Origin of the sequence: Sinomicrobium pectinilyticum (genome assembly GCF_003725735.1) — a bacterium.
Classification (GTDB): domain Bacteria; phylum Bacteroidota; class Bacteroidia; order Flavobacteriales; family Flavobacteriaceae; genus Sinomicrobium; species Sinomicrobium pectinilyticum.
This window is the reverse complement of record NZ_RJTM01000026.1, coordinates 57,672-98,567: the sequence shown is the minus strand read 5'-3', so window position 1 is coordinate 98,567 and position 40,896 is coordinate 57,672. Positions and strand designations below refer to the sequence as shown.

The 40,896-nt window shown below is 44.3% G+C and carries 34 protein-coding genes (1 of these 34 cut by a window edge); 16 read left to right on the top strand and 18 right to left on the bottom strand.

What is annotated here, in order from left to right; all coding sequences use genetic code 11:
- Nucleotides 1-279: 279 nt before the first annotated feature.
- From ED312_RS04660 to ED312_RS04630, 6 genes are all read right to left on the bottom strand, one after another.
- The gene (locus tag ED312_RS04660) at nucleotides 280-996 is read right to left on the bottom strand and encodes a DJ-1/PfpI family protein (protein ID WP_206363206.1); all 717 of its coding nucleotides are present in this window, start codon (nucleotides 994-996) and stop codon (nucleotides 280-282) included.
- A gap of 89 nt (nucleotides 997-1,085) precedes the next feature.
- On the bottom strand, nucleotides 1,086-1,529 hold the full coding sequence (locus ED312_RS04655) for a carboxymuconolactone decarboxylase family protein (RefSeq protein WP_123214839.1): 444 nt from the start codon (nucleotides 1,527-1,529) through the stop codon (nucleotides 1,086-1,088).
- Between the two features lie 66 nt (nucleotides 1,530-1,595).
- The gene (locus tag ED312_RS04650; protein WP_123214838.1) at nucleotides 1,596-2,168 is read right to left on the bottom strand and encodes a Crp/Fnr family transcriptional regulator; all 573 of its coding nucleotides are present in this window, start codon (nucleotides 2,166-2,168) and stop codon (nucleotides 1,596-1,598) included.
- A 186-nt stretch (nucleotides 2,169-2,354) separates the two neighbouring features.
- On the bottom strand, nucleotides 2,355-3,494 hold the full coding sequence (locus tag ED312_RS04645; RefSeq protein ID WP_123214837.1) for an alkaline phosphatase: 1,140 nt from the start codon (nucleotides 3,492-3,494) through the stop codon (nucleotides 2,355-2,357).
- Between the two features lie 229 nt (nucleotides 3,495-3,723).
- Nucleotides 3,724-3,951: a hypothetical protein gene (locus ED312_RS04640; protein ID WP_240643028.1), complete on the bottom strand. Its 228-nt coding sequence runs from the start codon at nucleotides 3,949-3,951 to the stop codon at nucleotides 3,724-3,726.
- 219 nt (nucleotides 3,952-4,170) lie between these two features.
- Nucleotides 4,171-4,716, bottom strand: a complete 546-nt coding sequence (locus ED312_RS04630) for a TPM domain-containing protein (RefSeq protein ID WP_123214835.1) — start codon at nucleotides 4,714-4,716, stop codon at nucleotides 4,171-4,173.
- Between the two features lie 211 nt (nucleotides 4,717-4,927).
- Between ED312_RS04630 and ED312_RS04625 the strand changes: the two genes are divergently transcribed.
- The gene (locus tag ED312_RS04625; RefSeq protein ID WP_123214834.1) at nucleotides 4,928-5,386 is read left to right on the top strand and encodes a VOC family protein; all 459 of its coding nucleotides are present in this window, start codon (nucleotides 4,928-4,930) and stop codon (nucleotides 5,384-5,386) included.
- Nucleotides 5,387-5,575: 189 nt separating this feature from the next.
- Nucleotides 5,576-5,755, top strand: coding sequence for a hypothetical protein (locus tag ED312_RS04620; RefSeq protein ID WP_123214833.1), 180 nt, complete (start codon nucleotides 5,576-5,578; stop codon nucleotides 5,753-5,755).
- A gap of 262 nt (nucleotides 5,756-6,017) precedes the next feature.
- Here the strand turns inward: ED312_RS04620 and ED312_RS24215 are convergent, their stop codons facing one another.
- The 4 genes from ED312_RS24215 to ED312_RS04595 form a co-directional block, all read right to left on the bottom strand.
- Complete coding sequence (locus tag ED312_RS24215; protein WP_240643027.1) at nucleotides 6,018-6,347, bottom strand: transposase; 330 nt, start codon at nucleotides 6,345-6,347, stop codon at nucleotides 6,018-6,020.
- Nucleotides 6,348-6,906: 559 nt separating this feature from the next.
- Nucleotides 6,907-7,245: a hypothetical protein gene (locus tag ED312_RS04605; RefSeq protein WP_123214831.1), complete on the bottom strand. Its 339-nt coding sequence runs from the start codon at nucleotides 7,243-7,245 to the stop codon at nucleotides 6,907-6,909.
- 135 nt (nucleotides 7,246-7,380) lie between these two features.
- Entirely contained in the window at nucleotides 7,381-8,103 is a 723-nt protein-coding gene (locus tag ED312_RS04600) for a hypothetical protein (protein WP_148044217.1), read from the bottom strand.
- 97 nt (nucleotides 8,104-8,200) lie between these two features.
- Complete coding sequence (locus ED312_RS04595) at nucleotides 8,201-8,983, bottom strand: hypothetical protein (protein WP_148044216.1); 783 nt, start codon at nucleotides 8,981-8,983, stop codon at nucleotides 8,201-8,203.
- 531 nt (nucleotides 8,984-9,514) lie between these two features.
- On the opposite strand from ED312_RS04595, the gene ED312_RS04590 reads away from it, so the two are divergent.
- A complete protein-coding gene (locus ED312_RS04590; protein ID WP_148044215.1) occupies nucleotides 9,515-10,285 on the top strand; it encodes a carboxypeptidase-like regulatory domain-containing protein in 771 nt (256 codons plus the stop codon).
- A gap of 157 nt (nucleotides 10,286-10,442) precedes the next feature.
- Entirely contained in the window at nucleotides 10,443-11,396 is a 954-nt protein-coding gene (locus tag ED312_RS04585; RefSeq protein WP_123214827.1) for an endo alpha-1,4 polygalactosaminidase, read from the top strand.
- Nucleotides 11,397-11,625: 229 nt separating this feature from the next.
- Here ED312_RS04585 and ED312_RS04580 read toward each other — a convergent pair whose 3' ends face one another.
- Together ED312_RS04580 and ED312_RS04575 are read right to left on the bottom strand one after the other, a co-directional pair.
- On the bottom strand, nucleotides 11,626-13,815 hold the full coding sequence (locus ED312_RS04580) for a xanthine dehydrogenase family protein molybdopterin-binding subunit (RefSeq protein WP_123214826.1): 2,190 nt from the start codon (nucleotides 13,813-13,815) through the stop codon (nucleotides 11,626-11,628).
- A gap of 84 nt (nucleotides 13,816-13,899) precedes the next feature.
- Nucleotides 13,900-14,364, bottom strand: coding sequence for a (2Fe-2S)-binding protein (locus ED312_RS04575; RefSeq protein WP_123214825.1), 465 nt, complete (start codon nucleotides 14,362-14,364; stop codon nucleotides 13,900-13,902).
- Nucleotides 14,365-14,573: 209 nt separating this feature from the next.
- Here ED312_RS04575 and ED312_RS04570 point away from each other — a divergent pair, with 209 nt between their 5' ends.
- Together ED312_RS04570 and ED312_RS04560 are read left to right on the top strand one after the other, a co-directional pair.
- Complete coding sequence (locus ED312_RS04570; RefSeq protein ID WP_240643026.1) at nucleotides 14,574-15,104, top strand: DinB family protein; 531 nt, start codon at nucleotides 14,574-14,576, stop codon at nucleotides 15,102-15,104.
- 666 nt (nucleotides 15,105-15,770) lie between these two features.
- Nucleotides 15,771-16,742 carry a hypothetical protein gene (locus tag ED312_RS04560; protein WP_240643025.1) on the top strand — a complete coding sequence of 324 codons (972 nt, stop codon included), beginning with the start codon at nucleotides 15,771-15,773 and terminating at the stop codon, nucleotides 16,740-16,742.
- 157 nt (nucleotides 16,743-16,899) lie between these two features.
- Here ED312_RS04560 and ED312_RS04555 read toward each other — a convergent pair whose 3' ends face one another.
- The 5 genes from ED312_RS04555 to ED312_RS04535 all read right to left on the bottom strand — a co-directional run bounded on the left by ED312_RS04555 (nucleotide 16,900) and on the right by ED312_RS04535 (nucleotide 22,033).
- Entirely contained in the window at nucleotides 16,900-17,193 is a 294-nt protein-coding gene (locus ED312_RS04555; RefSeq protein WP_123214822.1) for a hypothetical protein, read from the bottom strand.
- 74 nt (nucleotides 17,194-17,267) lie between these two features.
- A complete protein-coding gene (locus ED312_RS04550) occupies nucleotides 17,268-18,236 on the bottom strand; it encodes a deoxyhypusine synthase family protein (RefSeq protein WP_123214821.1) in 969 nt (322 codons plus the stop codon).
- A 142-nt stretch (nucleotides 18,237-18,378) separates the two neighbouring features.
- Nucleotides 18,379-19,263: an agmatinase gene (speB, locus tag ED312_RS04545; RefSeq protein WP_123214848.1), complete on the bottom strand. Its 885-nt coding sequence runs from the start codon at nucleotides 19,261-19,263 to the stop codon at nucleotides 18,379-18,381.
- A gap of 275 nt (nucleotides 19,264-19,538) precedes the next feature.
- Nucleotides 19,539-20,939: a type III PLP-dependent enzyme domain-containing protein gene (locus ED312_RS04540; RefSeq protein ID WP_123214820.1), complete on the bottom strand. Its 1,401-nt coding sequence runs from the start codon at nucleotides 20,937-20,939 to the stop codon at nucleotides 19,539-19,541.
- Between the two features lie 404 nt (nucleotides 20,940-21,343).
- A complete protein-coding gene (locus tag ED312_RS04535) occupies nucleotides 21,344-22,033 on the bottom strand; it encodes an NUDIX hydrolase (RefSeq protein ID WP_123214819.1) in 690 nt (229 codons plus the stop codon).
- A gap of 301 nt (nucleotides 22,034-22,334) precedes the next feature.
- Between ED312_RS04535 and ED312_RS04530 the strand changes: the two genes are divergently transcribed.
- The 9 genes from ED312_RS04530 (at nucleotide 22,335) to ED312_RS04490 (ending at nucleotide 38,752) form a co-directional block, all read left to right on the top strand.
- Nucleotides 22,335-23,879, top strand: coding sequence for an alpha-N-arabinofuranosidase (locus ED312_RS04530; protein WP_123214818.1), 1,545 nt, complete (start codon nucleotides 22,335-22,337; stop codon nucleotides 23,877-23,879).
- Between the two features lie 48 nt (nucleotides 23,880-23,927).
- Complete coding sequence (locus ED312_RS04525) at nucleotides 23,928-25,625, top strand: ribulokinase (RefSeq protein WP_123214817.1); 1,698 nt, start codon at nucleotides 23,928-23,930, stop codon at nucleotides 25,623-25,625.
- A complete protein-coding gene (locus ED312_RS04520) occupies nucleotides 25,618-26,316 on the top strand; it encodes an L-ribulose-5-phosphate 4-epimerase (protein ID WP_123214816.1) in 699 nt (232 codons plus the stop codon). The genes ED312_RS04525 and ED312_RS04520 overlap by 8 nt, the downstream gene beginning before the upstream one ends.
- Before the next feature lie 266 nt (nucleotides 26,317-26,582).
- Nucleotides 26,583-28,079: an L-arabinose isomerase gene (gene araA / locus ED312_RS04515; protein WP_123214815.1), complete on the top strand. Its 1,497-nt coding sequence runs from the start codon at nucleotides 26,583-26,585 to the stop codon at nucleotides 28,077-28,079.
- Nucleotides 28,080-28,148: 69 nt separating this feature from the next.
- On the top strand, nucleotides 28,149-29,318 hold the full coding sequence (locus ED312_RS04510; protein WP_123214814.1) for an aldose epimerase family protein: 1,170 nt from the start codon (nucleotides 28,149-28,151) through the stop codon (nucleotides 29,316-29,318).
- Between the two features lie 69 nt (nucleotides 29,319-29,387).
- Nucleotides 29,388-31,004, top strand: coding sequence for a sodium:solute symporter (locus ED312_RS04505; protein ID WP_123214813.1), 1,617 nt, complete (start codon nucleotides 29,388-29,390; stop codon nucleotides 31,002-31,004).
- Between the two features lie 566 nt (nucleotides 31,005-31,570).
- Complete coding sequence (locus ED312_RS04500; RefSeq protein WP_240643024.1) at nucleotides 31,571-33,475, top strand: DUF4859 domain-containing protein; 1,905 nt, start codon at nucleotides 31,571-31,573, stop codon at nucleotides 33,473-33,475.
- A 136-nt stretch (nucleotides 33,476-33,611) separates the two neighbouring features.
- The gene (locus ED312_RS04495; RefSeq protein ID WP_123214811.1) at nucleotides 33,612-35,990 is read left to right on the top strand and encodes an alpha-L-arabinofuranosidase C-terminal domain-containing protein; all 2,379 of its coding nucleotides are present in this window, start codon (nucleotides 33,612-33,614) and stop codon (nucleotides 35,988-35,990) included.
- A gap of 68 nt (nucleotides 35,991-36,058) precedes the next feature.
- Nucleotides 36,059-38,752, top strand: a complete 2,694-nt coding sequence (locus ED312_RS04490; protein ID WP_123214810.1) for a DUF5695 domain-containing protein — start codon at nucleotides 36,059-36,061, stop codon at nucleotides 38,750-38,752.
- A gap of 4 nt (nucleotides 38,753-38,756) precedes the next feature.
- Here the strand turns inward: ED312_RS04490 and ED312_RS04485 are convergent, their stop codons facing one another.
- A complete protein-coding gene (locus tag ED312_RS04485; RefSeq protein ID WP_123214809.1) occupies nucleotides 38,757-39,560 on the bottom strand; it encodes a serine O-acetyltransferase in 804 nt (267 codons plus the stop codon).
- Nucleotides 39,561-39,859: 299 nt separating this feature from the next.
- On the opposite strand from ED312_RS04485, the gene ED312_RS04480 reads away from it, so the two are divergent.
- On the top strand, nucleotides 39,860-40,896 hold the 5' portion of the coding sequence (locus tag ED312_RS04480) for a YifB family Mg chelatase-like AAA ATPase (RefSeq protein ID WP_123214847.1). It continues 499 nt past the right edge of the window; the window shows 1,037 of its 1,536 coding nt (coding positions 1-1,037); its start codon is at nucleotides 39,860-39,862; the stop codon falls past the right edge of the window.

Genomic DNA, 40,896 nt, shown 5'->3' with positions numbered 1-40,896 from the left:
TGCCTGTGGAACAAAAATTGCTATTTTTCGCTTCTATTAAAAAAGTTTAAATGAGTTCATTAATAATTAAGATAATATAATTGATTTTCCTATAATATCCTATCCTTTTTTTCCTGACCTCCCGGTCTCGGTCGTTTCATCTCCGCTACCCGCTGTTCGCAATGTATATCCACGGATATCCTTTCCGTATTTAATATGCCCCTTCTTCCAAAATTTTATTATCGGGGGCTTTTACTTTTTGCAGATTGCGGCAAACGGGTACCGGAGATTTATTATGAATCAGTTTTTCCACTGTTGCAGCCTGTCAAGATATAAGTGAGACTCGACAAGTTTCCTATGCTCCTTGTCCGTGAGCTTTTCCAGCAGTTCCAGGGAAGAGATATAGGAAGCCAGGTTGCCATTCGATGATATAAACTTCCCGTCTTCTACATAACTTACCTCAGAATCATCCTGGACCAGCAGGTTGGGATAATTCTTTTGCAGATCACTACCGCCACCTATCCAGGTCACTATTTTTTTACCATCCGCAATACCCGTTGCCCCAAGAAGTGATGCACCGGCACAATTGCTTACCGTATAATCCGTGTTTGTGTTCTGCTTCGTAATAAATTCAAGCAATTTTGTGTCTTTGACTTTAGTGGTCATATCATAGGCACTGGGTACAATGACAACGTCCAGCTCCGGCGCGTTGCTATAGATATAATCGGGAAACATCTTCAAACCTTCTTCGCAGGTTATCATATCATAGCTTTCCCCGATGGTAATTACATTAAACAACGGTTTCCCTGCTTCTGAATTTTTGGAGAACACATCGAGCGGGGCGGTAACTTCGGTCATTAAAACACCGTTGAACGTAAGTATACCTATCGTCGGTAAGTCCGGATTTAACGGCTTTAGTTTTTGAGATATTTTCGTCGCGGTGGCATCTACCGGATCATTTACCGCCTTGCCATTGGCACTGCTATTGGTCAGATCACTTTGGTCGGATTGTTCCATAGCGGCGTTTTCCGGCTTCTTTTCATTACAACTCCCTAAAAGGATTGCACACAAAATAATGATTACTGTTAAACTTTTGTTCATGATACTCAGTGTATAATTGGTTTATGGGTACTTATAGCTATCCTGTTCCAGACATTAATCATGGTTACGGCCATGATAATCTGTGCCAGGTATGTTTCCGAAAAGAAGTTAAGAGCCCTGTTGTACGTGTTTTGTGTAAGCCCGTTCTGATGTATAAAAGTAATTTCTTCCGTTATGGCTAAAATAACCTTTTCTTCTTCAGAGAACAAATTGGTTTCTTTCCAGGCATCTAAAAGAAATATTCGTTCCTGTGTTTCACCGTATTTCAAGGCGTCTTTGGTGTGCATGGCAATACAAAATGCACAACCGTTAATTTGCGAGGCCCTTATTTTTATGAGTTCCCTATGTGTAGTGGAAAGTTCACTTGTTTTAGACAGGTGCCCCTCAAGGGCTATTATGGCCTTATATGCTTCCGGTTGTAGTTTGTCTACCTGAATCCTTGATTCCATAATGACGTGATTTTTAATATATGAAACAAAGATACAGGCAATGACCGGGAATAAAATTGAACTGGTTCAAGAAGTGCCTTTCCGCCTTAATTTGCTGACGTATTCCGGGGATAACCCCAGGTAGGTGGCCACCAGGTATTGCGGAACATTGTTTACAAAATCGGGGAAAGCATCCCTGAACTTAAAGTAGATTTCTTCTTTGGAATAATCAAAAATATACTTCATCCGCATTAAGGCAGCGCCATAGGCAATCTGGTAAATGGTCCTGAAATAAGTTTCCATTTTTGGAAAGCGTTTTAGCAGTTCTTCCTGTTTTTGCCTGCTGATCCGAAGAACGTCCGAAGATTCTACCGCCTGTATATAAAACTCCGAAACCGTTTTATGCTGAAAGGCCAGATAATCTGTTATCCACCAATCCTTAATGGCAAACTGTATTGTTTGCTCCGTCCCCCTGTCATTGATAAAGTACATATGCATACAACCATTAATAACGAAGTAGTGGTCCAGGGTCTTATCTCCCGCCCGGTAAATGATATCCTTTTTGCGTAACGAAACCCGTTCAAAATAAGAAGCGACCGCTTCAAATTCGGCGTCATTCAGGTCAATGAATTTACAAATATGGTTGTGTAGTTCTTTCATCTTAAAAAGAGATTTACAGGGTTGGTGGTAATTCAAAAGCAGCAAATTACCTGAAATACTCCATATGGTGCCCGTTACACACGGGCATCCATTGTCTTTTGTAGTTGTAATGTTTATGGTACCCGTCTGGTGCTTGTTTGCTACGAGTACCTGTTGTCTTCTGCATTTGCAATGCTTATAAACCAGCTACCTCCCCAAAACCTGTCTGATCTTATGATAGATCTGGTGGTTGTCATAAATACCGCGAAAAACTTCCGAGCCCGGGCCATAGGCAAAAACGGGGACCATTACGCCGGTGTGCCCGCCCGTAGTGAATTTTCCGTCGAGTTCATTGTAGTTGCCATCTTTGGACGGAAGAGAATATCCCCCGGTTTCGTGATCGGCAGTAATGACAATGAGGGTGTTACCGTCTTTTTCCGCAAAGTCCAGCGCCTTGCCGATGGCTTTATCAAAATCAATCATTTCCGTGATGATGTATTCCGCATCATTGGCATGACCGCCCCAATCTATCTGTGAACCTTCGACCATAAGGAAGAACCCTTTGTCCGATTCGTTTTGCAGGTGACGGATGGATGGCGCTATGGAACGCGGCAAAATATCATCCCGCCCTTTAAGGATCGGCTCCGGCTGATCGTCCGCAATAAAATAGCCTACCTTGCCGGAAGCCGTTTCTAATTCATTAAGTGAGTTGATAAAAGAAAATCCTTTACTTTCCAGTTCCCTGATGATGTTCCGGTTATCAAAAGGTTTCTTTTTGGAGTCCACACGGTTTTCGAAATACTTTTTCCCTCCACCGATAAAAAGGTTTACCGGGGCGTTGACCATATCGGCAGCAATTTCATTTTCCATGCTTCGTTTTAACTGGTGTGCAAAAAAACTGGCGGGAGTGGCATGTGTAATGGCACAGGAGGCGATAAGCCCGGTAGAATAACCATCATTGCCCAGAAGTTCCAGCAGTGTTTCTTTCGGTTTCCCGTCCTTGTCTACACCAATGGCACCGTTATATGTCTTTTCACCTATGGAAAAAGCGGTTGCCCCTGCGGCAGAATCCGTAATCAGGTCAGAAGAAGAACTGGTTTTGCTGAAACCTACGTTTGTAATCCGCTCTACATTGAGCGATTTGTTCCGGTATATGGCACTGGAAACCTGGGTAACCCCCATACCATCACCGATCATCAGTATTATATTTTTAGGGCGTTTCCCGGTTTGGTTTATGGTGATTTCCCCGTTTTCCAGGTCGGTTTTGACCGTTGGGCTTACATTTATGCTGCAAGCGGAAATAATAAAAAGAACGGTAAGTGTGCTTAATCTGGCTAGTAATTTCATGGTTCAGTGAATATAAATAAGATTTTAGAATTATTATGGTTTGCACATTTGTTTTCAAATTTAGCAAACACATTGTAGTTATACCTGTTTTCGTCTTTTATATTTCTGTGATTTTTTTATTTAAAAAAAGGGGGGCTTACAAATGCTATTTACAGAGGGGGACACTCATTAAAATATACGCTATAATTTCTTTTTATAGAAAAATAACTTGTTTATAATGAGATGTAAATTATTTTATGGTTCCCATAATTTTTCGAATGGAATTCTTGTCAACCTGTAATGCCTTTAATATTGTTTCTGCCTTGGACTTGTCATATTTTTTAGCATGGTCAAATTCATCAATCAATCCACTTGTCCAAAGCCTTTCATTTATGGTCATGCCGTTAAGACCGATTACTTGCTGAGCTTTATGATAGATTTCTTGTATTGTCATTTTTATTAATTCTATGGGAGCCATACTTTTTTCAGAATGAATATTAACTAAAGTACCTAAAGAGGCTAATAATTCCTATCATGAAAAATGTAAATACGCCAAACAATATATTTATGCTATAAGATTTCATCATATAATCCTTAGTATTCGTAGACTTCCAATCTTTAATTTCCCAATATAGGAAGATAAAAGATAAGCCCAAGCAAATAAGCCCTATGGATAAATCATATTCTTCTTCGTTAATCATTGCTCCTCCCAGTATTCTTTTATTTTGTCCAATCCTTTCTCCAAACCTTCAAAAAACCTTTCATCTTTAAATTCCGGGTTCATTATACTATCTATAATTTTTTTACAAACAGCATCCGTTAAAATTTTTTCCGTACCATAGCCCGTTCCTATCGCAACCTGTCTTAAGTTTTTACTTATCGTAATAACCAGCCCATTGTTTTTTTGTGATTTTCCTACACCCCATGTATTTAGAAGAGCCGTGGTGTAGGGAAGTATACCTTGATACGGAGCAATGGAATCTATGGTAATCACAGCAATCTCCCTGCTCGTTTTCCTTTCGTATTCGCTTAAGGCTTTCTCCAGTTCTTCTCTTTGTTCAGGGGTGAGTATTTGCTCAAAGTCATTGATATATCCAACCGGCTTGGGAAATTCATCCGTATAACCTACCGAAATATTTTTTTGAACAATAGGATTTTGTGGTGCAACCTTTTTTTGAGAATTTGCATCACATGCAAATAATGTAATCCAGAATAATCCAAGTAGTAGTTTTTCTATCCGCATCTATGTGATGTTTAGCCAAAGCAATATACTCTTTTTTCAAAACATACGGATTACAAACAAATAGAGGAAGAACGGCCAAAGTTTAAAAACTTATTCTTTTACTTATCTTTATTCTTTTTTAAACATTGCTATAAAAAACGAACCGTTCTTTTTCAATCTGTTTCATTACATAACGCTAAAATCCAATATTAATCCTGTGAATTTATTATCCATGAAAAAATCATTGTTGCTTCTCATTTCATTTTATTTTTTGTTATCGTTTCAACTCAGCGCCCAGGAAGCAAAGCCCAGGGCCGTTATCAATCATATTGCCGTATACGTTGTTGACCTGGCCAACAGCACGCACTTTTACCGGGACATCATCGGCCTAGATACTATACCCGAGCCGTTTCATGACGGTAAGCACACCTGGTTTTCCATTGGTTCCGGTGCTCATTTGCATTTAATACAGGGCGCAAAGGCTGCTATGGAGCATGACAAAAACAGTCATCTTTGCTTTTCTGTGGCTTCAGTCCCGGATTTTATTAAAGTCCTGGATGAAAACAAAATTGCCTACGAAAACTGGAAAGGCGAAAAGCAAGCTGTTACCAACCGGGTAGATGGCGTAAAACAAATCTATATTACCGACCCCGACGGATACTGGGTGGAAATCAACGATGCCACGGAATAAGAGCAGGAAACTCCTGGGAAGCATTAGTTTAATTAAAATCAGTGATACGATATAAAGAGGAGAGATAACTGACATTTTGACCTATGTCACAACCTGTTCCTGTCTTCTCCTTCAAATGGAACGCATTTTGCCTTTCCGTTCCTATACATATAGTACCTTCTTAGTAGTTTAACTTTAAAAAATTAAATTATGGAGAAAGAACTTGTAAACGTAAAGTTGGTGGGGAAAAAGGGAGACAGGTACGAAATTCTCTTCCCGAATTTAAATGTTCCCGTTTCTATCAATGAAAACTTATACCGTAAAATGCAAAAGAGTACTATGTTCCGGTTTAATCAAACCGCTTCCCCTATTGAAAATTCTTATCCGTAATATTCCGGAAGGCTGGTAAAACACACTCCGGCGCTCGTTGCAAACGAGCGCCCATTATCCCCATTGTTTTTTGCATTTGTAATGCCCGTCAACTAAACCGATCCATATTTCCAAAATCCTTCATAGTTCACCACAATGTCTGCAATTTCACATTAGGTTCCTCCGTCCAATCCTCCATATAAGCCCCATAACTACTATGTACCCAGGCTGATTCTTCATATATCATTCCTGTCGCAATAGGATTGTAATGGATGTAATGCACTCATTGTTCTATTTTTTTTATCGTATCCAGCAGCACCGGGTGAAAACCATCTTTCCATACCTTGTAATGTTTACCCCTTCCGGTTCGTTTGACTGCATAACTGAATTTATTCAATAACCACTCCCGTCTGCTTTCCGGATGTTCCTTAATGCCCGTTATAATTTGTTTGGAAGTAAACTTTTTAAAATCACGGACAATATTTTGCAATTCCTCCCCGGTAGAACTTACAATAAGATGCAAATGGCTGGTCATATACACATACGCATGTACCACCAACCCTTTATGCCCGATGCAATAATTAAGACTATCATCCAATATATTTGTATACACAGGCCGGATAAATAAATCTACCTAATCCGTTACCGTAAGGGTTATAAAAGTGGGGACTGTGCTGTCTATAACTTTATATTTTTCGGACATTTTATTTAAAAATTGTAAGGGGAGTTAGAAACTCAATCTGGTGCTCGTTTGCAACGAGTACCCATTGTCTCTTGCATTTGCAATGCTTCTTTACCTCGATAATTTTTATTTTAAGATGCTTTTACTTTTAAGGGGCGTTACAAACGCGGTTTACGATTGGGCACTCGTTGCAAACGAGCGCCAGGGGAGAGGAATATGTATTGGATTTATGTATGTTTTCCTATTCTTTTTATGTTTAAAGTTCCTAAAATAGTTTCAATTGTAAAATATAGTATCAGAGCGGATAAAAATAAATTGAAAATCATTATGACATAGGGTAAACAATTAATTGAATTAATAATCGGAACAAAAATTAAAAGGCCAAGACAAAGAATAATTTGAACTCCTGATAGTTTAATAACTTTTCTCGTGTTTCGAGTTAACTCATGTTTTTCGGTATCGATAATTTTATATTCATTCTTTACTTTTTCTACAATTGAGTTTTTTTGTACTTCGAGAATATCACAAATTGTATTATAGATCCACTTATAATCTTCTTGTGTATAGTCGAATCAATTCTATAGGATAGCCTTTCAATATCCTTATGGGTATATCCCTTTTTTTCTTTTAAATCTCTATGGAGCCTTTCAATAAATCCAACTTTTTCCTCATCTTCACTATCTATTTCTCTTTTTAGAACTTCTGCCTGCTTTTTTAATCGATTATTCAAATGGTCAACTTTATAAACCCAAAATACTCCCAAAAGGGCTATTAGTGCAGCTAATACTTGAGGGATTGTGCTTAAGGTATAATGAAGAGTGTCTTGCATGGTATTAAATCTATAATCTATATCTTAATTGTATATAATAGCCTTAGATGTCTGTTTGCAATGAATGCCAATTAGTTTGCTTAGCTAACGAATAGATGAAATGGTTCTACAAACGAATGCCAAAGGAAGTTTTTTCTACCCTTTTCCCAAATATTCTTCTATTTGTTTAGGGCTTTGAGGTATTTTACTCTTAACCTCACGGAAGTATTGTATAGTTTCCTTTTTCTTTTCAATATTTTTTTCAAGGTGGACAATTTCTGTTTTAGCCTTTTGTAAAGCAGAATCCAAAGAAGTATTTTCTCCTTTTGCAGCGGTACCTCGCATATAAATAAAAACATTTCCTGACGAACCTATTTCTCTAAAATCAACATCATATTTAAAAAACAAATTGCAATCAGGATAAAAATGCTTTGCCTTCTCTAATAGTTTATATTTGACTTCATTTACAGCATTTTCTTGAATGTTACTTTTTGTCCATGTATCATCAATCACGGACTCAATGGCATATCCTATAGCGCCTCCTGTAAAACGATCACCAGTTGAACTAGCCCCAAATCGATGTATTACCCCAATATCTATCATTCCTAACAATTCAGCATCAAATGGTTCAGTATTAAAAATTTTAATATTTTTTACTGCAATCTCATGAAGCTTTTTATTTAATTTTTTTAATCCTTCATTATCCGTAGTAACGGAGGATATTAGTCCTTCTAAATTCAGCTCTACTCTTTTATAAATACTATCTGCTCCTTTGAAATCTCCTTCAGTCCAATCAGGTTTTTGTAGGTTTTCTGGCAATATTTTGTTTATAGTGTTGATTTGATTAATAGAAAGATTTTTCTTTGAAAATAAGCCCATTTGTAAGAGAATTAATAGTTCGTCATTTATCACAATATTGGTAAATACTAATGTTTGCAAACGAGTACCGGGAGAGGACTCTACATAGTATTACTAATTATTCTATACTAAAATCAAAAACAGATTGATTATTGAAGCCACCCAAAGGTATCGTTCCCTGATAAAAGAAACAATATTCCCCGGGTTCCAATTTAGCTTTTGGGGTTACCTTATATCTTCCTTTACCAATCTCTTCAACTGTAAAAGGAATAGCATCTTTTGTATCTACCCCCATTTGACTGGATGCGGTTATGCCTGTAACTTTCCCGACAACCAATTGCCTTTGATTCTTATTTTTCTTTTGTTTCAAGGTTGTGAGAACAAATTCATTAGGAGACGTAGCACTTTTAAACCACCAATTTACATCTCCCAGATCAGCTTTTTGGGTATTACCAAATTGAAAAATAAAGATTTGATTAGTTCTGTTTATCTTATTGGCAGAACTTGCGTTGTTAATGTAAGACTTTATTTTTGCGGGGGCAATACCATAAGAAAAAGCAGCTCCAAGAGCGTTTGTCCTGGTACCTGAAAATACGGATGGTTCAATTTCTTTAAGTTCACTACTATCTATGTAGAAAAAAATTCCGCTATCCGTTGTAACTGTTGTTTTATCAATCATAGCAGCAATAACATCAGAAGGAATTCCTTTGTCTTTCAAATCTTTTAATACCTCCAGAGAAGTATCAAAATCAGTTTGCGATGAGTTAATTTTAGATTTAATGATTTGATTATCAAAACCTAAATTGTATAATTCTATTATAGTATTATTAGTTAATACTTCCTGTGAATAAATAAGGATAGATGATAATAGAAATAGGGTGTAGATAATAATTTTTCTCATGTTACTTTTATTAATGATTAAGTTTTTATTATTCATTGTTCACTTCAAGAACTACTATTACACTTATAGTTCCTATATAATTACTAATACACCTCACCCCACGAAAAGTCCCAAACCACAACTATTTTTCCAACATTTTTTCCGGGTTGCACATTATATCGATATTAATATGTAACAAAACACCAACACCACCTTACGGTTTCCCACATCCAGATATAAAAACTTCAAACTTTATCTAAAAAAGTATACACCATCTGGCGCTCGTTTGCAACGAGTGCCCACTGTATCCTGCATTTGTAATGCCATTTTGCCGTATTTGATTATCATTATAAGATATGTTTACCTTTTTTTGGGGCGTTACAACCGCTTTTTACGATAGGCACTCGTTGCAAACGAGCGCCAGTTTGAAATATGTTTTAAAAATGTATAATCCTCATGTTAACAAGTTTTTAACGTAGGACGTTAGCCCGAAATCTCCCCTTTTTAAATACTTCTCCCTATCTTTAATGCGTAATGTTCCAAACCATTGCCATGTACAAGACAAAAATGTATCTGTTTCTGGTTACCTGTAGCCTGACCCGACTGGGGTTTGCACAGGAAACATCCCCGGTATCGGGTAAAATATCTTCCTCCGGCGAATTATTGAAAAATATTAAAATAACCAACCTTCATACCGGGATAACTACCTATTCCGACGATGAAGGAAGGTTTAATATCCCGGCCCTTAAAAAAGACAGCCTATTGTTTTCTTCCGGTTTTTTCGAGGAGAAAGTAATTGTGGTGCGGCCAGGACATTTTAAGGAAGCATTGCACATAGATTTAACAGAAAAAGTAAATCAATTGGACGAAGTCATTGTGGAGGACAAGTATATAGCCCCTGATTTTGATGAAAAAGCGTATAGTAACGGGCTTCAGAAGCAGATCGCCGAAGACATGAAAAACGATCCCACGAAATACATGACAAACATGTCCGGAAATATGGATTTCGTCCTCATATTCAATCTCATATACGGCCTTTTTAAAAAAGATAAACCCAAAGAAGCACCTCCAAAAACCATTGTATACGAAGAACTGGATAATTTGTTCAGAAACGATCCGTTTTTCACGGAGAAACTCTTAACCAATGAGCTCAAAATACCCGAAGACTACCGGGGACTTTTTTTAGTGTACTGTGAATCAAAAAAAATCGATGCCACATTATTGGCGCAGGAAAACCAGTTTGATCTTCTGAACCAGCTTATTCTTCACAGTAAAGAATTTCTTTATTCTGTTGATAATGCGGATAGCGAGCCGTGGCATTAAAATGTCTCCTTAATTTCCTCGAATAACTTCCGGCAGGAAAATAAACACACTATAAAAACCGTTATTCCGGAAAGAAGCGAGACAAAATTTCTTTTTAAATTGATGTTGGTGTACCACAACTATCGGCAAAAACAAGCCCTTAAAAACCGTGAGCAACATGAAAACAACCACCATACGCCAAACCTTATGTATTCCGTTAACCTATATATTTATCCTTCTTTTAGCCGGAATAAACATGGCCTGCAGCGATGAAGATGACAAGCTGGCCGCAGGAGAAGAAAACAATCCGCCCACCGAAACAGGAGAAGTCCGCAGTTTTGTGTACCAACTGACCAATTATCCCGATGGTAAACTGGACGCACTGGCGGATGCCCCGCAGGACCTGGCCGTGATAGACCTGGCAAGGGATGGGGGCGAAGGCTATTTTACCAGAGAAGAGATAGAAACCCTGCGTAATTCCGGGAAAAAAGTGCTGGCCTATTTTTCTATGGGAACTAACGAGACCTACCGCCCGGAATACGAAGCCGTAGTAGAAGCCGGCCTGCAACTCAACCACTGGCCCGACTGGCCTGATGAGTATTTTGTGAAATACTGGGAACCGGCCTGGTGGGAACTGGCGGTAAAGGGACGTATAGACCAGGCCATTGCTGCCGGGTTTGACGGGGTGTACCTGGATATCCCCAATGCTTATGAAGAAATAGACCTGGACCTCGTGCCCGGTGAAGACCGGGAAAGCCTGGCTAGGAAAATGGTAGACCAGATCATCCATATCGGCGAATATGCCAAAGCACAGTCGCCCGGCTTTCGCATATTTCCCCAAAACTCTCCGGAACTACGCCATTACGAGGGCTATACCGAAGCCATAGATGGCCTGGGCGTGGAAGACCTTTTTTTTAGGGATGCCGATATTCCCTGTACGGAAGACTGGTGTGCCGAAAACCTAGCCAACGTACGGGCCCTGAAGGAAGCCGGGAAAGTAATTCTTGCCGTAGATTATGCCAACAAAGCAGAAAACAGGTCTTACGCCTGTGAACGCTATGCGCAATACGGCTTTGCCGGTTATGTATCAGTGGTAGAACTGGACAGGATAATGCCTCCCTGCGGGGAATAGGTTATACGAAGCGGCTTTCCGCTATAGATCAGGCTTGCGGTTAATAACCATGTCACAGGCTTTCAAACTCTCCGTTCCCATTGAAGTTTGTCCGTTTCTTTTTGTCCGAAGGGAGGTGTTTTAATGCGGTTTTCATTTTAGGGGTAAACAGATAGAGGTTTCCTTTATTTCACAGTTTTACGTTTCCACCTGAATGACGGGATGTTCCGCTCACTGGCAAACTCCACAATTACAGATACTTCTCCAAAGGCAACCGCCTTACCCTTTTGCCGCAAGCATGATAAACAGCATTGACCACAGCCGCAGCGGAAGGGCCTTGCGCAGCTTCCCCGGCACCGAGTGGCGAGGCATCCGGGCGGTCTATAATGGTAACATCAACTTCCGGGATTTCGTTGAAGCGAAAAACAGGATAGGAGTTCCAGTCCCTGCTGGTGATCTGTTCCGTATTAAAGGTCACTTCCTCTTTCAGGGTCCAGCTTGCCGATTGTATCATACCGCCTTCTGTCTGGTTTTTCAGTCCGTCCGGGTTAATGGTTTCGCCTGCATCGATAACGCTCCACATTTTTTGCAGGTTTATCCTGTTATCTTTATCCACTGCAACCCTGGCAGCTACCGCACAGTAAGCGGCGGAATTTTTATAGCGGGAAAAAGCAATACCAATGCCCGTTCCTTCCGGATGGGATTCTGCCGAAACCTGTTCCCGGAGTTTTTGCACCACATCGCGGGCACGGGGGTCGTCCAGGTGCATCAGGCGGAATTCATAAGGGTTTTTTCCGGCGTGCTCGGCAAGTTCGTCCATAAAACATTCTATAGCAAACAGGTTGGCGTAGGCGCCCAGTCCCCGTAAGGCCGATACACGGAGCGGCCCCTTAAAAAAATGCGCATGCACCCTTTGGTTGGGAATCTGGTAATACGGTTCCGCATTGCGGTAGCCGCCGCCGAGAAAACCCGGAGAGTCATCTGTCATAGGCCTCTTAAGGTACTGGGCAGGTAACAGCCGGCCGGGATTACCTCCCGGTCGGGTACTGTGTGTATCGGACCACAGGTGGTATTCCCAGTGGGTAATACGTCCCTGCGGACTCAACCGGGCCTTGTTTTCCAGTATCATGGCACTGCCATAGGGCTCCCAGGCGTGTTCCTCCTGCCGGGACCACTGTAGGCGGATGTGGTTACCGGGGTGCGCAAGAGCAAGGAGTGCCACCTCCGCAGCCACATCGTCCGCCCCGTTATGCCCGTAACATCCTGCCCCCGGTACTCCCTGTATATGAATGTTTTCCTGAGGCATATCCAGCATGCCGCTGAGTGTTTCCCGTAGCGGAAATACGCCCTGGCTGTGTGTCCAGATAAACAACTGGTCTTCTTTATAAAGTCCCACGGCACAGGATGGGCCTATGGCGCCGTGCATAATGTACGGTTTAAAGTAAGAAGCCGATATCCATTTCTTTTCCGAAGTATCCCCGGCAAAATTTCCCTTGTTCACCACGGTTTCATCTACAGTAGGGAGAGATTTCAGGTATTCCGGCAATTTTTTATCGGCTATATCGGGCAGGGGTTCGGATATTGACCAGCCGGCATTTTGCTGCACATATTCCTGGGCCTTGATCGCCGTGTATTCGTCCCGGGAAAGGACCGCCAGGAAACTGCCGTTCCTTACGATCTTCAGCAACTTCGGAAATTCCCTTTCGGCTACATCCTCATCTATCGATCGGAGTTTTGCCTTATACGACGGCGGGCGTACTACACGGGCATGTACCATGGCCGGAAAGCGCAGGTTATGCACAAATACAGGCTGTGCGGCAACCATAAAATAAATATCCTTACGGGCTACGGGCTTACCTATAATATGGCGTTCCTTCCGTGGTTTTAGCTGTACGGGCGGGCGTACTACGTCTTCGATCTGCCGTCCGTCGAGTACCTCGCTGAAAGATATGCCCGAACTGTTTTTATCCGTACCTATGCGGCCTTCGGAGATCCACAGGTCGGCTATGGGAGCATTGAGGCGGGGAGCGGCAAGTTCCAGTAGTTTCTGCCTCGCATAAGCCGCTGCATAGCGGACCGACATGGCACTGCCTTCTATAGAACCACTCCCCGAAGTATATCCCTCATCCGGTGTACGGTCCGTATCCGCAATAACTACCTGTACCTTATTCATCTTCATGTACAACTCTTCCGCAGCCACCTGGGCTACTGCCGTACGGATGCCCTGGCCTATCTCTATCTTTCCGGTATATACCCTGAGGCTGCCGTCCGGCAGGATTTCCAGCCAGGCGTTTACCGAAGTATGGCGGCGAAGTCCGCGCGGAAGTTCCTGTACCGGGGAAAGTACATCCGGAAATGCAGAAACCGCCCCGAGGGTAAAACCTATGGTCAGGCATCCGGTGGTTTTGATAAAGTTTCTTCGGGTCTGTAAAGTCTTCATGTCATTAGATTTTCGGTTCGGGGAATTTTGTGTTTCGGGGCCCGTGGGCGGGAGAAACACTACGGGGCAAAAAAGCCGGTTTCTCTATAATTCTACTTTTTTAATGGCCCGTATCATCCTGGCCTGTGTACCGCAGCGGCAGAGTACCCTTTGCATGCCATTTCGTATTTCCTCGTCATTCGGCTTCGGGTTATTCCGTAACAGGGCTACTGCGGATATGATAGCACCATTCAGGCAATATCCGCACTGGGCTGCCTGTTCCTCCGCAAAAGCTTTCTGAACAGGGTGAAGGGTATCGGCATCCGGGGCAAGGCCTTCGAGCGTCGTGATCTCTGCTTCTGTGACCGCCTGTACCGGAATATTGCAACTGGGCACCGCATTGCCGTCCATCAGCACCATGCACGCCCCGCACTGGGCCAGTCCGCAACCAAACCTGGGGCCGTTGAGTTCCAGGATATCCCGCAATACATACAGGAGCGGTGTGGCAGGGGCGGCCTCCACAATATGAGCCTTACGGTTGACGGATATTCGGAATGTAGCTGTATCCATGGGTAGAATTTTGATAACAAGAGGACTACACGTCTGTCTCTTTTCCTATAAATATAAAGAAAAGTTGATGAGGAGTAAAAACAGAGGTGTTTTTTAACAGGGTATAACAGCCGTCCGGACCTTGTTATACCCGGGGAAGGAAACCGGAAAAACCGATTAAAAAAGAGGGTATTCCATTGGTTTCCCTCGAAAAAAAATGGCTACCTTTCGTGAAAAATACAATGATGCACTCAAGGGAACTTCAGGAAACCGAATACCACTCTTATTACAGCAACTACATCCTTGCCCTGGATGAGACGGAACTGCTGGAAGCATTCAAAAATACCGAAGCGGAACTGCTCGATTTTATCCGCAACCTGCCCGAGGACAGGTTGCTATATCGCTATGCCGAAGGAAAATGGACCGTGGCCGAAGTACTGCAACATATTGTGGATACGGAGCGGATATTCGCTTACAGGGCCCTGTGCTTTGCCCGTAATGACAAGACTGATCTCCCCGGATTTGAGCAGGACGATTACGTACCATACTCCAATGCCAATAACCGGACCAAAGAAGAACTGATGGTAGACCTGAAAGCCGCCCGACTGAATTCCGTATCGCTTTTTCATACTTTTACCAGGGAGATGCTGATGCGTTCGGGGACCGTAAGCGGTAACCAACTTTCCGTACGCGCCATAGGCTTTATTATCTCCGGGCACTTAAAACACCACCTGAGAATACTGAACGAGCGGTATTTATAGTTGCTGAGTTTGTGAGTTGGGGAGTTTGGAGGGGCATGTACTAATATAACCCACCCCCAAGGATTGATGATAAAGATTTATGAATGTATCATATCTTTAAGTAACTCCCGGGGGGAAATCTGCTCTATAGAAGATAAAGAATCTCCCTCTTTAGGACAATGTCATTTAGTTAGTGTTTTGGTAGGCTGAAAAAGAAGTACGTTTAGAAAAAACAAAAGGCTCCTCCCTTCATCCCGATAATTATCGGGAGAAGGGAGGTACCCGAGCGCAGCAAAGGGGAGAGGGTTTGAAATCCCGAACCATTGGTGTAACCGTAAATACTATGTATATATGCCAAGGTCCGGGCTGGTCAAAACTCCCCGCCCCGTAAAGTAGTCCACCCCTCTCCTCCCGATAATCATCGGGATGAAGAGGGGAGCCCTGAAAAGGCTATGAGATAGAAACAAATCTGCTTAACCAAATGACATGGTCTTTTACCGGAGATGCCATGGTTACTGAGTTAACTGAAGTACAGGCAGAGGGGAGTCCTCCTTCCCTCAATCCAACAAAATCCCCCATTCAAAACCCTTACGTGCCATGGCCACACATTTTTTTGTTAGGTTTTGTAATTTATGTAAGATTTTTTGTTAGTTTTAACATAACATTAACCCTTAATCTTACATTGAAATGAAAACAAAACCTTCATTTATGCTAAGGCTGATGATAGCCTTATTGGCGCTGGCTATGTATAGCTGCCAGAACGACACTACGGAATTACCCGATGAAGTTGCACAGGAAAAGCAGACTACGGAAGACCTGAAAAGCGAACTTACCCCGCTGTCTACGCAGGATTTGCCGGAAGCGGTAAAGGAACAACTGGAACTCACCCGTCAGAACCTGGCTAAATATTTGCCAAACGATCTGCAAATTATGGGTATTGAGTTACTGGGAAGTATTACCACCGAAAAAGGCGTGGAATTATCTCACCGTACGGTAAAAGACCAGGCAAATGTTATAGCTTATGGCAATATTACCGATCCTGCTTCCGTACAAATTGATCCTATGGAAAGCCTGTACTCCGGTAAAGGACTGGCGGATATACAAAGCAGGGTGGAGGCGGCTGCGAGGGAAGAAATAAAGTCCGGCGATAATGTCATGCAGATCACCTGGAAAAGGGGAGAGGCCGTTTACAGGACCCAGTGTTTCTATCGCGATTCCGGGATTGTATGGGACAATATTCTCAGCGGACTGGTCATGATCGATAAAGCCGGGGAAACCGAAACTTCGGAAGAAGCTTCTTCCGGAAAAGAAGAAGGTATTCAGGCCAGGACTTATAGCAAATGGTACAAACGCTGGTGGACAGCAAATTGGCTATGGGGTTCCAAACGGGGAGAAATGGGGTATAAGATCACCATCTATTATTCTTCGGGCAGGGTTTCCAATACGGATGTAAGCGACTGGGGGTACATTTCTCTCGGAAAGGCAAAGAGTTACAGCAAAATTATCAAAAACTCCGGAGCCTATGGCAAGTGCCAGTATGCCCTGGGCCTGTGTACGCCAACGGGATCGCTCAGCTTCAATTCCAGCAAGTTTAAAGTGTCTTTCTCCGGATTGGGAAGTAATATTGTAGCCAACGGCAGCAAGTCTTTATACCCGTAAACAGCTAATTAACGATACGGTTTATATAATCAAGCCACGGATACATAAAAAGGTCCATGTATCCGTGGCTTTGTTTTATGGTAATTTACAGGAGGTACGCATACTCCCGGGCAATAAAAAACTCCTGATGGTATTTCAGGAGTTTATATAGCGTTCTCTATTCTTCATCCTCTTCCGGATCGTCCGGGATCTCTACGGAGCTGCTCACATCCCCGGAGTCGAAGTCATCTTCGTCCTCGTCAAAGTTCTCCATGGTATTTGCCAGCCTGGTACTTACTTTTACCAGGTAAACCGCATCTTCGGTACGCACTTCCAGTGCTTCCACGGTTTCGTTATTGGCATTCTTAAACCTTATAATGTCGTCATCACCATAACCGTCAGGGTACTTTTCTACCAGTAAGGTGAGGATTTCATTGGTAAGTTTCTTATAATCAACTATTACGCGTTTCATATGGGGGAATTGTTAATACTGGCCTAAAAATAAATCAAAATGAATATTGTATGCAAGTTATTTTTTTTATCATTTTACATATCTAACAAATATGCAAAAATAAGCGGGGCTACTATTGTGGCGTCAGATTCTATAATGAACTTGGGCGTATCGATGTCCAGTTTACCCCAGGTAATCTTTTCGTTGGGGACCGCACCGGAATAGGAACCGTAGCTGGTGGTGGAGTCGGATATCTGGCAGAAATAGCTCCAGAAAGGTACGTCGTGCATTTCCATGTCCTGGTAGAGCATGGGCACTACACATATGGGGAAATCGCCGGCAATACCTCCGCCTATCTGGAAGAACCCGACACCTTTACCGGAATTTTTGCCGTACCAGTCGGCCAGGAAGGCCATATACTCGATACCGCTTTTCACGGTAGACGCTTTCAGTTCGCCTTTAATAACATAGGAAGCGAATATATTTCCCATGGTGCTGTCTTCCCATCCGGGAACTACTATAGGCAGGTTTTTCTCTGCGGCAGCATACATCCAGGAATCTTTGAGGTCTATTTCGTAATATTCTTCCAAAGCGCCGGAAAGCAGGAGCTTGTACATGTATTCATGGGGAAAATAACGCTCTCCCTTATCATCGGCATCCTTCCATATCTTATAGATGTGTTTTTGCAGGCGGCGAAAGGCCTCTTCCTCGGGAATACAGGTATCGGTAACCCTGTTCAGTCCCTTTTCGAGCAGCTCCCATTCCTCTTTGGGAGTAAGGTCGCGATAGTTGGGTACCCTTTTGTAATGGGAATGCGCCACGAGGTTCATCAGGTCTTCCTCCAGGTTGGCCCCGGTACAGGAGATGATCTGTACTTTATCTTTGCGGATCATTTCGGCAAAGATCTTGCCCAGTTCTGCCGTACTCATGGCCCCGGCCAGGGTAACCATCATCTTGGCCCCGTTCTCCAGCTGCTGCTCATAGGCTTTGGCAGCATCCACCAGGGCAGCCGCGTTGAAGTGCAGGTAATACTTTTCTATAAAATTTGAAATTGCTCCCTTCATTGTGTTTCTTTTTATGATTTTCCGATTTCCTCCTCATGATGAGCGGGAGGGAATACTCTTTTATTTTTCCGGAGGGATGTTCCGTAGCGCATCCCTGCCGGATGTAATAAAAATATAAAAATATTCTTACAAAATAATTAAATTAATCCTCATCTTCATCATCGTCCTGCTTCCCGGTGTATTTGAATTTGTAGGCCAGCAGTTTATAATACAGTTTGGCCGCCAGGAAGTCGGAGGATTTCTCATTTTCATCCGGACAAAGTTCCATGATATCAAACCCTACCACATTCTTTTTCCTGAATATTTTGCGGAGGAACTCCAGTGCTTCGTACCACAGCAGCCCACCGGGTTCCGGTGTACCTGTTGACGGCATGATGGAAGGGTCAAAGGCATCGAGATCTATGGTGATGAACACGTTTTCCGTCATCTGGTGTACGGCATCGGTCATCCAGTCATCATCATTGATGATCTCGTGTGCAAAATAAACCTGGTTTTCGTCCATATGGTCCAGTTCCGCAATGTCCATGCTTCGTATGCCCACCTGTATGAGATTGGTATTCCTGCTGGCTTCATATACGGCACAGGCGTGATTGCAGGCAGAACCTTCGTACTCCGGCCGAAGGTCGGCATGAGCATCTATCTGTACCACGGTAAGATCTTCGAAACACTCGTTAAAGGCGCGGATTGTCCCGATGGAAACGGAATGTTCCCCTCCGAAAATGGTAACGAATTTATCCTGGTTAATATAGCTTTTGGTCGTCCTGTAGACGGTTTCCACCATTTTTTCCGGGGAAGTGTTCTCCGTAATGGGCGGGGCCAGGTATACGCCTTTTTTATAAGGTTCTGTACGTGTTTCTATATCAAACAATTCCATATTCTCGGAGGCATCCAGAAATGCTTCCGGGCCTTTATCGGCTCCTTTTTGCCAGGTGCTGGTACCATCATAAGGAACAGGGATCAATACTACCCTGGCATCGTCTATACGAGTGTATTTTTCAGGTATTCCGGCGTATGTTCTCTTGTTCATCGTATTCGTGTTTTTCTTGTATGGCGGCAGACGGGAAACGGGAGTTTTGTTTTTTATCCCGACAGTCTTCCGGCATCGGTAATCTGCTTTTGTTTTACTGTTAGTGTTGTTCGGAGAAGGATAATGGCATACCGTTGTTTTTATATCTGCTGTTTTCTGTTGCCTATCCTCCGGAAAAATATAATCATTCTTGCGGCCCGGATGTCTGCCTGTCGGCGGAAGGAAGATATGATGGTCTCCCGGCACCCGGTTTATTTAGCGGTCAGCTTTCTTTTCTAATTTTCATCATATCCCAAAATTTTAAGTAAGTCTTCTGCTCTCTGTTGCTCGGCAAATATTTCGGTGGTGATATTGCCGTCCTGGTCCCTGTCTATTAATATGTGTTTTGGCGTGGGGATAAGGCAGTGTTGCAGTCCGCCGAAGCCCCCAATGGTTTCCTGGTATGCGCCGGTATTGAAAAAGCCTATGTACAGTGGTTTTGTCTTGCTGTACTTGGGCAGGTAAATGGCGTTCATGTTCTGCTCACTGTTGTAGTAATCGTCACTATCGCAAGTAAGCCCGCCCAGCAGCACCCTTTCGTATTCGTCATTCCAGCGGTTTATGGCCAGCATGATAAAGCGTTTGCTTATGGCCCAGGTGTCGGGCAGGGTAGTGATAAACGAAGAGTTTATCATGTTCCATTTTTCCCGGTCGTTCTGCTGTTTCTGATAGAGCACCTCGTAAATGGCCCCTCCGCTTTCGCCCACGGTAAAACTCCCGAATTCGGTAAAGATATGCGGTACGGGCACGTCGGCCTCTTCGCAGGAAATCTTTATCTGGTTGATGATCTCATCGATCATATACTGGTAATCGTAGTTAAAGGCGAGGGAATTCTTGGTAGGGAAACCTCCGCCTATGTTCAGGCTGTCTACGGTAGGGCAGATTTTCCGCAGTTGTATATATACTTTAAGGCATTTAAGGAGTTCGTTCCAATAGTACGCCGTATCACGGATACCGGTGTTGATAAAAAAGTGCAGCATTTTCAGCGTAGCTTTTTCATTACCGGCAATAGCCCTGTTGTAGAACGGTATGATGTTTTTATACCCTATACCCAATCTACTGGTATAGAATTCAAATTTAGGCTCTTCCTCCGATGCTATGCGTATCCCGATATCGAAATTGCCGTCTATGGCCTCGGTAAGAAGGTCTATTTCTTCGTAATTATCGATAATGGGAATGCATTTCTTATGCCCGCCGTTGATAAGGTCGGCAATGTTCTGTACATATTGTTCGCGTTTGAAACCGTTGCATAATACGTAATGGTCTTTGGTAAGTTTGCCCTGTTTCAGAAGGTTATTCACAATGTTAATGTCAAAAGCAGAGGACGTTTCGATATGGATATCGTTTTTCAGCGCCTCGGTGAGCACGTGTTCAAAATGGGAACTTTTGGTGCAGTAACAATAGTGGTACTTGCCGGCATAGTTATGGATCTCAATAGCCTTGTCAAACCATTTCTTGGCCTTTTGGATATTATTGGATATTTGCGGCAGATAGGTAAATTTAAGGGGAGCCCCGTATTTCTTTACCAGTGCCATAAGGTCAATATCATGAAACTTCAGCGTATCGTCGTCGAGAGTGAATTCTTCCTGCGGAAAATAATAGGTTTGATCTATGAGATCTATGTATTTCGTTTTCATTCTTTTGCTTTTGTATTATAAAAATAAGGGTTGTTTTGTAGATAACAAGATATAATATAAAAGCAAAAAGATCAAATACGTAAAAACAGGGCATGATGTACGGCAGATGCCCCAGAATATGAGTGAAGTTTAGATGTAATTCCGGAAGTAAGCTTAAAAACCCGGTTGCTCCACTTGGGAACGGTATACGGTAACGACTTCCTCATCGCCGCATACCCGGGGTCATAAACAAGTTTCATTCTTATTCAGCCTAATCGGGTACAAAAATGTACAAAAAAAATAAGTTGCCAAATAAGGACATGTTTTTTTTGAAAAAAAAATCACTGCACTTAATTCACTGAAAAACAGTAGTGTATGTGCATTTTGCTGTTTCCCGGGACATTTGCCGTTCTTATATTAGTGTTTCAGACCCGGAAAGTAAAGCCGTCGGATACTTTTTCCTGGTACTTTTCCTTGTCAAATTCATAGAGAAAAGACCCTTTGCGAGAGGAGGTCATATCCTTTTCTTTCAGTTTGACCAAAACATCCATCTGTTTGATCTTTTTCTGAAAATTCCTTTTGTCCAGTTCCTCTCCGAGAATGACTTCGTACAATTTCTGCAGTTGCCGCATAGTGAACTTTTTGGGAAGCAGTTCAAAACCAACCGGGTTGGTAGATGTTCTGCGACGCAGTCTCTTCAGGGCCCTGTCGAGCATTTCATTGTGGTCAAAGATAAGCTGCGGTACTTCGGATATGGAAAACCACTGCGCGGAATGTTGATCCAGCAGTTTGGGGTTGTGGTCGTTAATATTAATAAGGGCATAATAAGCAACGGATATTGTTCTTTCCACAGGGTCCCTGTCTACTTTACTGAAACCGTAAAGCTGCTCCATATACACATCATTAAGGCCCGTAAGCGTATAGAGTACGCGGTTTGCGGCTTCGTCGAGAACTTCGTTTTTCTTTAAAAACCCTCCCATTAATGACCATTTTCCCCTTTCCGGTTCAAACCCCCTTTTTATAAGGAGCAGTTTGAGGTCCTCTTCGTCAAAGCCAAAGATAATACAGTCTACAGCCACGAGGGCCTTGTCTTCTTGATTGTAATTGTAATCCATTAGTTAAGATTTGTTGATTCGATAAAATTAAGAACACTATACAAAGAGGGGAGAAACAGGTTTATGTGCACAGTTTTTGTAAGATATTATTTATTAACGGATAAATATACATTTAATTTCAGGAAAAACCAGAAACATCCGGAAATATTTTGAATTTTTGACATGTGACAAAGATGCAAAATATCTTTGTAAATTGTGTTGTTTGTAATGACGGTATACTTTTTTTCGGATTATAATTAGCATTTTAATATTTTTTAATTATTTTTACAAATGTAAAACATACACTTTTAACTTTTGATCTATGAAAACCAATACCATTTTTCTATCTATTGCTTTCGGCCTGTCTGCCCTGTGTTCGGAAGCACAGCAGGAGGTCACCGTTCATGCCGATAAGGGAGAATATACCATAAGTAAACATATATACGGTCATTTTGCGGAACATCTGGGACGATGTATCTACGATGGGTTTTATGTTGGGGAGGAAAACAAAACCGTTCCGAATACGGCGGGTGTAAGGAATGATATTGTCAAAGCCCTTAAGGAACTGAATATACCAAACCTTCGATGGCCGGGGGGATGCTTTGCCGATACCTACCACTGGAAAGACGGTATAGGCCCTAAAGAAGACCGCCCTACGATCGTAAACCGCTGGTGGGGAGGGGTGACCGAAGATAACAGCTTCGGTACCCACGACTTTTTGAATATGTGTGAACTGCTGGAAACGGAGCCCTACCTGTCCGGAAATGTGGGAAGTGGTACCGTACAGGAACTCATAGACTGGGTGCAGTACACCAACCACGACGGTAAAAGCCCGATGGCCGACCTGAGAAAGGAGAACGGAAGGGAAAAACCGTGGAATGTAAAATACTGGGGAATCGGGAACGAAGCATGGGGATGCGGAGGTAACATGACACCGGAATATTATTCTGATGTCTACAGGAAATACGCTACCTTCCTTAGCGGATGGTCCAACGAATCCGGAATATTCCGGGTCGCTTCGGGCGCTTCCAGTGATGATTATAAATGGACGGAAGTATTGATGAAGAATATCAAACACAGTCTTATAGAAGGAATGGCACTGCACCACTATGCCGTGATAGACTGGAGTGCCAAGGGGTCTGCTTCTGCCTTTTCCGAAAAGCAGTATTTCGAAACGATGGAAAGCGCACTGGAAATAGAAGAACTTGTTTCCAGGCACAGTGATATAATGGACAAGTATGATCCGGACAACAAAATAGCCCTGGTAGTAGACGAATGGGGAGGATGGTATGAAGTAGAACCGGGGACAAACCCGGGCTTCCTGTACCAGCAGAATACCATGCGTGATGTTATGATAGCAGGAACTACACTGAATACTTTTAACAACCACGCAAGAAGGGTGAAAATGGCCAACCTGGCACAGACCGTGAACGTGCTCCAGGCCGTAATACTTACCGATGAGGAGAAAATGATACTTACGCCTACATACCACGTAATGAAAATGTACAGCGTGCACCAGGATGCCACATTGCTCCCGGTTGAGTTTGAGAATGTAAACTACACATATAACGGGAAAAGCCTCCCGGCACTCTCGGTATCCGCTTCTAAAGACAAGAACGGGGCGGTACATGTTTCCCTGGTGAATATAGACGCTTCCAAATCGCACACCCTCTCCCTGAACATGGAAGGTGTGAATAAAAAGGGGGCTGCCGGGACCATACTTACCTCAGATAAATTACAGGACCATAATACTTTTGATAATCCTGAAAAAGTCACCCCCAGGCCGTTTAAGGATTTTTCAGGCAAAAAAGGGAAACTGGAAGTGAAACTCCCTCCGTTTTCCGTTGTGGTTTTAGAATTAAAGTAATTGTTTGCGCTTAAAGCTTTAATGTATTAAAAATAAGTATATAATAAGATGAGTAAATATGTAGTAGGACTGGATTTCGGCACGGATTCGGTACGGGCCGTACTGGTTGATACCGCCAACGGCGAGACCCTGGAGAGTGAAGTGCGCTGGTACCGTCGGTGGAAAGAAGAGAAGTACTGCAATGCCCCTGAAAACCGTTTCCGGCAACATCCCCTGGACCATATAGAAGGTATGGAAGCTACCATCAGGACCATAGTAAAAAGGTCTGCCGTAAAACCCGAAAATATTGTAGGCATATGCGTTGATACGACCGGATCGTCCCCGGTTCCCGTCGACAAGACGGGAAAGGCCCTTGCACTGACCCCTGGTTTCGAAGAAAATCCGAATGCGATGATGGTGCTCTGGAAAGATCATACCTCGATTAAAGAAGCTGCCGAAATAAATCACCTGGCCAGGAACTGGGGCGGGATTGACTATACCGAATATATAGGAGGCGTATACTCTTCCGAATGGTTCTGGGCCAAAATCCTTCACATAGCAAGAGAAGACCGTGCCGTGAAGGAAGCAGCATGGTCATGGATGGAACATTGCGACCAGATGACCTTTATTCTTACGGGCGAAAAAGATCCGGAATCCTTTAAACGAAGCAGGTGCGCCGCCGGTCATAAAGCCATGTGGCATGAAAGCTGGGGCGGCCTTCCGGAAGATGATTTTCTCTCCCGCCTGGACCCTTACCTCGTGAAAGTGAAGAACAACCTGTACACGGATACTTATACTTCCGATGTCGTAGCCGGCAACCTGAGTAAAGAATGGAGTGAAAAACTGGGACTTACGGAAAACACCGTTGTGGCCGTCGGGACTTTTGATGCCCATGCAGGTGCCGTCGGGGCCGGGGCGGAAGCTTTTTCACTGGTACGGGTAATGGGGACATCTACCTGCGATATTATGGTAGCCCCTAAGGAGGTTATCGGAGATAATGCCGTGAAGGGAATTTGCGGGCAGGTAGACGGTTCGGTTGTGCCCGGATGGGTAGGGCTGGAAGCAGGACAATCCGCTTTCGGGGACCTGCTGGCCTGGTTTAAGGAAATCATCTCCTGGCCTTTACAGAACCTGTTACCCGAAACAGAACTTATTTCACCGGAAACCAGGAAACAACTCCTAGAAGAAATGAAGAGTAAAATCATTCCGGCCTTATCCGCACAGGCCGAAAAAATACCGGCGGAAGAAAGCGTTCCGCTGGCCCTGGACTGGATAAACGGCCGTCGTACTCCTTTCGCGGACCAGGCCCTGAAAAGTGCCATTACCGGCTTAAGCCTGGGGACCAGGGCGCCGCATATTTTCCGTGCCCTTGTAGAGGCCATCTGTTTCGGTGCAAAGAAAATCGTGGATCGCTTCGAAGATGAAGGAGTGGCGATAAAATCGGTCGTAGGTATCGGCGGTGTGGCCAAAAAAGCGCCTTTTGTCATGCAAACACTTGCCGATGTGCTGAACAGGCCCATACGGATTGCGGTTTCGGATCAGGCACCGGCGCTGGGGGCGGCTATTTACGCCGCGGTCGCTGCCGGGGTTTATCCCGATGTGGAAGAAGCCGTACGAGCCATGGGAAGTCCTATGGAAAAAACATATGAGCCCAGGCCCGGAATAGTGGAATTATACAAAGAGAAGTACCGCCATTATGAAGCCCTTGCCGGTTTTATAGAAGAGCGTACCCATAAGAACAATGTAAAAGCAACATCCGATGTCTGAATACAAAGAAATAAAGGAAACATGTTACCGTGCCAATATGCAGCTGCCCGAACTGGGACTGGTAGTATATACTTTCGGTAATGTCAGCTGTGTAGACCGGAATAAAAAGGTTTTTGCCATAAAACCCAGTGGTGTGCCCTATGCAGACCTTTCTCCGGAAGATATGGTCATTGTGGATTTTGACAACAATATCATAGAAGGAAAAATGCGTCCTTCGTCCGATACCAAGACCCATGCCTATTTATACAAGGTCTGGGAAGACATCGGGAGCATAGTACATACACATGCCACCTATTCCGTGGCATGGGCCCAGGCACAGATGGATATTCCCATCTTCGGCACCACCCATGCGGACCACCTGACCACAGATATACCTTGCGCCCCACCCATGAAAGACGAATACATTCAGGGTAACTACGAACACATGACCGGTAAACAAATCGTAGATTGTTTTGAAGAAAAAGGACTTTCCCATACGGAAGTGGAAATGGTATTACTCGGCAATCACGGCCCGTTTGCCTGGGGGAAAAATGCAGATAAAGCGGTATATAACAGTAAAGTGCTCGAAGAACTGGCCAGAATGGCCTATCTCACCCTGCAGATCAACCCGTCCGCGCCAAGATTAAAAGATACCCTCATACAAAAACACTACAACCGTAAACATGGCAAGGATGCCTATTACGGACAATAAAAAAACGGAAAAAGAATAAACCTTGGAATTCAAATCCCCGGGTATATAAAAGCAATCAAATTGCTCTTTGGTTATTGGGTTATTAAGTTATTTAGGCAATACCCATAAACTCAATAACTCAGTAACCTAGTAACCAGCATAATACGAAAATTTATAGAAACTAAAGTAGCTGCAATAAATCCCGATAATAATCAGGACTATCGGGAGCAGGGTTTTAACCTATAACTTAATAATAAAATAATAACCAGGATAACGAAGAGAAAAATATGACAAATCTGAACGATCACGAAGTGTGGTTCGTCACCGGGAGCCAGCACTTGTACGGGGAAGAAACACTACAAAACGTTGCAAGACACTCGGAAGAAATAGCCAGACATTTAAATAACAGCAGTGAGATACCCGTAGATGTGGTATTCAAACCTATAGTAACCACGCCGGATCAGATAGCGGCGGTTTGCCGTGAAGCCAATGTAGCCGACAGGTGTGTAGGAGTAATAGTATGGATGCATACCTTTTCACCTGCGAAGATGTGGATTAAAGGACTTCAGCTACTGAGTAAACCCCTGTGCCACCTGCATACGCAGTACAATGCCGGGATTCCCTGGGATGCTATAGATATGGACTTCATGAATGAAAACCAGTCTGCGCACGGCGGACGGGAGTTTGGTTTTATGGCCGGCAGGTTACGCAAAAACCGCAAGGTGATCACAGGGCACTGGAAAGAGGAAAACGTGCGGAAGAAACTGGGAGTATGGACCCGTGTAGCCGTGGGATGGCATGTGTTCCAGAGTGCTAAAATAGCCAGGATAGGAGATAATATGCGCCATGTTGCCGTTACGGAAGGAGATAAAGTAGAAGCCCAGATGCGTTTCGGCTTTTCCGTAAACGGTTATGGAATTGGAGACGTGGTAGAGTACCTGAAAGCAGTTACTGACAAGGAAGTAGAAGACCTTTTGGCTGTTTACAGGGAACAATACCGCACCGATCATCCGGCATTTAACCAGGCTGCGGTCAAAGATTCTGCCCGTATAGAACTCGGGTTAAGAGCTTTCCTGGAAGAAGGAGGTTTTGGCGGATATACCAATACCTTCGAAGACCTTCACGGCTTTAAACAACTTCCCGGTATAGCCACACAAAGGCTTATGGCCGATGGCTACGGTTACGGCGGGGAAGGAGACTGGAAGACGGCCGCGTTATTGCATACCATGAAAATAATGACCCAGGGACTGGAAGGCGGGACTTCCTTCATGGAAGACTATACGTATGATTTTCGTAAAGAAGGTTCGCGGGTACTCGGATCGCACATGCTCGAAATATGTCCGTCCATAGCCTCGGAAAAACCGAAACTGGAGGTACACCCGTTGTCTATCGGGGGGAAAGAAGACCCGGCAAGGCTGGTGTTCAACGTTGGGGCCGGACCGGCAATCAATGTCGCCATGATGGATATGGGCAACAGGTTCAGGCTGGTTGTGAATGAAGTTCAGACCGTAGAACCGGAACACGACCTGCCCAAACTTCCCGTGGCAAGGGCATTGTGGAAACCGGAACCTAACCTGGAAACCGCGGCAACCGCATGGATACTGGCCGGGGGATCGCACCACACGGTGTACAGCAAGGCTGCTACTACCGAATTTATGGAAGACTTTGCCGAAATGGCGGGAGTGGAGCTCCTGACCATAGACAAAAACACGATTGTCCGGGATTTTAAAGAAAAGTTACGGTGGAATGAAGTATATTACCACTTGTTTCAAAACAATATGTAACTAAAAAACAGACGACCGGTAAGAAAGTGTAAGAACATCTGCCGATCTCTGTCCGTAAAAATCAACTTTATGAAAACCCATTATTTAGCTGCGGTATGCTTTGCCGTGCTGGCGTGCAATACCAAACAGAAAAAACAGGCCGAACCACAGGAAAACAAGGTTGTCGAAAAAGAACAACCTGCCACATCCGTTACCAGTGAAAAGTTCGGTACATTGCCCGATGGCAGGGAAGTGGAGCGCTTTACACTTACCAATGCCAATGGTTTGCAAATGAAAGTTATTACTTATGGCGGAATCATAACCTCACTGACTACTCCGGACAGGGACGGAAATCAGGGCGATATCGTACTCGGGTTCGATACGCTGGAAGGTTACCTGCAGGAAGTGCCGTATTTCGGTGCCCTGATAGGAAGGTACGGCAATCGTATTGCCAATGGTAAATTTACCCTGGACGGCAAGGAATATACCCTGGCCAAGAACGACGGCCCGAACCATCTGCATGGCGGAAACAAAGGATTTGACAAGGTGCTCTGGACAGCTTCCGAAGAGAAAACGGATAACGGAGCTGCATTGAAATTGCAGTATCGCAGCAAAGATATGGAGGAAGGTTATCCCGGAAACCTGGATGTCACCGTAGTTTATACCCTTACCAATGACGATGAACTGAAAGTGGATTATAAGGCTGCCACCGATAAAAAGACGGTGTTAAACCTCACCCAACACTCTTATTTCAACCTGTCCCCGGAAAGTGAAACCATACTTGGCCATGAACTGGAACTCAATGCCGACGCTTTTCTTCCGGTGAATAAGACCCTGATTCCTACCGGAGAAATAAAAGACGTGGAAGGCACTCCTTTCGACTTCCGTCAATCCAAGACAGTGGGGAAAGATATTGAACAAAAAGACACCCAGCTGGAATACGGTAAAGGATATGACCATTGCTGGGTGCTCAACGGGGAAAATGGCGAGATGAAACATGCGGCAACATTACACGATCCAAAAAGCGGACGGGTAATGGAAGTACTTACGACAGAACCCGCAATACAATTTTATTCCGGGAATTTCCTGGACGGTTCCCTGACAGGAAAGGAAAACAAAAATTATGTGCACCGTTCCGGATTATGTCTGGAAACACAACACTATCCGGATTCCCCAAACCAGCCGGATTTTCCTTCCACGGTACTGGAGCCGGGAGAAGAATACAGTACCACAACCATTTTTAAATTTACTGTTAAATAAAACGTATGGAACAGCAGCGTATAGTATTGTTGCTATCGTACGATTTCTGTAAAAACCGACCATAAATACATGAAGAGTTTAGACAATTTAGACTGGATATGCATATCCCTTTACTTTCTGGTCCTGTTCGGACTGGCGGTTTGGGTGATATTGAAAAAAACAAAAAATACAGAAGATTATTTCCTTGCCGGGAGAAATATCGGCTGGTTTGTAGTGGGGGCATCAATCTTTGCTTCCAATATCGGCTCGGAGCATGTTGTAGGGCTCGCCGGCGCCGGCGCCGGGGATAAAATGCCGATGCTCATCTTTGAAATACAGGCATGGGTGGTGCTTATCCTCGGTTGGGTATTCCTGCCGTTTTATGCCCGTAGTGGTGTATTTACCATGCCGGAGTTCCTGGAACGCAGGTTCAGTGCAAAATCGCGCTGGTTTCTGTCCGTAGTATCCCTGATAGCATATATTCTGACTAAGGTTTCCGTAACCATTTATGCCGGAGGTGTAGTCGTATCCGCTTTGCTGGGCATTAACTTCTGGGTAGGGGCAATAGCTACGGTGATATTAACCGGTGTCTATACCATTTTCGGAGGTATGCGTGCCGTAGTTTACACCGAGACCCTTCAGGCTATTATACTGGTTATAGGAGCCGCAGCGCTGACTTTCATCGGTCTTGATTATGTGGGAGGCTGGGGAGAACTGAAAGCAACCCTCGGCCCGGAGTACTTTAATATGTGGCGGCCACCTTCCGATCCGGACTTTCCGTGGCCAAGCCTGTTCATTACCAGTACCATAATCGGTATATGGTATTGGTGTACGGACCAGTATATCGTGCAGCGTACCCTTACTGCCAAAAACCTGAAAGAGGGGAGAAGAGGGGCGATATGGGGAGCATTCCTCAAACTGCTTCCGGTATTCATATTCCTTGTTCCCGGGGTTATAGCACTGGCGCTGAAACAAAAAGGAATGTTGCAATGGGAGACCCCCGATGAAGCTTTTCCGGTATTGATGAGTAACCTGTTGCCATCCGGATTGCGCGGACTGGTTGCTGCCGGGCTGCTCGCGGCATTAATGAGTTCTCTGGCCTCCGTATTTAATTCCTGTTCTACATTGTTCACCGTGGATATTTATAAAAAACTGAAACCGGATACCCCGGAAATAAAGCTGGTACAGATAGGGCGTATCGCTACACTGATCGTGGTATTCCTTGGGATTATCTGGATACCAATCATGGCCAACATATCCGGAGTACTATACGAATACCTGCAATCCGTACAATCATACATAGCACCTCCTATTACTGCAGTGTTCCTGTTGGGGATTTTCAGTAAACGGATCAATGCCACGGGTGCATATGCTACCCTTGTGATCGGTTTTATTTTGGGTATGGGGAGGATAGTAATAGAGTTGATGAGCAATAGTTTTGCAGAAGGAAGTATACTTCATACGCTGGCGACCATGAACTTCCTTACTTTCGGGGCATGGTTCTTCCTTTTCTGCATCCTGTTGTTGGTTGGCGTAAGTTTACTGACTCCTGCACAGGATGAAAAACAACTGGCCGGACTTACCTTTGCCACTACGCCTAAAGATAAAGAAAGCAAAGAAAAGAGCTATGGTTGGATAGATATCGCAGCCTCTGTAGTAATACTTGCCTTAGTTATTTGGGTTATGATTTCTTTTAACGGCAAGTAATATTTTTTACATATTTTGAACGGGCCTTATGGGAATCCTCCTGTAAGGCCTTTTCTTTTTTTTAAGAAAATATCTGAAATATGTAAACATAATGAAAAGTAATTCTTTGATATTGATCGTTATTCAGGTGTAGTTTGCAAAATGTGATAATATAGTACCATAATCGGATAATATCTTATTTAACAATATGGGGGATGAGTTTATAATTTTATAACGTGTATTAATTACACTTTATGAACCGACAACTCAACTATTATGAAAACTGATCATCCATCCGATTTTCCATGGCGAAAGAACAGCGTGAATTCCGGGATAAGGAGTAAAATCCCTTTTTTATGCTCCGGGTACGTAATTCCCTGTCTTCTTTTGCGCAAAACGTAATTACGGGATCAGCCCCGGTAACAACAACCCGGTTTTGCTATACAGGTAAAGATGCCTGAACCGGCTCCAAAACAACGGTTGACAAGAATATCTTTCCGGTATTTCAGGATGTCCTGAACTCCGGTCACAATCCGGCACAAAAGCCGGGATACTGAATCCTTTTAACTTAACCTAAACCAATTATTATGAAATCAACTTATTTAATTTTCCGGAAATCAAAGTGTTTAATAAACTCCTGTGTTCAATTATTTCTGTGCACCGCTATCATGGCTATGGTGATAGCCGGTTGTGCCAAAGCAGATCCGGACCCTTTGGACCCGGACAACGGCGGGGGCAACGGAAATACCTTTGACCCTTCGGCAGTGGACACAACTAAAATTTATAAACCGACTGAATTTGGTGAGATGGATTTTTTTGACAGTACCAGTACCTGGTATTACGGCCGCAGCCGGCAGTCAGAACATTTCATCGTTTTCTGGGGATCCGGTTACGAAAATAATGATCCTGCATCTGCAGAAGTCCCGTCTGCCTATCGTGTGGACATCGATGACCTGCTGAGCAAAGCAGAAGAATTCTACACATTGAATATAGAGGAACTTAAATTTGCAGAAACCGGCACGGGCCATTCCAACCTTGATGATTACAAGATGATGATCTTCCTGTATTACCAGGACGAATGGCTGGCTACCGGTTCCGGATATGACGATGTCATAGGGGCATTATGGGTAAGCCCCAACACCTGTCAGCCCGTAGGCTCTACGATTGCTCATGAAATAGGGCACAGTTTCCAGTACCAGGTACATTGCGATCTCGGAGGCGGAACAGGCTTTCGCTATGGTTTCGGCGGGAATGGCGGTAACGTATTCTGGGAGCAGACCGCGCAGTGGCAGTCTTATCAGAGTTATCCGGAAGAGGCATTCACCTCCCATAATTTCACCGTGTATACGGAAAATTATTTCCGTCATATCTGTCATGAATGGCAACGTTATGCCAGCTATTTCATCCATTATTACTGGGCGGACAAACACGGTGAAGATATCATCGGGCAGATATGGCGGAAAGCCCAGGAACCCGAGGACCCTTTGCAGGCATATATGCGCATTACGAGTATTTCTACGGCCCAGCTTAACGAGGAAGTTTATGATGCTGCCACCAAATTCGTAACCTGGGACTTGGATGCCATAAGAGATAACGGCGAAGGTTATATCGGAGCTCAGACATTTAAAAGCAATACACTTAACGACGGCAGCTACCAGGTAACATACGATCGTTGCCCGGGCACAACAGGCTATAATGTCATCCGGCTTGCCGTACCAGCAGCCGGAACAGAAATTTCTACGGAATTTACGGGTCTGGTCAACGCCAGTGGCTATAACCAGGTGCAAAATCCCGGAAGTGCGGGATGGAGGTACGGGTATGTAGCGCTTCTGGAAGACGGTACCCGGGTGTATGGAGATATGAACCAGGGAACTACAAATAATGTTGCCTTTACCGTTCCTCAAAACTGTAGTAAACTTTGGTTCGTAGTTACCGGGGCGCCGGATGTTTATGCACCGCACGCGTGGGATGAAGATGAAAGCAATGACGACCAGTGGCCTTACAAGGTCAAATTCACCAATACCGATCTGTACGGCAATATTCCGATTGATGATACATTGCCTCCTTCGGATGTTACATTAACATATGATGTGGAATTTCCGCTGAGTTCAGATAGTTACTCCGGTGCGGTGGTAGAAGCAGATCTGGCACCACTTGCACAGGCATTTCTCCTGCAACCGAATGAAATTACCAATCAAATGGATGATAAGGTCACCTTTTACGGAGTTGAAAGTGACGGAACCCTGAACAGCAATACTACGGCCAACGGCTACGGGCATTGGTATAATGCCGACGGAAATATCATTAACTGGGGAAGTGACGCCAGAGTTTACTCAGAATTCGATGCTACGTCGTTCAGGTTTACCATAGGACAATATCCCGGACAGAATTCTGCCGGTGCCCGGTATACGGTTAAACAAGCATTGGTATACGAACATCAGCCGGGGCAGACAGTCCAGGCTACATTTGTCTTTAATATAACCATTCGGTAGAATGTAACCAAGGTAACCAATATGCAATACAGGACAAAGAATCTTATCTTCCCGGGAAATGAAAACAAAAGGATAAGAATGGTCCCCGGGGCGTGTTCTGGTAGTCGGCCATAAACGGGAACAGGAAAATATACATATGCAAAATCTTAAAAAATACGGTACGAACTATATTTGTGTATTGTCTTTACTGGTCCTTATTCTTTTTGGATGCACCGGAAAGCAGGGTACCGAAGCACTTTCCCCGGAAAAAGGAGCCCAGGCTTCGGGTTCCGGCTGGGAAATGGAGTATTACAGCAATCAGGAGAGTTATTCCGATACGGCATCTTCCCGCTTCAATACCCGGGTACTCCGTTTACGGTCCGACACCCTGACGGTATCCCGGTGGTTTAAAAAAGTCAATATTAGACCTTATGCCACGTATAAAGTATCCGGACTTATAAAAACGAAAGGTGTCTCCGGGGAAAATAGAAATTCAGGCGCCGGTTTCCGGCTGGGAAAATTCGACATTACCAATGATACCATATTTACGGGAGATACGGACTGGACCTATGTGGAAATGGAATTCCGCTCCGGTGGCGAAGATAGCTTTATGATAGAATGTATCCTCGGAAAAAACGGTAAGGCACAAGGTGAAGTAAGTTTTGATAATATTGTCCTGGAAGAAGTTTCGGCCCGTGTATTGAAACCGGAAGTTACTATAAACACGGAGAAGAAAAAAGAACCGATGTCCCCGTACCTGTACGGACAGTTCATAGAGCATATGGGAAAAGGTATTTACGGTGGTATCTGGGCGGAGATGCTCCGGGATCGTAAGTTCTATTATCCCCCCGGAACAAAAGGCTCTCCGTGGACGACCAATGCAGATACTACAGCCATTTTTACGGACAGCAGTAAGACTTATTCCCGCGGAAACATCCCCGGGATAAATATCACCGGAGGAAAATGGAAGCTCACACAGGACGGTCTGGCCTTAGAAGCAGGCAAGAAATATGCAGGACGGTTGGTTTTTCGTGCGGGAAAGAATGTGGAAAAAGTAGGAGTGTCGCTATCTTCAGGGAAAGAAGAGGAGGAGCAGATTCTGGAACTCACCGGACATGGTTTTGTAAAGATCCCTTTCGAGGTCATGGCAAAATCAGATACCGAACAAGGAAAACTGAGCATTGCTTTTTACGGTAATGATAAAGTTACTCTTGCCGCCGTATCCCTGATGCCCGACGATCATGTCCGGGGGTTTCGTCCGGATGTACTGGAACTGATGAAACAACTCGATGCTCCCGTTTACCGTTGGCCGGGAGGAAATTTTGTTTCCGGGTACGATTGGAAAGATGGTATCGGCGATCCCGATACGCGCCCTACAAAATACGAAAGGGCCTGGAAAGGGTTAGAATACAATGATGTCGGCGCACACGAATTTATGGAGTTGTGCAGTATGTTGGGAGCCGAAGCTAATGTTGCCGTTAATACGGGACTGGGCACAGCAGCAATGGCGGTGGAAGAAGTTACCTATTTTAACGGGGATACGTTGACCGCCATGGGCAAATTACGCGCTGAGAACGGACATCCCGAACCTTATGATGTAAAGTTATGGGCCGTGGGTAATGAAATGTTCGGCGACTGGCAGTTGGGGCACATGCCGGTAGAAGCGTATGTAAAAAAGCATAATGAAGTAGCCGGGGCCATGTGGAACACTGACCCGGATATCGAACTTATAGCCGTGGGTTTCCCGGGTAAATGGAACGATATGATGTATGAGAACTGTAGTGACAGCATGACCTATATCAGCGAGCATTTTTATCGCCAGGACTGGCATGCCGGGGGATTGCTGACCCATGTCAGACAGATTCCCGATGCCATACGCGAAATAGCCGAAGAACACCGTCGTTGCCGGGAGGAGATCCCTCAGCTCAAAGGCAGAGACATAAAAATAGCATTGGATGAATGGAACTATTGGTATGGCCCCCATGTTTTCGGATTGCTCGGTACCCGTTATTTTCTGCGCGATGCATTGGGAATAGCTGCCGGTTTTAATGAATTTTCCAGGCAGTCCGATATCTATTATATGGCCAATTATGCGCAAACCGTAAATGTTATAGGGGCTATCAAAACCACGAAAACGGATTCCTGGATGGAAGGAACAGGACTGGCTTTAAAGATGTACAGAAAATATTTTGGTACTCATCCCGTGTCCGTAAGCGGGGCGCCGGAACCCCTGGATGTAGCCGCTACCTTGTCGGAAGATGGAAAAACACTCAGTATATCGGTGATAAATGCCACCGGACAGGAATATCCTTTGAAAATAAAACCGGAAACATTAAAACTACCGGAAAAAGGAAAACAGATCCGTCTGGGTGGAAAGGGAGATATGGTCTATAACACCGAAGACTATAAGAATAATATCTATATTTCGGAAAAAGAGGTCCGGTTAAGCGATCATACCGTTAATGTCCCGGCCGAAAGTGCGTGTATTTATCTTTTTCAGGTACAGGAAATCAAGAACCTCGGGGCAAGCCCATGAGATATAAAATGGGAACCCGCTTTTTAATTAAGGAGAATTAATTTATAAATATGAACAGGAATAGTAGAATGATTAAATTTTTAAAGAACCGGATTCCCGTAGTTCTGTTGCTGCTGACATTGCAGGCCACAATTGCGCAGGATTACTGGAGCCGGATTACCAAGCGTCCTTCGGTACTGGCATTGGAAGAAGGATTTAATACCATTGATGCCGGGGACTTCCGGTTAAAACTTGTGAAATCATCCCAGACCGTAGCCGGTTTGTTTCCGGTATCCGTCCCCGAGTTTGATTTTACGCCGGGAGACCGTTTAGCTGTCCGGGACAAGGACAGTCTGTTCCACCTCGGGGACCTTAATCTGAGGCTCCGTATCCCGGGAGAAACCTGGAAAAATTATACTACTGCAACCAAAAGATCAGCAGTAGAAGCATTGGAAACTTCGGGCAATATACTTGCGGCGGCCGATCTGGCCAATACCCTTCCGGACGACATACCACTTTCGGTAAAACGTTATTACGAAATGAAGGACGGTTCGCTGGTGATGCGATTTGAACTTACCAATACTTCCGCATCCGATGTGGAAATAGGTGCTCTCGGCATCCCCATGATATTCAACAATATTCTGGAAGGCAAATCTTTGGATGAAGCCCATGCCCAGAATGTATTTTTTGATCCTTATATCGGAAAGGACGCCGGATACCTGGAAGTGAAAAGACTTCACGGTAATGGCCCTGATCTTTTGGTGCTTCCCGAAGAAAATATGTCTTTCGAAGCTTACCGGCCGGTACTGGAAGATCCTACGCCCAGAAGTATAGTTTTCGAAGGATTTCACGAATGGATGGCCCATAGCAAGGCTTATGCCGAAACAGATTGGGAAGGTGTGGAACAATGGAACCGTCCTACATCACAAATACTCCGCCCGGGGGAAATCCGCAATTATGCACTCCGGTTTGTGCTTACCGACGGGGTCCGGCAGAAACCGGAAGTATTAAGAGAAGAAAAGCGTCCCGTAGCCATGGGGGTTCCGGGATATGTATTGCCCATGGACGTACATGCCCTACTTTTTCTACAGTATGGAGAAAACATCGAAGATTTCGAGGTAGAGCCCGAAGGTGCTCTGAAGATCGAGCGGGAAGGCACTACGGCTTCCGGCGCGAAGAAATTCAGGGTTACGGGAAAAAGATGGGGAAGATCCCGTGTAACGGTACATTATGCTGACGGACTGGAGCAGACCATCCATTACAATGTCATAAAGCCGGAGGAAGAAGTGGTGAAAGATTTTGGGCATTTCCTGCTTACCGAACAATGGTTCGATGAAAAGGGGGACCCGTTTCATCGTAATCCTTCGGTAATAAGTTATGATTATGAAGAAAAACGACAGGTTACTCAGGACAGTCGTGCATGGATTGCGGGATTAAGCGATGAAGGAGGAGCCGGAAGCTGGCTTGGTGCCGTGATGAAGCAATTGGTGCAGCCGGACAAGGAAGAAGTGGAAAAACTACAACGTTTTATCGATGAAACACTTTGGGGGACCATCCAGCACAGTGAAGGACCACAGAAATACGGAGTTAAGAAAAGTGTCTTTTATTACGAACCTGAAAAGATGCCTGCCGGCACATATGATAAAAATGTCAATTACGGTACCTGGGCTGCATGGGATAAAAAAGGCGCAGATGATGTAGGCCGTTCTTATAATTATCCGCATGTGGCAGCAGCATACTGGGTAATGTATCGTCTGGCCCGTTACAGGGACGGACTGGTAACCAATCATCCGTGGGAATGGTATCTTGAGCAAGCATACAGGACTGCTGTTGCCATGCAGAAACTCGCCCCGCATTATGCCCAGTTCGGACAAATGGAAGGTACCGTTTTTCTGAATATACTCAAGGACCTGAAGAGAGAGAATTACAGCACCATGGCTGCCGACCTGGAAAACCGGATGAAAGAAAGGGCCCTGCACTGGAAAAGCCTCAATTATCCTTTCGGAAGCGAAATGCCCTGGGACTCTACCGGTCAGGAAGAAGTATATATGTGGTCCGATTATTTCGGATTTGACGAAAAAGCAGCGGTCACCCTTAATGCCATACTGGCCTATATGCCGGTAATGCCGCATTGGGCATATAACGGAAATGCCAGGCGATACTGGGATTTTCTTTATGGAGGAAAACTTTCGCGTATTGAAAGACAGATACATCACTATGGTTCCGGGCTGAATGCTATTCCCGTGCTCACTCATTACCGGAAACACCCGGAGGATTTATATCTTTTAAAAGTGGGGTATGGCGGACTGCTGGGGGCGATTTCCAATATTACCGAAGACGGATTTGGACCTGCAGCATTTCATTCCTTTCCTTCGACACTGAAAATAGACGGCCTTTCCGGTGATTACGGTTCCGGGTTTTTCGGATATGCCGTAAATTCGGCGACATACATCACCAGGGATGAGGATAAAGGATGGCTTGCTTTCGGAGGGAACTGTACGGTAAAAGACGAAAAAATAGAAGTACAGCTGACAACGGCCGGTAAAAATAAAATATATCTTGCACCGGAAAAGCTGTGGCTTACCCTGGATGCCGGAACTTTCAAACAGATAAATTACAATCCGCAGTCGGGAGAAGTAGAACTCATTTTAAATGCAAAGGACAAATATACCCCGGTAGCTTATCTTTCTGCAGGGAGTATAACCAAAAAACTCCCCTATGAAAAAGAACGGGGAGCTTATAAAATTCCTTTAAAAAAGAAAACCGTAAAAGTAAAGCTGTAAGCAATTAATTATCACTTTTTATTTTACTGTTGGCTTTTATTTTAATATCGGGCGTGTGGTACACCAGCGAGTTCTCCGGAACGGACTCGGTGAGCCACACGTTTCCTCCTATGATACTGTTGGCTCCTATGACTGTTTCTCCTCCGAGTATGGTGGCATTGGCATAAATGGTTACATTGCTCTCTACGGTGGGATGTCGTTTTATATCGGTCAGTGATTTCTCTACGTGCAGGGCCCCGAGAGTAACTCCCTGATAAATTTTCACATGATCTTTGATTATCGTAGTTTCTCCGATGACAATACCCGTGGCATGATCTATAAAAAATGATTCACCTATTTGTGCTCCCGGGTTGATATCCACACCGGTGAGCCTGTGCGCATATTCGGTCATTAACCTCGGAACAATGGGTAATCCGTATAAATGCAGCGGCCTGCTCAACCTGTAAATGGCTATGGCATAAAAACCGGGATAGGCAAGACATACTTCTTCTATGGTACGGGACGCCGGGTCGTTTTCTACGATAGCTTTGGCATCCAGGTTGAGCTTCCTGAGGATTTCCGGGAGTTCATTGAGATAATTCTCCCAGATCTTTCCGCAGGGTTTTCCCGGAGCCCAGCAGGCGAGGTCCACGATCTTCTGAAATTCTTCCTCCAGCTGATTGATGTTGTCCACCACGGAGGTGTCACTGTCAAATAAGGTATAAAATAACTGAGAAGAGAAGGCTTCGGTTTTTTCCTTCAGTTCGAACTTCAGGTTTGGATTCTGCTTGTTCTTTATAATGTTTTCTATAATTGTTTCTTTCTTCATGGCGTGTTGCGTTGTTAGTGGCCGTAACAGCCGGCATCGGAAAAACCTGAAATATCAAATCAAATCCCGCATGTCCGCGCAGACCGGGTAAAAGGTTCAAAAAATAAATAATGATAGGATATAGAGAAAATAGCCGCCACAGAGCCCTAACAGACTCCTATAAGCGATTTTACTTTCCAGTAGGTTATATACAAATGATGCAGGTAAAACATAAAAATGACTTTACAGCTTAAAAACAAAGTTAAGAAGCTTCCCTTACATATTTGTTAATTTTTATATTTTTAAACAAAAAAGAGCAAATGCTGACAAAAATATTCGGAAGTGCTGTTTTTGGGGTGGAAGCTACCACCATCACCGTAGAGGTTAATGTAGCGGTAGGCGTAGGGTATCATCTTGTGGGGCTTCCCGACAATGCCATTAAAGAGAGTAATTACAGAATTGCTGCTGCATTGCTCAACAACGGATATAAAATACCCGGTAAAAAGATTACCATTAATATGGCCCCTGCAGACCTGCGAAAGGAAGGCTCCGCTTACGACCTTACCCTCGCCGTTGGCATTCTTGCTGCTTCCGGGCAAATAAAAAGCGAAGGTATTGAACACTATATTATCATGGGGGAACTTTCGCTGGACGGTAGCCTGCAACCCATAAAAGGAGCACTGCCCATTGCGTTCCGGGCCTGTGAAGAAGGGTTCACAAAGTTTATTCTTCCGGAACAGAATGCCAGGGAAGCTGCGGTAGTAGAAGGTATTGAGGTCTACGGAGTTCAGAATATACGGGAGGTCATAGACCACTTCGATGGCAGGAAGCCACTGGAAAGGACGCTGGTAGACCACCAGGAGGAATTTTATAGCAAGCTGGATTTTCCGGAGTATGATTTTGTAGATGTTAAAGGGCAGGAAAGTATTAAACGATGTATGGAAATCGCCGCTGCGGGCGGACATAATATTATCCTGATAGGGCCGCCGGGTTCCGGAAAGACCATGCTGGCCAAACGCTTGCCCAGTATCCTTCCGCCCATGACGCTCAATGAAGCGGTGGAAACGACCAAAATCCACAGTGTGGCGGGGCGCACGGACCATTCGGGATTGATGGTACAGCGACCGTTCCGCTCGCCCCATCACACGATCTCGGATGTCGCTCTTGTGGGTGGCGGCACCTATCCCCAGCCCGGGGAAATATCACTTTCGCATAACGGTGTTCTTTTTCTGGACGAACTCCCGGAATTTAAACGGGGCGTGCTGGAAGTGATGAGACAGCCGCTGGAAGACAGGGAAGTTACCATATCACGGGCAAAATTTACCGTTACCTATCCGTCTTCCTTCATGCTTGTGGC

Excerpts from the sequence above, each read along its gene's own strand:
- ED312_RS04525 (WP_123214817.1), top strand. The coding sequence starts at position 23,928 with ATGAGTAAATATGTAGTAGGACTGGATTTCGGCACGGATTCGGTACGG.
- ED312_RS04555 (WP_123214822.1), bottom strand. The coding sequence starts at position 17,193 with ATGAAACGCGTAATAGTTGATTATAAGAAACTTACCAATGAAATCCTC.
- ED312_RS04620 (WP_123214833.1), top strand. The coding sequence starts at position 5,576 with ATGGAGAAAGAACTTGTAAACGTAAAGTTGGTGGGGAAAAAGGGAGAC.
- ED312_RS04585 (WP_123214827.1), top strand. The coding sequence starts at position 10,443 with ATGAAAACAACCACCATACGCCAAACCTTATGTATTCCGTTAACCTAT.
- ED312_RS04580 (WP_123214826.1), bottom strand. The coding sequence starts at position 13,815 with ATGAAGACTTTACAGACCCGAAGAAACTTTATCAAAACCACCGGATGC.
- araA (WP_123214815.1), top strand. The coding sequence starts at position 26,583 with ATGACAAATCTGAACGATCACGAAGTGTGGTTCGTCACCGGGAGCCAG.
- ED312_RS04510 (WP_123214814.1), top strand. The coding sequence starts at position 28,149 with ATGAAAACCCATTATTTAGCTGCGGTATGCTTTGCCGTGCTGGCGTGC.
- ED312_RS04605 (WP_123214831.1), bottom strand. The coding sequence starts at position 7,245 with ATGCAAGACACTCTTCATTATACCTTAAGCACAATCCCTCAAGTATTA.
- ED312_RS04500 (WP_240643024.1), top strand. The coding sequence starts at position 31,571 with ATGAAATCAACTTATTTAATTTTCCGGAAATCAAAGTGTTTAATAAAC.
- ED312_RS04550 (WP_123214821.1), bottom strand. The coding sequence starts at position 18,236 with ATGAAGGGAGCAATTTCAAATTTTATAGAAAAGTATTACCTGCACTTC.
- ED312_RS04490 (WP_123214810.1), top strand. The coding sequence starts at position 36,059 with ATGATTAAATTTTTAAAGAACCGGATTCCCGTAGTTCTGTTGCTGCTG.
- ED312_RS04595 (WP_148044216.1), bottom strand. The coding sequence starts at position 8,983 with ATGAGAAAAATTATTATCTACACCCTATTTCTATTATCATCTATCCTT.
- ED312_RS04530 (WP_123214818.1), top strand. The coding sequence starts at position 22,335 with ATGAAAACCAATACCATTTTTCTATCTATTGCTTTCGGCCTGTCTGCC.
- speB (WP_123214848.1), bottom strand. The coding sequence starts at position 19,263 with ATGAACAAGAGAACATACGCCGGAATACCTGAAAAATACACTCGTATA.
- ED312_RS04650 (WP_123214838.1), bottom strand. The coding sequence starts at position 2,168 with ATGAAAGAACTACACAACCATATTTGTAAATTCATTGACCTGAATGAC.
- ED312_RS04495 (WP_123214811.1), top strand. The coding sequence starts at position 33,612 with ATGCAAAATCTTAAAAAATACGGTACGAACTATATTTGTGTATTGTCT.
- ED312_RS04600 (WP_148044217.1), bottom strand. The coding sequence starts at position 8,103 with ATGGGCTTATTTTCAAAGAAAAATCTTTCTATTAATCAAATCAACACT.
- ED312_RS04660 (WP_206363206.1), bottom strand. The coding sequence starts at position 996 with ATGGAACAATCCGACCAAAGTGATCTGACCAATAGCAGTGCCAATGGC.
- ED312_RS04485 (WP_123214809.1), bottom strand. The coding sequence starts at position 39,560 with ATGAAGAAAGAAACAATTATAGAAAACATTATAAAGAACAAGCAGAAT.
- ED312_RS04630 (WP_123214835.1), bottom strand. The coding sequence starts at position 4,716 with ATGCGGATAGAAAAACTACTACTTGGATTATTCTGGATTACATTATTT.
- ED312_RS04575 (WP_123214825.1), bottom strand. The coding sequence starts at position 14,364 with ATGGATACAGCTACATTCCGAATATCCGTCAACCGTAAGGCTCATATT.
- ED312_RS04640 (WP_240643028.1), bottom strand. The coding sequence starts at position 3,951 with ATGGCTCCCATAGAATTAATAAAAATGACAATACAAGAAATCTATCAT.
- ED312_RS04625 (WP_123214834.1), top strand. The coding sequence starts at position 4,928 with ATGAAAAAATCATTGTTGCTTCTCATTTCATTTTATTTTTTGTTATCG.
- ED312_RS04590 (WP_148044215.1), top strand. The coding sequence starts at position 9,515 with ATGTACAAGACAAAAATGTATCTGTTTCTGGTTACCTGTAGCCTGACC.
- ED312_RS04505 (WP_123214813.1), top strand. The coding sequence starts at position 29,388 with ATGAAGAGTTTAGACAATTTAGACTGGATATGCATATCCCTTTACTTT.
- ED312_RS04645 (WP_123214837.1), bottom strand. The coding sequence starts at position 3,494 with ATGAAATTACTAGCCAGATTAAGCACACTTACCGTTCTTTTTATTATT.
- ED312_RS04535 (WP_123214819.1), bottom strand. The coding sequence starts at position 22,033 with ATGGATTACAATTACAATCAAGAAGACAAGGCCCTCGTGGCTGTAGAC.
- ED312_RS04655 (WP_123214839.1), bottom strand. The coding sequence starts at position 1,529 with ATGGAATCAAGGATTCAGGTAGACAAACTACAACCGGAAGCATATAAG.
- ED312_RS04520 (WP_123214816.1), top strand. The coding sequence starts at position 25,618 with ATGTCTGAATACAAAGAAATAAAGGAAACATGTTACCGTGCCAATATG.
- ED312_RS04540 (WP_123214820.1), bottom strand. The coding sequence starts at position 20,939 with ATGAAAACGAAATACATAGATCTCATAGATCAAACCTATTATTTTCCG.
- ED312_RS04560 (WP_240643025.1), top strand. The coding sequence starts at position 15,771 with ATGAAAACAAAACCTTCATTTATGCTAAGGCTGATGATAGCCTTATTG.